Below are 57671 nucleotides of genomic sequence, written 5' to 3'. Positions count from 1 at the left end.
GAGGCGATGGTTTTTTTTTCCCTATTAAAGCTTGCTTAATATTTTTAATTACTTTATTCATTTATCTTTTCAACAAGTTTAAAGGCTGCTTCTATACATTTATCCATATTATAATACTCCCATTCGGCAAACCTACCTAGTAAAAACATGTTATTTTCCTCTAACTTCTCTTTTATTGTATTTACTACAGCTCTAGTGTCAAACGAGTTTATCACATAAGAATAAGGCTCATAATTAAAAGCGATAGGCTCTAAATTACCAGGCATTTTTTTTAATTCTTCCTCTATAACAGCTTCAGTGTGTTCACCACTAAACTCAACCACACACGTTTTTCTAATACCTTCATTATTAGATTCACTAAAATTTCCTGTATATATAATTCTATGAGGTATTATTGACGCCTCCGGAAAATACAACCAAGAGATATCATTACTTTCTGTATAGCAAAGCACATTTGAAGTTCCATTATACTTAAATTGTTTTGTTGCTTCTAAAACGTCATAAACACTTTCTTCTACATTTTGTAAAACTGGTTTTAAGTACCTTATGTTTCCGGTGTATATAACACAATCAAAATATGTATTATTTACTAACCATCCTGATTTGTGCTTTTTTATATCATCTATGTTTATACCTGTCTCTATGTCCAACTTTTCAGACAATCGATCTACAATAAATTGAGACCCATTATTTTTAGGATAATAAAAAGAGGCATGAACCATATTAGTCTCCTTTTGCTTCAAAATATTATTTGATAGAATCTCTATCAAATTAGGCATAGGCAACTTTCCCTCTAACCAATCTAGAGGAATGCTTTTTAAATCTGTGTTCCATACCTTTTTATTATAAGGGCCAAAGTATAATTCATATAAGGTGTCTCCAAAATTTCCTTTCAAAAAATCCTCAAAGTTCTTATACTCTGTTACACGCTTATCTACTTCTAACAGCTCTTTTATAATTTGGTCTACTTGCTCTTTATCTAGTTTGTATAAATTATTCTCAATAGGATAATCCAGATACTTGTTTCCTAAATAAATCTTTGCATTTCGTACAGCACCAACAAACTCATCTTTATCAAAAAAACTCCAAAACCAATCTAAAACCTCATCATTTTTGCTGTTAAAAACATGACCGCCTACTCTATGAAATAAATTACCTGATTCTCTGGTACATTTTATTAGTCCTCCTATTTGATTGCTTTTTTCAAAAACCTTTACATCATGCTTTGCACACAACATATTTGCCACAGACAATCCTGATATACCACTACCTATAACGCAAATTTTCACCTTATTAGTTTTTTTAATTTAGATTTTAGTTTTTTGGTTGATTTATCGTTTTCTAACACCGCCATAACATCTGGTATGTTTTCTAAATACTGTTTAACCTGACCTTCGCTTGCCTTATAACTTAAATCTAACTCACGTTGTTTTAACACCCAGCTTTGAAACAAACCACTATAGGGTTTTACCCAACTATAATGTTTTGCTACCTCTTTAAGTTTTTCTGTATACTTGTCTGAACTTCCTGTTGAAGGATGCCACGGATGAAATATTTTTTTGTTATGCCACTGTATAGCATACCCAGCATTACGCAACCTTAAGTAAGTCTCCCTGCCATTAGCGCCTGGACCAGCAAAAACATCACTCTCTTCATAACCATTTATTGTTTCAAAAGCCGTTCTGTGTAAAGCAAAACAACCGGCGTAATTAGTTGCATTTAGTAATTTTGTGTGTTCTTCTAGATAAGATTCTGAATAACTTTTTTCGCCGTGTGATGCCTGCAACTCATCCCAACGCCTAAAATAAACCACTAAATCTTCGCGGTTTTCTAACACATCTCTAATAGTACTTAAATGATCTTTTTGTACAACAATATCGCCATCAGGAAAAACCAACAATGCTCCTTTAGCTTGCTTAACACCGGCATTAATACATTTACCTAAATGCCACTTTGTTTTTTTATCATTATTTAAATTTAATAATGATGCATTCTCATATAATGCTATTTTCTTTAATAACTCTGGGTTGCTATTGCTATAAAAATCTACCCATATAAATTCAAAGTCTATATTTGGGTAATCTTGTTTACAAAAACTATCTATAGTATGAAACTTCTCTCTGAAGCTACAATCCCATGCTATGACTGATACTTTCATTGTATTAGTTTAAGTTTTATTTCATCCAAAAAACTTTTTTTATTTTCAAAAGTATAATTAAACTTCTCAATATCTTTCGAATAATGTTTTTGAACTATTTCATATGATTTCTTGGTATAATACTTTGAATAATGCATGTGCTTTGATTTATTCTTCTTGGGTATTACTGTATTTTTACTAATACCTAAATCCTCCATTACACCTTTCAAACCTAAATCATAATTTTCAAATAGTATTATGTTGTCAATTATTAGGCTAGATTGATAATCAATAAGCCAATCATATTGAGGCTTAAAGTGAAAAACAGGCCAGTCTTTTTTAGATTCTTCTTCTTGAATCTGTGCTTGATCAAAAACAATCTCACAATACTTACTAAAAGAGTAATTACAAGCTGTTTCACATGCATTAACTGGGTTTAACAATGACTTACCATACTTTTTTATGATATTTTCTTTTTCATATAAAGGCTTTCTTAAATGGGAATACATTGATATGGCCAAATCAAAAGGGTTCCTTACAATTGAAAACTTATAATATTCATTCCATTTGTCTTCTCCTAAATAATCTCTTATTTGGGCTGCATTTGCATGTTTAGGTATACTTTTATCACTATCATCAATTAATGAGATAACTGTTTCCCCACCTGTTTTAGGTATGTGAATAAAAATGCATTTATATTTATGAGAAACCATTGTTGAGATATTTTTAAAAATTATTGTTCAATTACACTTTTTAACTGTATGGGACAAAACTTATTCACGTTACCTCCTACAACATTAAAATCGCATAAATTCCTATAATACGAAATGACTTTACCCTCTTTATTATTCGCTTCATTATTCCTTATCGAAATATTAACAATATAATTCCCTGTAGTAAGAGGCACATTATCAATATGTAAAACTTTCTTGCTATCACCTTTTTTTATCTCAACATCTGTAATATATGATATTGCTACAACTTTCATCTCCCTATCAACAAAACCAATATCCAAAGCAAACATGTCGTTTTCAGAAATATTCTTAAAATCAAGATGTAGTTTAAAGTCTTCCATATAAGAAACCACACCATCATGAGCATCCAATTTAGCGTGTTGTATCATCACTTGCCCTTCATTTTTGGCTACAACTTCTTTTTCTTTAAACTTTTTAAAATATGCTTGTACACCTACTCCAATATCTTCTCCGTGAGAATATATACGACCTTTATCTAATAGCATATAGTAGTCACTAATTTTTGCTATCTGTACCATACTATGGCTTACAAAAATAACCGCCGTTTTAGAGATAAGCTCGCTAATTTTATTAAAACACTTAATTCTAAATCCAACATCTCCCACAGCCAACACCTCATCTATAATAAGCACATCGGGTTCCATTTGGGCTGCTACTGCAAACCCCAAACGTACTTTCATCCCACTACTGTAATGCTGTACGGGCATATCTATAAACTCATCAAGCTCTGCAAAAGCAATAATAGCCTCCAACTTGCTGTCAATCTCTTTTCGGCTAAACCCTAAAACAGCACCATTGTTATAAATGTTTTCACGCCCTGTAAGTATGGGGTTAAACCCAGCACCCAACTCAATCAATGCACCCACACGTCCTCTTATGGTAACACTACCAGCATCAGGGTTAATAAGCCCATTCAATATCTTTAGCAACGTACTTTTACCAGCACCATTATGCCCAATTAAGCCCAAACACTCTCCGCGTCGCAACTCAAAATTAATATCCTTAACCGCCCAAAACTCCTTAGGTCGCAATTGGCGCTCCTCTTGAGACCCTCGTATCCCACTCAACAAGTCCTTAACACCATACCACAAACTCGTCTTTAGGTCCTTGCAAAACTTTTTGCTCAAACCCTCAACCTTAACTAATACTTCTTTATCCTCTTGTTCCTTATACATTGTCAATCGCGTTACACGCTATCACCTACCTTATATCTATACTTAACACCTAATAATTAATACTTTACACCCCTCACTACCACTTCAACACCAATCACAATTCCTGCAACGCAGGAAAACCGCTGTCGTAAGCATAACACACAAAAGCTTCGACTCCAGGAGCTTTGCGACGCGAAGTTTTGGGTGTGGTTTGCTGTAAAGCAAAATGCCTACCGACAGTAAAAGCACTTTTTGATTCTTTTTTGTGCTTAAAAAAGAATGAAACAAACCTTAAAACCTCTCAGTACTCACGTCTCACACCTCACTACTCACCTCTGTTTACCACCTAACCCCTAAAACATCTAAGCACTCAACCGCTCCACAATAATTGGAATCGCAATACGATACATCACCAACCCCAAAAACAATAAAGGCACACAAGCAGCAATAACCACTATAAAGTAGCTTAAAAACTCTGGCGAAAACCCAACTACCAAATCGCGAGTGGTTAAAATAATAGGCGTTATAGGATTATACATCATAACCGTTCTCATAAGTCCAGTATCAGGAATAGCATACACTACAGGAGTAGCATACATTAAAAACTGCATACCAAACGTAATAATCTTACCAATATCTTTATACAGCAGCCCCAAAGGCGTTAAAAACAACCCTACGGTAGTCCCAAAAAGAACAGCTGCCAAAATAGCAAAAGGCACTAGCAGTAAGCTCCAATGAAACCCAACCCCAAAGGCAAACACAAAAAACACTAAAAGCAAAAGCTTAATAAAGCTATCAAACAACAGTTTATAAACCCCTGAAAGCAACAAGGCTTCTTTAGGGAAGTTAATCTTGGTAAGTATTCCTTTTGCAGCATTTGTATTTTGCATTGGCGAATTAATTGCTGCCACCATAATAGACCATATCAATGTACCTGAAAAGGCATACACAGGATAAGGCACACCTGTATCCGACAAGCGAACAGTACCACTATTGTTTAAAAAAATCCATACCAAAGCAGTACCTATAGGCATTACAAAAGCCCAAATAATTCCAAGGTAAGATTGTCGGTACTGGGCTTTAATGTCACGTTCTGCCAATTGTCTCGCTAAAAAACGCGAGCGCAACATATCTCCCAAACTCGCTTTAAGTAAAGCACCAAATTTTATAGTACGTTCTTTTTGATAAACTCTTGTTTCTAAAGCCATTAATGCAAAGCGTAGTTATACTGTTCTTGTTTGAAGCTAATATACTAAAACACCTATTAAACTTAAGGGAATTACGTAATTTATTACAAACTCCTGTAATAATTAATCATCACTTGTAAGCCTTCGTCTATAGATACCAACTCTCTGTTTAATACTGCTTTCATCTTGGTAATATCAGGACACCGACGTTTCATATCGCCTTCCTTTAAAGCAGGCAAGTGCACAATCTCTGAGGACGACCCAGACAACTGAACAATGCGCTTAGCAAGATCTATAATACTAATCTCTAAATCGTTACCAATATTTAAAACGTCATTCACATATAGATTCTTTTCAAAAGCTTTAATACAAGTGTCTACATTGTCATCTATAAAACAAAACGAACGTGTTTGGTCACCAGGACCATTAATACATATCGGTTTATTCTTAAGGGCTAATTTCACAAAACGCGGAATCACAAAATCCTGACTCTGTAGAGGGCCATAAGTATTAAAAAAACGAAAAATAGTATAGTCTAAATGATATTCTCTAGCATAGGCTTTCATAAAGGCTTCACCCACATTCTTTACTATAGCATAAGGCAGTCTGGAGTTTAAAGGTGTCGTTTGTTCATTCTGCGGAATCTCAAATGGCTCTCCATACACCTCAGAAGAACTGGAATAAAACACGCGTTTCACACCTGAGTTTTTGGACAAGGACAGTATATTTTTTATTCCTTCTATATCATCCAAAACATCTATAGGATGCTCCAAAGTACGTTCAACCCCTACTACTGCTGCATAATGAAATACATAGTCAAAATCAAAACGTCCAAAAATGGGCACAATATCTTCATAGGTATTAATATCTGCTTTTATAAACTTAACGTTATCGGTTTTGGGTACTTTTTCTAATTTTCCTGTTGAAAGATTATCTACACATAAAATAAAATGTTCAGGGTGTTGTGCCAATTTAGAAGCCAAAGCGCTTCCTAACTGACCTGCCCCTCCAGTAATTAATAGTTTTGCCATGTATGCGTTTCAGTAAGTATGATTAATAGCTTTCCAGTTCGTAACAGTCTATTAACAGATTGTCAACGAATACTTTAGACGAATATAACAAAAATATTGAAAGAAAAAACCTATACTACTGATTGATAACGCAATACTAACCCATAAACCAGTCTAAAGTAACCTTTAGACCTTCTCTAACGGTAAACTGTGGGGCATAACCCAATAGGTTTTGGGCTTTACTAATGTCTGCCAAGGAATCTCTCACATCACCTAATCGTGGCGGCCCATAAATAGCCTCCACATCAGATTGGGCTGAAGTTTTTAAAGCATCCCACAAGTAGTTTAAATCAATACGTTCACCGCAAGCTACATTAAACACTTGGTTCTTGGCAGCTTCTGAAGCAAAAAAACCTCGCACATTGGCTTGCACTGCATTGTCCACAAAAGTAAAATCGCGTGTTTGCTTACCATCACCATTGATGGTTGGTGACTTTTGATCTTTAATGGCTTGCATAAACAAAGGAATTACTGCGGCATAAGCACCATTGGGACTTTGCTTAGGCCCAAAGACATTAAAATAACGTAACCCGATAACATCAGTACCATAGGTAGCACCAAACACATTAGCATACAACTCATTAACATACTTAGTCACTGCATAAGGTGACAAGGGATTACCGATAATACCTTCTACTTTAGGTAGGTTCTTACTATCTCCATAAGTCGAACTAGAGGCTGCATATACCATGCGCTTAACGGTAGTGCTTTCTTTAAGCGCTATCATCATATTCAAAAACCCAGTAATATTTACCGCATTGGTTGTAGCAGGATCATTAATTGATCGTGGCACTGAGCCTAAAGCTGCCTGATGGCTCACATAATCTATACCATTCATAGCCCGTTTACAGGTATCCAAATCTCTAATATCTCCTTCAATAAGTTCAAAAGCAGAGTGAGACCCAAACTCACTTAAATTCTCTTTATACCCATTGGAAAAATTATCTAGTACCCTAACGGTTTTAGCATTGTATTTTAGTAAATATTCCACCAAATTAGAGCCTATAAAACCTCCGCCTCCGGTAACTAAAAAAGACAGTTTAGATAAATCTTGGGTATGATATGCGTTTTCGTACATGTTGTTTTATTGTTTATAGCATTGTATGTTTCTAAACTATTATCTAATATATCGACTGCGCTTAACACAGGCGGAGCTCAGTGTAACTACAACATAAAATTGTGCCTTTATGCTTCGACAAGCTCAGCATGACAAGATTAATAATTTAGTCATATATCTACGTTTCGAGCTCATATACTTCCTTCATCAATCTATCCTAATATCGGCAATCAAAGACTTTCCACTGTCAGTCTGAGCTAAGCCTGTACTGAGCGTAGTCGAAGTGTCGAAGCCCCTCCAAACTTTCCACTCCTCACTATTCACTCCTCACTCCTCACGTCTCACTTCTCACGTCTCACTCCTCACTTACAACCTCGCATCAACTAATACCTTAGGCAACAAGGACTTTACATCAAACACAACTCCAATATCTGATTTCAATTGACTTATATCCAAACTTAAAAATGAATTATGAGACACTGCTAATATAATCGCCTCATAAGCATCAGATAGTTCAGCTTCAGAACACAACAAATCTAATCCATATTCATGCTTCACCTCACTTTTGGACGCCCAAGGATCATACACATCTACATCAACTTGATACGATTGAAACTCTCGTATAATATCAATAACACGTGAGTTTCTAATATCAGGACAATTCTCTTTAAAGGTAATACCTAACACCAAAGCTCTTGACCCCTTAATGGTTGCTCCTTTTTTAATCATCATCTTCACTGTTTCTGAAGCCACATAACTACCCATGCTGTCATTCATTTTTCGTCCTGCCAATATAATCTCAGGAGTGTAACCACTCTCAATAGCTTTTTGCGCCAAATAATAAGGATCAACACCTATACAATGACCTCCAACCAAACCTGGAGTGAATTTTAAAAAGTTCCATTTGGTTCCTGCAGCCTCCAACACTGCTTGCGTGTCAATATCTAAGAGTCTGAATATTTTTGAGAGTTCATTCACAAAAGCGATATTAATATCTCTTTGGGAGTTTTCAATCACTTTTGCTGCTTCTGCCACCTTAATAGAAGGCGCCAAATGTGTTCCTGCAGTAATAATAGACTTATACAAATCATCTACTCGCTTAGCGATTTCAGGAGTAGACCCTGAAGTCACTTTTAATATTTTAGTTACTGTATGAGTTTTATCCCCTGGGTTAATTCGCTCCGGAGAATATCCAGCAAAAAAATTTGTATTAAACACTAGCCCTGATTCACGCTCTAGTATAGGCACGCAAATATCTTCAGTCACACCTGGATATACAGTAGATTCATAAATTACAATATCGTCTTGCTTTAGTACAGCGCCAACAGTTTCGCTGGCTTTAACCAAAGGTGTGAATATAGGCTTGTTTAAAGCATCAGTAGGTGTTGGCACAGTAACAATATAAATGTTAGACCCTGCAATCATATCCTTATCAGATGTTACAAACAATCCTTTTTCAGCATGCTCATCATAAGTAAGTACCGCTTTTAATTCATCTGTTTCTACTTCTAAGGTTTGATCGTTCCCTTCTTTTAGTTCAGCAATTCTAGCAGCATTAATATCAAAACCTACAACATGATATTGCTTAGCAAATTCAACTGCTAATGGTAAACCTACATAACCAAGTCCTATAATGGTTATTCTATCTGTTTTGGGCATCATTTAAGTTTTATTGATTGTAAAATATATCTCAAATCTAAAGAAAAACTCCAATTCTGCACGTATTTTTTATTGATTTCAACCTTATCTACCCAAATAATCGTTCTATTGTAAGTTTCTGGGTCAGACTGCATTGCCAAAAGCACATCTTCATCTTTATACTTTATTGTAGCGGGTCCTGTAATACCTGGTTTAACTTTTAAAATAACTCTATCCTCTCCTGTTAACTCATCAGCAAATCCTTGAACATCTGGTCGCGGCCCCACAAAACTCATATGACCAAAGAGCACATTAAACAGCTGCGGCAACTCATCTAACTTACTGTTTCGTAAAAAGCCACCAAACGTTGTAGCACTTTGATGCAAACGCCCTAAGTAATGAGGCTCTTTCTTTAAAGTCCTAATTTTATATATTTTAAAAAGCTTACCGTTTTGACCAACACGTTTTTGAGAAAACACGCCCCATTGCTGAGTATCTATACTAGATATTAAAATCAAGACCAAAATAGGCACAATCAAAAAAGGGAAAATCAGGATGCTTAAAAGAAAGTCAAAACATCGTTTTATTCTAAGCTGAGGTTTAGTAATCAAACTAAATGCGTTTTAAAAACATTTTAAACTTAGTCCAGACAGAAGCATTATCACTTTCATGATAAGCATTACCATAAACTCCATATCCATAACCGTAGCCATAACCGTAGCCATAACCATAGTTGTGATTGGTTTTATGCTTATAGAAGTTAAGCACAAAACTTATGTTTTTAAGTTCGCCTGCTCTATGCTTTGCATTTACAAGTTGCAACATTCCTTTTTTAGTATAATCCAATCGAATCATAAATATTGTTGCATCAGCAAATGAACTTAATTGCAGCGCATCTGTAACTAAACCTAAAGGAGGTGTATCAAGAACAATAAGATCATAGTCTTCGCGTAAAGAGGTTATTAAATTACTAAGCTTAGAACTCATTAATAACTCTGAAGGGTTTGGTGGTATAGGTCCCGAAGGGATAATCTCCAAATTAGGAATTTCAGTCTTAAACTTTACATCCTCTAATGTAGCTTCATCAATAATATAATTAACAATACCCTTATCATTCGCAATATTAAAATCACCAAATATCTTTGGTTTACGCAAGTCTAAACCTAACAAAACGGTCTTTTTACCACTTAAGGCATAGGCTGTTGACATATTAATGGAGCAAAACGTTTTTCCCTCTCCACTAACTGAAGACGTAACCATTAAGGTACGTCCATTACCCCCTTTTTGTTTGCTATAAATAAATTGCAAGCTAGACCGTATGGCTCTAAAAGACTCCGCTACTGCAGACTTAGGTTTTTCAAAAACAACTAAATTGTTCTTATAATTATACTTTCCAATCAGTCCTAAAATTGGAATTTTAGAAAGCTGTACAACCTCATCCGACCCATGAATGGTGTTATCTAATAAAAAGAGTACAAAAATTAAAAACATCGGAATGAAGAACCCAAGCATTAAAGCCATCATATAATTAAGACTCTTATTTGGACCTATTAGCCCTCCTCCAATATCTTTAGCTTCATCAATAACTGAAATATCCGAAACACTAGCTGCTTTAACAATAGCAGCTTCTCCTCGCTTAGCTAAATATACATCATAGGCCTGTTGACTTAAATTAAGCTTACGCTCAATCTTTAAGTACTCTTGTTGGTCTTCAGGGAGTTTGCTAAGCTCAGCTTCTAGGGCATATATCTCTCTATTTATTGTATTGATGTTAGAGCTAATGGTGTATTTAGTAGCATCAATAGCTTCTAACAACACATTCTTTTCAGAGTCTATTTTTCGATCAATATCATTAAATAACACATTACCTTCTTTAGCTACATACTCAAGATTTTGACGCTCAACAGATAACGCAATAATTTTACTCACTCCTGACACGATATTACCTTCCAAAATACCTACAGAGCTTGGTGCTGCTATTTTACTGTAGTCACCAGTTTTAGTTCTTAAATAAGTTTCAAGCGCATCTAAATAGTTCAATTTAGTTTCTTCTGCTTCCTTTGCGGTATCATACCCTCTTAGCTTGCTAAGGGTTTCTGTCATTTCACGATTAACATCAAACACCTTATTTTTCTTCCTAAAGTCGTTCATCTCATCTGTAACGTCTTTAAGATCAATATTTACCGCATTTAAACTACTATCAATAAACTTAATGGTATTAGTGGCATATTGGTTTTTTCGCTCTAATTCAGTACGCTTTAATATTGCTGTTGTGGTATTTAAATAGTCTACTATTTTACTTTTATTAAAACCACTCATAGCTAACTTCAATACTGATGAGGATTCTTTAGAATAAGGCGATATATCTACTGCATTTTTATAACTATTTACAACACTATCAAAATTCAAAAACTGAATATAAAACTCTGTTCCTGGCAGTGTGCGTTTATTGGGACGTAGTGTTAATGTTGCATTTAGAAATGGCAACTTAACTGGTTCTCCTAATTTAAATTGTTGTTTAAACTCTCCTACTGGAACATCAACCGAATACTTTGCTTTATCAAGGTAACGCTGCACTTGTCGTCTACCAGACTCAAAATTCATCACTACCTCATATTCTGTTTCAGTAAGAAATCGAATTAGAATAGGTTGTCCAAGGATTTGCCCTCTACTTTGATCTATATTAACAACAAAAGGAGCATCTTTATAGATATCTACTTTTCGGTACTTCCCTTCAACAAGGTAATTTAAATAAAACTGCAAGGAATCAACAACTAACTCATTGTGTCGCCTCGTATTAATGGTTGTCATTATTTTACCTACTTTTCCTGAGACACCTCCCCAATTAAAGGAGATACTTGTATTGGCTGTAAAAAAAGGATTCTGTTCGTTTTCAACCGAAATTAACGACTCTAATTTATATACATTTTGTTTTCTAACATTAATCCAGTAGGCCACAATGAGACCAATACCAATAGATAAAACAATTAGCTTCCAAAGATTTAAGGCTTTAAACAAAAACCCTTTAAAATCAAAACTTAAGCCTTTTTCTACGGTGTCGTCTATATCGTAATATTCCTCACTCGACATTTCTAGAGTCTGTTAATTAATAAAATAGTGGTTGTAACAAGAGACATTACCGCTACAATAGAAGCTAAAGTTTCACGACCTGTAGTTCCTGTTCCCCAAGATTTTTGCTTAAGGGGTTTTACATAAATCATATCATTAGGCATAATGTAGTAGTATGGTGAATCCATTACCTTAATATCAGTAAGATCTACATGATGGATTTCTTGACCATGAGGATATTGACGTATAATCAAAACATCCTTTTTATCACCTGTAACTGGTATTTCCCCTGAACTAGCAATAGCCTCAAAAATATTTACTTTATCTTTAAAGATAACCTGCACACCTGTATTACCAATTTCTCCCATAGTTGTATATCGCAACCCTGCTAACTTTACACTCACAAAAATATTTGCGGTTTCTTTAAACTGTTCTTTTAAAAGCAATTCTTCAATCATACCTTGTATCTCTTCAAGCGTATACCCCAAAACATTTAATTTTCCTAGTTGTGGAAAACGTATATTCCCATGATCATCTACTGTAAAGCCATCAAAATACGCACGCTCTTCACTTGTAGCTTGTAACACACCTGCTTCACTTATAGGATTAAAAATAGAGGCATTATTTTGATCAAGCACCTTTATTCGAATGTTTAACACATCGTTAATTTGCACCCTGTAAGGTTTAGGTTGTTCCTTAGCCAATTGAAGTGTATCAGAAGACGACTCATCTTTAGTTTGTAAATACAGTGTATCTTTATGTGGAATACAAGAGGTAAAACCAATTGCCATGAGTAACACTAGCAGTAAACATCTATTCATAGTTGCGTAACTTGTTGCCTCACAAATATAATCCATCAACAGGAATATCAAAACTATTCCTTCTTTTTTTAAGGATTATCCCGTTATTTGCAAAAAAATGACTTTTGAATTACTTAACCGTTGAACATATCTCAAAATCTTATGGAGTACTGGAACTCTTCAGTGACATTTCTTTTAGTATCCATAAAGATCAAAAAATAGCTTTCGTTGCTAAAAATGGCAGCGGAAAAACCTCTATCCTTAATATCATCTCAGGGGCAGACAGCCCTGATTCGGGTCAGGTGATTATGCGTAATGGGTTACGGGTTTCCTTCTTGTCGCAAACCCCAAACTTTGGGGACAGCAAAACTATTGAAGAGGCCATTTTTAATGCAGACCTACCCATACTCAACATCATATCCAATTATGAAAAGGCCTTACAAAACCCTGAGGACACTGAAGCCTACCAAAAAGCCTTTGAACAAATGGACATCCATAATGCCTGGGAGTTTGATGTGCAGTACAAACAAATTCTGTTTCAGTTAAAGCTAGAAGATATCCATCAAAGCATCAGCAAACTATCTGGTGGTCAAAAAAAGCGTTTAGCTCTTGCAAAAGTGCTTATCAATACACCTGATTTACTTATTCTAGATGAGCCAACCAACCACTTAGACCTTGAAATGATTGAGTGGCTAGAGCAGTATTTTGCAAAAGCGCAAATGACACTGTTTATGGTCACACACGACCGCTACTTTTTGGAGCGCGTTTGTAATGAAATTATTGAACTAGATCATGGCAAACTCTACACCTACAAAGGCAACTACTCCTACTATTTAGAACAAAAGGAAGCTCGAATTGCTTCTGAAGAAGTTGAAACAGGAAAAGCCAAACAACAGTACAAAAAGGAGTTAGAATGGATGCGCAGACAACCTAAAGCGCGTACCACGAAATCAAAATCTAGAATTGACGACTTCTTCGATATAAAATCCAAAGCACACCAACGCCGAAAAGACCACCAAGTACAATTGGAACTCAACATGGAACGTCTTGGAAGTAAGATTGTGGAACTACACAAAGTCTCAAAAGCCTATGAAAACAAAACTATTCTTAACGGCTTTGACTATGTCTTTAAAAAAGGCGAGCGTGTAGGTATTATTGGAAAAAATGGTACTGGAAAATCCACATTCCTTAACATGCTAACCAAAACCATAGCTCCCGACTCAGGTAAAGTTGTTATTGGTGACACCGTAAAGTTTGGGTATTACACGCAATCTGGAATCAAAATAAAACCTGAACAAAAAGTCATTGATGTTATTAGGGAATTTGGTGAGTACATCCCATTAAAAAAAGGACGTCAAATTAGCGCACAGCAACTCTTGGAGCGTTTTCTATTTGATAGAAAGAAGCAATACGACTTTGTTGAAAAACTTAGTGGTGGTGAACAAAAGCGTCTGTACTTATGTACTGTACTTATTCAAAATCCTAATTTTTTAATTCTGGATGAGCCAACTAACGACTTGGATATTGTGACTTTAAATGTGCTGGAAGATTTTTTGCTTGACTTTCCAGGATGTTTAATTGTGGTTTCTCACGACCGTTACTTTATGGATAAAATTGTAGACCACCTTTTTGTGTTTAATGGTGATGGCACCATTACTGATTTTCCAGGGAATTATACCGATTATAGGGTTTACGAAAGCTCTACTCCTCCTGAAACTTCACCTAAGGAAACCACTAAAGTTACAGAAAGCCAAAAGCAAAACGAAGCACAAAAACTCTCATACAACGAGCAAAAAGAACTCAAAAACCTTGAAAGTAAGATTCGTTCTTTAGAACTTGACAAAAAAGCACTTGAAGCTAAGTTTAACGACACAAGCTTATCTCAAGATAAAATCAACGCGTTATCACAATCACTTCAAGACATTATTGATGAGATTGCAACCAAAGAAAGTAGATGGTTTGAACTCTCAGAAAAACTAGAATCCTAAGACGCAAGACTCGTATGCATCAAGTGATTCAATATATAAAATTCTTATTTAAATCCACCAACCAACATGGTGTACACTCGCCTTTTGTATTTGGTTTGGTTACTAAATGTTTTTACGACACTACTGACTACCCTGACTACGAAAAGCTTAAATCCTACAGACAAAGTCTACTGAGAAATGACAGTTTAGTTTCAGTAACCGATTTAGGTTCTGGATCTAAACGCACAACATCTAATACTCGACAAATATGTGCCATTGCAAAAACATCAGGCACTACTTACAAACGTGCTAAACTGCTTTATAGGTTATCTCATTATTTTAAATTTAAGTCTATACTCGAACTTGGAACATCGGTTGGCATAGCAACCCATGCATTACATCTTGGAAATCCTAATGCAACACTTACAAGCATTGAAGGTTGCCCTAACCTAGCACTACTTTCAAAAACAAGATTTACCAACCAACCGAATATTACTATCATTTCTGGAGCATTCGACGAGCAGATTCCGCTTTTAAAAGCTTCAAACTACGATTGTATTTTCTTTGACGGCAACCATACTAAAGATGCAACATTGCACTATTTTGAAGCCTTACTACCTAAAGCCACAAACGATACTGTCTTTGTTTTTGATGATATCTATTGGTCTAGAGGTATGACTGAAGCTTGGGAAACTATAAAGCAACATCCTAAAGTGACAGTAACTGTTGATACCTTTTTTTGGGGCTTTGTGTTTTTTAGAAAAGAGCAAGCCAAAGAACATTTTACCATAAGACTGTAACAAGATTGTTGTTTTAGCGTCATATTAATCGCAAATATGTATCTTGCATAGCAACTATAGTTCAACTAAAAAAGTGATAATGGGTAACGTTATAGAAATACGTGATATTGTTAGAGATTTTCAATTAGGACAAGAAACCGTACATGTTCTTAAAGGCATCGACCTAGACATTGAACGCGGAGATTATGTCGCTATAATGGGACCTTCTGGATCAGGAAAATCCACGCTTATGAACTTATTAGGCTGTTTAGACACACCAACATCAGGTTCTTACAACCTTAACGGAAAAGATGTAAGTAAAATGAGTGATGACGAACTTGCTGATATTAGAAACAAAGAAATTGGTTTTGTCTTTCAAACTTTTAACCTCTTACCACGTACCACAGCATTAGACAATGTAGCATTACCTATGGTGTATGCTGGTGCTTCTAAAAAAGAACGTGTTGCAAGAGCCGAAGAAGTACTAAACGATGTAGGTCTAGCTGACCGAATGGACCACAGACCTAATCAGCTTTCTGGTGGTCAACGTCAACGTGTTGCTGTAGGTAGAGCTTTGGTTAACAAGCCTTCTATTATACTTGCCGATGAGCCAACAGGTAATCTAGATTCTAAAACCGGTTACGAAATCATGAATCTTTTTGATGAGATACACAAAGCAGGAAATACCGTTATAATGGTTACTCACGAAGAAGATATTGCTGCTCATGCAAAACGCGTTATTCGTTTACGTGATGGTATTATTGAAAGTGATACTAGAAACTAATTGTCATGCTTTGGATACTTTTAATTTTAGTTGGTGCTTTCATTCTTGTTAAAACTATTTTCACAAACAATCAACGCTTAAGAGAACGTCGTAATAAAGACACTATGTTTAATAAACGTCGGTTTAGACGTTAAAACATCCTTTACAATTTTCCAATAGAACTTTTAAACCTTACCTTGCATTTGCAAATTCCAAGATTCGGTTTAGCCACCTACCTCTTGTAATTCAGTAAACCCTGAAAGTTTAAAACATGAAAGTATACACAAAAACTGGAGACAAAGGCACAACAGCTCTGTTTGGAGGTACACGAGTACCAAAACACCATATAAGAATTGAAAGCTATGGCACTGTTGATGAGTTAAACTCCTACATTGGCCTGCTTAGAGACCAAGACATCAATACACACTACAAAAACGTATTAATAGAAATACAAGATCGCTTATTTACTGTTGGCGCTATTTTGGCTACCGACCCTGAGAAGGCTATTTTAAAAAACGGAAAGTCTCGATTAAATATTCCTAAAATTTCTGAAGAAGATATTACTTCTCTAGAGCAAGAAATGGACACCATGGATGCTGCATTACCACAAATGACACACTTTGTATTACCAGGAGGTCATCAAACCGTGTCATTCTGTCACATAGCACGCTGTGTGTGCCGTAGAGCCGAACGTTTAGCGTCTGCACTTAATGACTTAGAACCTTTTCAATCGGAAACTTTAATGTATTTAAACCGCTTATCTGACTACCTTTTTGTGTTGGCACGAAAGTTGACTTATGACTTGCAAGCCGAAGAAGTAAAATGGATTCCGAAAAAAGAATCGTAACATTTTTTGGGTATTTAAAAAACTTTGCTTTATTGATACTATCAAGTTCAAGAATTAGCAAATAGTTATACGCTCTTTGATTAATGACAATGTGCTATTTAAACTGTAAAAAAAGCACTACAAAACACTTTGTAACGTACTCAGTTTAAACAAAACATTAAATAATTCATTTTTTTCTTGACTTTTTGAACTAAAAATTTATTTTTGCAAAAAATTAAAACGCATAAGAAATGTATTGGACACTAGAACTAGCATCTTATTTAAGTGATGCACCTTGGCCAGCAACTAAAGACGAATTAATAGATTACGCCATCCGTACAGGAGCGCCTCTGGAAGTAGTTGAAAACTTGCAGGCTATTGAGGATGAAGGTGATTCTTATGATTCTATTGAAGAAATCTGGTCAGACTATCCTACGGATGAGGACTACCTCTGGAACGAGGACGAATATTAAACAAAATCAAAAAGAATAGTTAAAAAGTCTCATAATGAGACTTTTTTTGTGGACTATCCTTTTAAAAAACATAACACAAACCCTATCTTTGTAAGCCTTACTAAAGCAAACCAAAGATTACAATAACAACTTAAGACCGTATTACTTCGGTCTCATAAAAAATAGACTACATATGAGTTTTTTAGATTCAGTTTTAAAAGTATTTGTAGGTGATAAATCTAAACAAGATGTAAAATCCATTACACCAATTGTTGATAAGATTAAAACCTTTGCAAGTGCTCTTGAACAATTATCACACGATGAATTAAGAGCCAAAACCGATGCTTTTAAAGCTAAAATAGCAGAAGCGAGACAACCACTTCTAGAAAAAAAGGAACAACTCCTTAAACAAGCCGAAACCACTGAAGATATTGACGAGAGAGAAGACATCTACGTTGAAGCCGATAAAATAGAAGACGACATCTACCAAGTTACCGAAGATGTACTTAACGACATACTACCTGAAGCCTTTGCTGTAGTTAAGGAAACTGCTAAGCGTTTTGTAAGCAACACTGAAATTACAGTAACTGCAAGTACGTTTGACAGAGAACTTTCAGGAAGTAAAGAATACATTACTTTAGAAGACGATAAAGCAGTTTGGTCAAACTCTTGGGATGCTGCTGGTAAAGCCATCACTTGGGATATGGTACATTACGATGTACAGCTTATTGGTGGTGTAGCAATGCACCAAGGTAAAATTGCAGAAATGCAAACTGGTGAAGGTAAAACTCTTGTTGCAACCCTACCTGTTTACCTTAACGCATTAGCAGGAAAAGGTGTTCATTTAGTTACTGTAAACGACTATCTAGCAAAACGTGATAGCGCGTGGATGGCTCCAATTTTTGAGTTCCATGGTTTAAGTGTTGACTGTATAGACTATCACCAACCTAACTCAGCTGCTCGTAAAAAAGCTTACATGGCAGACATTACTTATGGTACAAACAACGAGTTTGGTTTTGACTACCTAAGAGATAATATGGCACACTCACCAGACGACTTGGTACAGCGTCCGCATCACTACGCTATTGTGGATGAGGTGGATTCGGTATTGGTTGATGATGCACGTACACCTTTAATTATTTCGGGTCCAATTCCGCAAGGAGACAGACATGAGTTTACTGAGTTAAAACCAAAAGTTGATAATATTGCTGGTGTACAACGTAAAATGTTAACTGGTGTGCTTGCCGAAGCAAAAAAATTAATTGCCGAAGGCGACACTAAAGAAGGTGGCTTTTTATTGTTGAGAGTGTACAGAGGTATGCCAAAAAACAAAGCATTAATTAAGTTTTTAAGTGAAGAAGGGATTAAACAACTCCTTCAAAAAACTGAAAACTACTACATGCAAGATAACAATAGAGAAATGCCTAAAATTGATGCTGAGCTTTACTATGTTATCGATGAAAAAAACAATCAGGTTGAATTAACTGATAAAGGTGTTGAATTCCTTTCAGGTGAAGATGATCCAAACTTTTTCGTGATGCCTGAAATAGGTGTTGAAATTGCTAAAATTGAAGCTCAAGGTCTTTCAAAAGAAGAAGAAGCTGAAGCTAAAGAAGATCTCTTTAGAGATTTTGGTGTAAAATCTGAACGTATCCACACGCTTAACCAATTGCTTAAAGCGTATGCTTTGTTTGAAAAAGACATTCAATATGTTGTTATGGACAACAAAGTAATGATTGTTGATGAGCAAACAGGTCGTATTATGGATGGTCGTCGTTATAGCGACGGACTTCACCAAGCTATTGAAGCCAAAGAAAATGTAAAAATTGAAGATGCTACTCAAACTTTTGCAACGGTTACGCTTCAAAATTACTTTAGAATGTACCGCAAACTTTCTGGTATGACAGGTACAGCTGTTACCGAAGCTGGTGAGTTTTGGGAAATCTACAAATTGGACGTTGTTGAAATCCCAACCAACAAACCTATTGCAAGAGATGATAGAGAAGATTTGGTTTACAAAACCAAACGTGAAAAATACAATGCTGTAATTGATGAAGTTACTGCCTTATCGCAAGCTGGTCGTCCAGTACTAATTGGTACCACATCAGTAGAAATTAGTGAGCTTTTAGGAAAAATGTTATCCATTAGAAAAGTACCTCACAATGTCCTGAATGCAAAATTGCATAAAAAGGAAGCTGATATTGTTGCTGAAGCTGGTAAAGCAGGACAAGTAACTATTGCCACCAATATGGCTGGTCGTGGTACTGACATTAAGTTAAGCGAAGACGTAAAAGCTGCTGGAGGATTAGCTATTGTTGGTACTGAGCGTCATGACTCGCGTCGTGTTGACAGACAGTTACGTGGTCGTGCAGGTCGACAAGGAGATCCAGGAAGTTCGCAATTTTACGTATCTCTTGAAGACAACTTAATGCGCTTATTTGGTAGTGAGCGTATTGCGAAAATGATGGATAGAATGGGATTACAAGAAGGTGAAGTAATTCAGCATTCTATGATTTCAAAATCTATTGAGCGTGCTCAGAAAAAAGTAGAAGAAAACAACTTTGGTGTTCGTAAACGTTTATTAGAATATGATGACGTAATGAATGCACAACGTGAAGTGGTTTACAAACGTCGTCACCACGCATTATTTGGTGAGCGCTTAAGAGTGGATTTGGCAAACATGATTTACGATACTTCTGAAGGTATTGCACAAACCAACAAAGACGCTAACGACTTTAAAAACTTCGAGTTTGAGCTTATTAGATACTTCTCTATGAGTTCGCCAATTACTGAAGCAGAGTTTTCTAAACTTTCAACTCAAGACATTGCAGGAAAAATCTATAAAGCGGCATTTGAACATTATCGTGAAAAAATGGAGCGTAATGCAGAAATTGCATTCCCTGTAATTAAAAATGTATACGAAAACCAACGTGATAAATTTAAGCGTATCGTTGTTCCTTTTACTGATGGTGTAAAGAACTTACAAGTAGTTACCGATTTAGAAAAAGCTTACGAAACCAACGGTAAGCAACTTATCAACGATTTTGAAAAGAATATTACTTTGGCTATTGTTGACGATTCTTGGAAAACGCACTTACGTAAAATGGATGAGCTTAAACAGTCTGTACAATTAGCTGTTCATGAGCAAAAAGATCCTTTATTAATCTATAAGTTTGAAGCTTTTGAATTGTTTAAGCAAATGCTAGACCAAGTTAATAAGGATGTGATTTCATTCTTGTTTAAAGGTGAATTACCTACAGAAACGCAAAACACCATTCAGGAAGCTAGAGCTAGAAGAAAAGAAAATCTTGAAACTTCTAAAGAAGAAATTCCAAATATGGATGAGCGTTCTGCGCAAAACAGAGCTGCAGGTAACACACAACGTCAACCAGAAGTTATAGAAACTATTGTTCGTGATAAACCAAAAATTGGTCGTAACGATAAAGTCACCATAAAACACGTTATGAGTGGTGAAAATAAAACTGTAAAATACAAGCAAGCAGAACCCTTAATTGCTAAAGGTGAATGGGTTTTGATTGAAGAGTAAAACCTTATAAATAGTTTATCATAGTCCTGATACATTTATGTGTCAGGACTTTTCATTTGTATAAATATAGTACAAGGGATTGCGCATTTACTAGTAATCAAAACCACGGTTTTTGAGTATTTTTATCACCAAAACAAACTTGAAAATGCAGATTAAAACCATAACAACTTCCCTACTCTTTTGTATCGCCTTATCAATAATCAGTTGTAAAGAAGCTACAACAACAGCTTTAAACACTAGTAACACATTAAAACACAAAGCTGTTTTAGAATACCAAATACAATCAAAATTAGGAGAAGGCTCGTTTTGGAACTACAACACCCAAGAACTCTATTGGGTAGATATTCAAGGAAAAACATTACATATTTACAACCCTAAAACCAAAACCAATAAAAGTTTAGCTATGCCTTCTATGATTGGTACTGTAGTTCCTTCAACTCAAAGTAACAAAGCCATTATTGCATTGCAAGATGGAATATACAGTATTGACACCAACACTGGAAATTTACAATTACTTTCAGATGTAGAACAAGCCATAACTACCAATCGTTTTAATGATGGAAAATGCGACCCAAGTGGTCGTTTTTGGGTAGGTTCTATTGCCTTTGATGAAACTCCACACGCTGCAAAACTGTATATGTTGGACAACAACCAAAATGTCATTTTAAAAAAAGATAGTGTTACTATATCCAACGGAATTGTTTGGACCAAAGACAAAACCACTATGTATTATATCGATACGCCAACAAGCGAAATAAAGGCTTACGATTATAATGATGCTACAGGAGCTATATCAAATGAACGTGTTGCAGTAAAAGTGAGTGATACACTTGGTTATCCTGACGGAATGACCATTGATGAAAACGATAACCTTTGGGTTGGTTTATGGAATGGAAGCGCTGTTGGATGCTTCAACCCTAAAACTGGTAATTTGATTACAAAAATTGAAGTTCCTGCGCTTAATGTAACATCTTGTGCCTTTGGTGGAAAAAACCTAGACACGCTTTACATTACCACAGCAACCAAAGATATGGGTACTGAACAACTAAAACAGTTTCCATTAGCTGGTTCAGTATTTAAAGCTGTTCCTGGAGTAAAAGGTGTAAAAGGACATTTTTACAAAGAGTAACTCTTTGATAATTTGTTTTTTAAAAAAAATAAACGATATTCGTTCCGCTAAATAATCATTTTTTTTAAAGACAATAACTCTAACCAAATCAAAACCATGAAAAAAACTGCCTCTATTTTAATGATGCTATTAAGCATCACGATGTCATTTGCTCAAACAGAACTTACTGATGATGACGCTGAAGCAAAGCTTCTTGTTAATAACGACAGATTAATTGTACTAGACTTTTATGCTACTTGGTGTGGACCATGTAAGCGCATGGAACCTATCATTAAAGAGTTAGAAGCAAAATATAAAGATAAAGTTGACTTTTATAAAGTTGATGTTGATAAAAACAAAGTAGATGATGCGTTAAATGTTACAGCAATGCCTACGTATTTTTTCCTTAAAAACAGCTCTAATTTAGAAGTTGTTGAAGGCGCAATGAGTAAAGCTGAAATGGAAGACTTGATTCTAAAACATATGGGTGGCGCTGTTGCTTCTAGTTCATCAAACACTATTGATGTTGACGATTTTAGTCAATCCAATATTGACAAATATTGGGATTCCTCTAACAGCTTAAACAGCTTAGCTTGGAATGCCTACAAAAATTATAGTGACATCAAAATTCTATTAAAAGCTATTAAAGCTGTAGAGCGTTCAATTGAACTAGACCGAAATTCCCATAATACTGATACATACGCTGCGTTGTTATACAAAACTGGAAATTACACCAAAGCTTTAAAAATGGCAAAGGAATCTATTGACATTGCTAAAACAAGTGGAGAAGACTATCAAATAACTACTGAACTTATTGAAAAAATTATTGATGAGATGTAAAGCTTAAAGGCTATTCATTAAACATATAACCTATCAAAAGCTTGACTTTTTTATAAAAACAGTTGAGCTTTTTTGTTATTGATATTCGTTATTGAAAGAATTTATATCTTTATAAAGTTACCAAACATTTGAAAAAAGTAGAGCTCGAAAATAAAATCCAAGAAGCAACATCAAGTTTGATTGATATAGCAACCGATATTTGTTGGAATAAAATATCAAGAAATTGCTTATATATTATGTCGGAAATTGATGAAAGTATCGGAAAAAACTTTTTTGAACATGCGAAAATTAGAAAAAGGATTAATGACAAAAAAGCACCAAAAACGTTGAACAGAATTGTAGCGGAACTATCTACGATTTATGAAAATCTTTATGACATAAACCTACACATTTATAAATCGTTGCGGAATAAAACCATAATTGAAATTCGGTATTTTCTTAAAACTTCACATATAGAAGAGTTTTATCCAACAATAAAGGATAACGAACCAATGTTACATTGCAAAGTTTCAAGACCTTTCTATGTGACAGAATCACCAAATTCAAACAAACCAGAACGAAAATTTGACGTTAATTGGGAGTTAGGTGGAATTAGACACGAATGGAATAAATTTATAGGCAAATTAAAATACCATACTTGGAAAATAAAATATGACCGAAAAAGAAAATACAGGATAAAAAATGAATCCTGAATTAAAATCACTTCTTTCTAAAGGCTTTAAATATTTCTATGGCGTTACTTTGCTTGCTTCTTTTGTAGCAACTCTTATGCTGATTTCATATATATCGGAATGAAAAAAGATATTGATTGGAATGGTGCACTAATTTTATATGGAATTTTAATTCCATCATTATTGATTTTTAGATTTATTAGTAAAAAACTTGAAGAAAAAAACGTTGGGTAACACCGTATATAATCTATTGCTTGTTCTCGCCTACTTACGAAGTTAAGTGTTAACCCTCGCAACTACTCATAGCCGAGACCCTTAAACAAACCCTTCAAAAAATTACTCCAACTTTAACAACACATTTGGGTTTGGACAATTACTTAAATAATAGTCTAAATCTTGTTTTGAGCTTACTCCTGGATAATCACCTACATACTCACCAATATCTTTTATAATTTGAAAATGCAAGTGTGGAGGGTAATCGCCATTTACAGTAGCATCGCCAAGTGTTGCTAATTGTTCTCCTTGTTTAAACTGTTGTCCTACACTTAACTGCTCTATAGACGCTGTACTTAAATGTCCATATAAGGTGTAAAAAATCACTCCATCGATGACGTGCTTTAAAATTATAGTTGGTCCATAGTCTCCAAAATTGGTATTGTTTTTAAAACTATGCACTACTCCATCTAAAGGCGAAAGAATTTCTGTACCAGCAGCAACCCAAAGGTCAATTCCTAAATGAATGTTACGTTCGGTTAGTGGATTTTGTTCGTTAAAATGTGTACTACGTTGGTAAATGTTTCGTATTTCGTTATAACCTCCAAAGGCAACCAACCCATTATGCTTACTTATATGCGCATTGACAAATGCTTCAAGCCTTGACGATGAAGATACATCAACCGATTGCAGCAAGGTATTGTGTTTAGAAAGATCTAAAGGAATGTACTGTGAATTTGAAATTGAAGCATCTAGTACTCGAAGTGGTTTTGTACTAATGCGTTCTAAAAAATCGTGGAATGTGTTTGAGGGCATTTCAAAAAAATATTTCTATAAAAATACACTTTTTTGAAACGTATAGCCTTTATTCAACTGTAAGATTTCTGTTCATACAGAAAGCTTGATTATTGCATTATAACATGGCTAAATTTAGCATTAACCACAATTGTTTTATTACTATTTGGGCTGTTAGTAGAAAACGACGACGTGTTTTTAGCATCTTGCTTTTCTGGATGAGCAAAACGTGTACGATCGCCTTTATACTGCAAGTTGAATGCTGTTTTTGGTAAACTTATAAGCGCATCGCTATTTTCTAACACCAAATTGATATTATTAAACGAGTCGTTGATTTTTGAAATGGTTAAATCTCCAAAACTACCATCAATAATTGCATTGCCATTTAAATTATCGAGACTAATGTTTGATGAGTTTGAATTTAATACAATTCTGTTTACTTGCTTTACATGTGCTTTATCCACATAATTTAGTTTTAACTCACCTTGACTCCAAGTGTCAATTAACACAGGTGAATAAGATACATTGATGGAAGTCTCGCTTCCATCAATGTGATTTGCTACTAATGTAGAGTGTGAAATATCTGCTCTTAAGTTTTTAATAACCGAAGTAAACTTCAACTCACCATGTCTTACGTTTAGGTTTAGTTTAGCATCTTTAGGCATTTTTATTTTAATGGTCTTTTTTACCTTACCACTTCTTGCCTCAAGTGTTCTAGACAGTTCAGCACGACGCTTTTCGTTGCGTTCCATACGCTCTTCAAGACGTTCAGCTAAATGAGCTTGTCTTTCAGCGTGAGCTTTTTGGCGCTCTTCAAAACGTTTTGCAATTTCTGCACTACGCTCTTCCATTTGCTTACCGTGTTTTGCTTCCCATTCTTCCATACGCTTAGCATACTCTTTTCCCCATTGTTTGTCAAACTTCTTGCTCCACTCTTTTAGTTTCACTTCATAATCTTCACCAAACTGCTTACCATACTCTTCTCCCCATTTTTGCATTTCCTTTTCGTAGTTATCAAAATCAACTTTAGAAAATTCTTTTGCCCAAGCTTTCATTTTATCCTTGTACTCTTTTCCGTACTTTTCTTCATACTCTTTACTCCATTTTTCAAGGTATTTTTCACCATCTTTTTTGTAGGCTTCGGTATCAAAATGTACTGAATGAATCCCTTTTGGTAATTCAGGTAGTTTTGGAAGCTTAGGAAGTTTTGGCAATTCCATTTCTGGCATTTCAGGTAGCTCAGGCATTTCGGGTAACTCTGGCATTTCAGGTAATTCAGCCAATTCAAATTCAAGCTCTCGTAAGGCGTCAAATTCGAAATTGTTGTCAAACTCAAATTCAAACCCTTCCATGTTAAAGTTTCCCCATACATTTCGGCTTCCTTTAGAGCTTATACTTACATTTTTTCCTGAACCTTCAACGCTTATATTCCAGTTTTCAAGTGCTTTTTTAAGCTCTTCCTTTGAAAGTTTATCGCTTTCTATATATGCTTCAACCTCAACAAGATCTTTATTCCATGTATCGATTTCAATTTGCACATAGCTTGTGTTTAAATCTATGGTAACGTCTTTATCTACTTTTATAGATTGAGATATTTTATTTAACTGTTGCTGTGCAGTAACACTAAGGGTAGCACACAACATAAACAACATTAATTGTATTGTTTTCATTTGTTCATTTTTATTGCTTTAAGCATTATCCTGACTCATTTCTGAGTCGTTTAAATCTTTTAATTGTTCTTTTAAGCGATACAATAAATTAAGTCTTAATTTTAAGTTATCTATTAAGGCACTTACAGTAAGCTCGTTTGGTCCATTTTCGGTTAATTCAACCGAAAGTCTATCGTACTCTTTATTGAGTTCTTCAAGACGTAGCACATAGCTATCGAACAATTCTTTATTTTCTGAAGTGAGCTTTACGTTGGATAATTCTAAGTTAATATTAGCCAGATAGTAGTCTTCAACCTTTTTTAAATCGGGTGAAATATCACCAAGCGACTTTAAATTAGATACCACTTCTTCCTTACTGTTTGAAGGCTCAATTGGAGGCACATTGTAAAATTTATATGCTCCAAAACCCATCCCAATAAGAATAACAACACTTGCCGCTATTTGCATTATACTGAAACGTTTTTTGATTGTTTTTTGCGGTTGTGCGTTATCTAGCTTCTTTAAAAAACGGGCTTCATGTCCTTTAGGCATTTTTTGATTGGAAACCTTTTGTTCTTCTTTAAAGAGTTCTCTAATATCTTGTTGTGCCATTACTTGTAAGTGTTAACAGTTCTTTTAATTTTACTTTTCCTCTAGACAGTTGCGTTCGAGAAGCGACTTCGCTAATGCTTAAAATTTCAGATATTTCCTGGTGGTCATACCCTTCAACCAAATACAGCATAACTACGTATTTATACTTTTCTGGCAGCTTTTTTATAGCTTCTTTAACTTCGTCTAGTGTTATTGTATCTTCAACAAACCAGTTGTCATCATTATCATCAACTACTTTTAGGTGCACCTCTTCCAACTGCAACAAATGTTGCTTTTTGGATTTAAGTAAATCGATACTTTTATTGATAACAATACGTTTTAACCAAGCTCCAAAAGTAACCTCTGCTTTGTATTGGTGTAGTTTAGCAAAAGCTTTTATAAAGGCTTCCTGAACGATATCTTCAGCTTCCATAGAATCCTTTACAAATCGCATTGCCACAGCATACATACCATCACAATACTGATTGTAAATTTGTAGTTGTGCAGCACGATTATTTTGCTTGCATTTTTCAATAATTTCAACTTGAAACATGCGTTAGTTGATCTTTTGGTTATTGGTTTAGTTCTCTATAAAGACGATACAAAACATACAGTGTTGCAAAATTTACCTCTTTTTTTTAAAATGACACCAAATTATTATAAATGAACGTTAAATAGATAGTCTTTAGTTGTTTTTGATATATCTTTAGCACTTAATTTTAAAATTCGAATTTTTAGGTATGAACACGTTTTTAAAACGAATCCTTATTATTTTAACTTTAGTCGCTGTAGGACTATTTTTATACTCTTATTTTGTTGAAAATATTTTTTCTAAACGCTTGAGCCCAAAAGATAATGTAGAATACAAACTCAACGATTTACAAGTTGAAGTGTTTTACAACAGACCTTCAAAAAAAGGAAGGGAAATTTTTGGCGGACTTGTACCTTATAACCAAGTATGGCGAACAGGAGCCAATGAAGCGACAACTTTTGAAACCAACAAATCGCTTTATGTAAAAGGTATTGCTATACCTAAAGGCATCTATACGCTTTGGACAGTACCAAAAGACAGCTCTTGGCAAGTCATTTTTAATAAAAAACTATATCCTTGGGGAGTTGATGAGCAAATGAAACCAATGAGAGAACCTCAACACGATATACTTGAAATTGAAGTTCCTACTGAAGAGCTCAATACTACTGTTGAACAATTTACCATTGGTTTTGATAATACTACAGGTGACCTTCACCTTACAATGGCTTGGGATAAAACAAAAATTGCCGTACCTTTAACTGTAATCAAAGATTCAATTGAATAAAGGTAAGACATTATAACTTGGCTAAAAACACTAAATCATCGTCTGCTTTACACGAAAAGAAAGGAGTTTCAGAGTCTGAAATTACAAACAAGGATTCTATTGAAACCATAAAAAAGCGAAGACGTCATCAACCTTCTGCCGAAGCATTGGCTCAAGGTATTATAAAAGGTGACATTACATATTTAAGCAGAGCCATAACTTTGGTAGAGAGTTCTAACCCTTTACATTTAGAAAAAGCCAATACCATTATAAAACACTGCTTGCCTTATGCCAACAAATCGGTAAGAATAGGTATAACAGGAGTTCCTGGAGTTGGCAAAAGCACATTTATTGAAGCTTTTGGTTCGCAACTCACAACAAATGGTAAAAAAGTAGCTGTTTTGGCAGTTGACCCTAGTAGCAGCTTAACCAAAGGCAGCATTTTGGGAGACAAAACTCGAATGGAAGATTTGGTAAAAGACCCAAATGCTTTTATACGACCTTCTCCTTCTGGCTCCTCGTTAGGTGGTGTTGCCAGAAAAACCAGAGAAACTATTATTTTATGTGAAGCAGCAGGTTTTGACACCATTATTATTGAAACGGTTGGTGTTGGTCAAAGTGAAACTGCTGTTCATAGTATGGTAGACTTTTTTCTACTTTTAAAACTTGCAGGAGCTGGTGATGAACTTCAAGGTATTAAACGTGGTATTATTGAAATGGCAGATACCATTGTTATTAATAAAGCAGATGGAGACAACCTAAAAGCTGCTAAACTTGCCAAAGTAGAATTCAATAGAGCATTGCATTTATATCCTGCTAAAGATTCTGGTTGGCAACCTAAAGTTACACTATGTAGTGCTTTACAACAAGAAGGTATTGACGCTATTTGGGATATTATAAATGACTATGTTGAAGCAACCCAAAAGAACAATTATTTTGAACATCATAGAAACGAACAAAATAAATTTTGGCTACTACAAACAATTGAAGACCGTTTAAAATCTGATTTCTTTGGAGATTCAAAAATAAAAGAAGCACTCAAATCTCAGCTTGAACTTATAGAAAATGGTAAAACCACTCCATTTGCTGCTGCAGAATATATATTGAGTTTATGAAAAATTGGCTTTAAACCATTCTACTTGAGCTTTTACAGCTTCTAACAATGTAGTTTGCGGATTGTAGTTCAACAGCTTTCTTGCTTTATCGATATTTGCTTTAGTACGCAATTGGTCTCCAGGACGCTTTGGAATAACATTAATTTTTATAGACTTTCCTAAAACAGCTTCAACAGCTTCAATACCTTCTTGAGTAGTATGTTCTACTTCAGTTCCTAGATTAATGATTTCACCATTGACCTTATCTTCATTACCAATTACACTCACTACACCATCTACAATATCGCCTACGTAAGTAAAACTTCTAAGGTGCTTATCGCTGCCTTCATACAACGGAAACGCTTCGTCCTTCAACCCTAAATCTATGAGTTTTGTGTACATTTTTTCAGGACGCTCTCTTGGGCCAATAACAGAATACAACCTTAACGAGCATGATTTTAATTGCTTTTCTCTACTTTTTTGAAGTACTAACTGCTCAGCAGCTAATTTAGTAACACCATAGTGAGATGCTGGTTTTGGTGCAATACTTTCAGGGAAAGTCGCTTCTAAACCATAAATTGAAGAGGTTCCAATATTTACAAATAATTTAAGATTGCTACACTGTAAAGCGTAATCCATTAAATTTTTAGTTGCTAAAATATTATTGCTAAAATAGTCTTCAAACGTAGAAGTTGATGAAATACCTGGTTGAGCAGCATAGTGAAAAATATAGTCGATGTCTTTAGGTAACACTTCAGCAAGGTCAGAATCTCTTAAATCTTTTTTCAAGATTGAAATGCCTTTTTGGGTTAAAGCATCAGCATTTAATTGTTTTAATTCCAGACTGTAATAATCATTAAAATTATCAATTCCTAAAACATCATGTCCTAAAGCTTTAAGTCTTTCAGCTGTGTGAGAGCCAATAAAACCGACTGCTCCTGTAACAAGTATTTTCATTTTATTAGTTTAGAGATTGCAAATTAACAATTATTCCATTAAAAAGAATAATTTCAGTTTAGTTAAAAAACAATACTTTTGTAGCAACTAACTTTTAACAGATGAATTACAAATTCACTATCATAGTTCCTGTTTATAATGAAGAAGATAATTTAGAGAGAGTTGAAAAGGAACTACTAGCTTACACGAAAATCGCTTCCTTACCTACAAAAATTTTATTTGTAAATGATGGCTCAAAAGATAGCAGTCAGCAACTTATTGAAGATATTTGCAATAGAAACGCTGCTTTCAACTACATTTTGTTTGAAGCTAATAGAGGTTTAAGTGCTGCTATAAAAGCTGGGTTTGATTATGCTGACACTGAACTTGTAGGTTATATAGATTCTGATTTACAAACTGCTCCTGAAGATTTTAATTTACTTTTAAAACATATTGACACTTACGATTTAGTAACTGGTGTAAGAGCAGACCGAAAAGATAGTTTTGTAAAAAACATGTCGTCTAAAATTGCTAATGGTATTAGAAGAGCTTTTACCAAAGACGGAATGGATGATACTGGTTGTCCTTTAAAAGTTATTAAAACCGAATATGCTAAGCGTATTCCTATGTTTAAGGGTTTACATCGTTTTTTACCAGCAATGATATTATTGCAAAACGGTAAGGTTACCCAAATTCCTGTACGTCATTTTCCAAGAATTGCTGGTACTGCAAAATTTGGTTTATGGAACCGATTACTTGGACCACTTATGGATTGTTTTGCTTACTTATGGATGAAAAAAAAGTACATCAACTATACAGTTTCTAAACAAGGTTAATGAACGATTGGTTGATATATTGCATAGGTTTTATCGCTCAGATTTTATTCTCTTCGCGCTTAATAATACAATGGATAACTTCTGAGAAACACCAAAAAGTAATAACTCCAACCTTATTTTGGACCTTAAGCTTAATTGCCTCTTTTTTACTCTTTATATATGGCTACCTTAGAGATGATTTTGCCATTATGCTAGGACAAGGGTTAACCTATTTTATTTATATACGCAATTTGCAATTACAAGGCGAATGGGAGAAATTCCCAAGAGTAATGCAATACATTTTACTTGGTGCTCCTACTCTAATTGCCATATATTACTTTAACAACAATGTTATTGATAGAGATGTTTTATTCAAAAATGAAGCTATTCCAACCTGGTTGTTAACCTTAGGTATTGTATCTCAAATTATTTTCACGTTTAGGTTTATTTACCAATGGATTTATTCTGAACGCAAAAAGCAATCGTCTCTTCCTTTTGGATTTTGGATGTTGAGCTTAATAGGTTCTTTGCTAATTCTTATTTATGCCGTTTACAGAAGAGATCCTGTGTTATTTATAGGTCATGGTCTTGGTTTAATGATCTATGCCAGAAATTTATTCTTAATAAAAAAATCAAATGCTAAAGAAACTACAGCATAACCCTATACTTACCATAACAGTACTAGTGCTTTTAATGCTCACTTTTGGCGTACAATACCTTTCAGTAAGTATTATGGAAGCACGTAATTTTATTACTGCCAGAGAAATGCTAACAGATGGTAATTGGCTCCTTACAACCATGAATGGTGAAGCCAGATATGAAAAGCCTCCTTTACCAACTTGGTTAGCTGCGTTTTTTGGGATGATTTTTGGAATAAAAAACCTACTAGCTATTCGCTTTCCTGCTATTATATTTATAGCAATCACAGGTGTTTTTACCTACTTACTTTCTAATAAACTTTTAAATAATAAAAACCACAGTTTAATTAATGCTTTAATTGTAGTGACTTCCTTTTATGTTATTGGAATTAGTATTGAAGCTCCATGGGACATTTTTACTCATGGATTTATGTTAATGGCTATTTATTTTTTATTTCAATACTTACAAGGCAACTCAAACAATTTCAAAGCAATTCTTTTAGCTGGTTTGTTTTTAGGATGCTCAATACTTTGCAAAGGTCCAGTTTCTTTTTATGCCTTACTACTGCCTTTTTTAATTGCTTATGGAATGGTTTTTAAATTCACTGCTATAAAAAAACAGATATTACCATTATTAGCTTTTTTAATTATTGGACTTATAGTTGGTGGTTGGTGGTATTTGTACGTTCGTCTTAATGATCCTGCAACTTTTACTGCCATTGCTGAACGAGAAACAGGAAATTGGTCTAGTTACAACATAAGACCTTTTTACTATTACTGGAGCTTTTTTACGCAAAGCGGAATTTGGACTATTCCTGCTTTTATTAGCTTATTATATCCCTATTTAAAGCGAAGAGTGAGTAATACTAAAGCCTATAGGTTTAGTTTTATTTGGACCATTGCTGCTGTTGTTTTGCTTTCATTAATTCCTGAGAAAAAATCGAGATACTTGATGCCTGTTTTAATTCCTTTAGCTATTAACACTGGTTTTTATATTGAATATCTCATAAGATGCTTTAAAGATTTAAAGGACAAGCGCGAAACTATACCTGTGTATTTTAATTTTGGACTTATTGCCTTAATTGGTTTAGCGTTTCCAATTGTAGGTTATTTATTTTTAGGCGAAAAGCTTTCAGGTTATATGTTTCCTTTTGCTATAGCATCCATAACCCTAGTTTTATTAAGTATACTAATTTTTGTTCAGTTGAAACTAAAAAACATGGAAAAGGTATTTTACCTCACAATTTTCTTTTTTGCTGCATTGTTGATATCTGGTTTACCGCTTTCAAAAGCTTTAATAGACAATAATTACAAGCCTATTTCAAACTTAAAAGAAGACACTAAAAAAGAAGCTATAAACGTGTATGGTTTTAATTATATCTCACCTGAAATGATTTGGCAGTTTGGTGATAAAATCCCAAATATAACTCAAGAAGATGGTACAATAAATTTCCCTAACGAACCAGTGTTTGGAATGCTTGCTAATGGTATAAGCCCTGAACATCAAGAACTCTTACTCGCTAAATACCACATTGAAAAAGTTGCTACTTATGACCTCAACACTTCAGCTAAAGACAGTAAAAGTTATAGAGAACGATTGGTAAACACCTATTATATTCTTACTAAGAAGTAAAGCGTTTAGCTAAGTACTTATTGAGTTTATAAAACCCAAAACCTGATAGCGCGCCAAAAATCATTCCGCAGAAAATATCCAACGGAAAATGCACTCCTATATACACTCTACTGTAAGCCATTGCTGCTGCCCAAAATAGCATTAAAAAGATAAGATACTTGTATTTATGTTTTAACATTAAACCTGTAAATACAGCTACAGCCATTGAGTTAGAGGCATGACCTGAGAAAAAGCCATATCTACCTCCACAAGAAGGCTTTACCAATCGCATTAATGAATTTACGGTCTCGTCATGGCAAGGTCTAAAACGTTCAAAGCCATATTTAAATAAGTTGGTAACTTGGTCAGTAAAAGACACCATAAGTGCTACAACCAAAACAGTTATTAAAAACGTTTTTCGGTCGTGGTTTTTAAACATTAAGTATAGTAAAATGGCATAAAGTGGAATCCAGTAAAATTTTGTGGTATAAAACATCCAAAATCCATCCCAAGACTCAACGCCTAAATTGTTTAAAAACAGGAATAATTCTTTATCGTATTCTATTAATTGGTCTATCATCTAATCGTTGTATTGTTCTATTTCGCTATCGTAAAAATCGGTAGCTGCCTGAATTAAGTTTTCAATTTCAGACTCTAATTCTCTTTGATCGTGTTCATCAAATTCTTCTAACCATTCTACCTCATCATTTTCTAAATTAATAATAAACCTAGGAAAATCGGTATGAATAATATATATAGCATTAGGAAATTGGGTATTGTCTCCAAGTATAAATTTAGGCAGTTCCATAATTATGCTGTTTTAATGAGTTTGTTAGTTAAATAATTAAATCGAATATACAATAAAATTGCTGCAGTTGTTAAACCTGCTAAAAGCCCTAGCCAAATACCAAAACTCCCATAGACTTCTTCTTTCCCTAAAAAATAACTTATAGGAAATCCAATAACCCAATACGAAATAAAGGTAATTATAGTTGGTATTTTTACATCTTGCAAACCTCTTAAAGCACCTAAAACAACAACTTGAACACTATCACTTATTTGAAAAATTGCTGCTGCAATTAAAAGCGTTGACGCGATACTAACCACTTCGGTATTATCAACAAGGTTTACAGCATCGTCATAATCTACATACAGTTTTGGTAGATGATTGTGAAACAAAAAGAAGCAAATACCAAAGCAAATAGCAAGTATTGTTGCCAATAAAAATATAGAAATGGCGATTCTGCGTAGTTCTAAAAAGTTATTCAAGCCTTTTTGGTTTCCTACTCTCACCATTGCAGCAACACTAAGTCCCATTGCTACCATAAATGTCATTGACGATAAGTTAAGTGCAATTTGGTTTGCCGCTTGTGGGTTTTTACCTAGTAAACCACTCAACCATATAGCTGCTGTAAAAATGGCTACTTCAAAAAACATTTGCATTGCGCTAGGTGTTCCTAAATTAATCAGTTTGTTAAGCATTAGTTTATCTAATACAAAAAACTTGATATTAGTTACAAAAGCTTTAGATTTTTCTTTTTTACTCAATAATATCCAAATAAACGCCACCATTACAAATCGCGAAATCAATGTTCCATAAGCAGCTCCTACAATACCCAACTCAGGAAAACCAAATTTCCCAAAAATGAGCAAATAGTTAAAAACAACATTTACAATATTAGCTATCAATGTAGCATACATAGGATATTTTGTCATTGACAAACCATCACTAAACTGCTTAAATGCTTGAAAAACTACTAACGGAATTAAAGAAAAGGCAACCAAATCTAGATATGGAATTGCCAACTCAACTACCTCAATAGGTTGCTTCATTAAATACAAAAGCGGTTTAGCGAAAAACACCATTAAAAACAATGAAATACCTAGTATTGTACATAAAAACAATCCATGTTTAAAAGCCGATTTTCCATTTTTAAAATCATTGGCTGCATCAGCTTCAGCTACAAGAGGTGTAATGGCTGTTGAAAACCCAATACCTAAAGACATAGCAATAAACATAAAGCTATTACCAAGTGAAACTGCAGCCAACTCAGCAGTTCCTAATTGGCCAACCATAATGTTATCAATAAAACTTACAAAAGTATGTCCAAGCATGCCCAACATTACAGGAGCAGCAAGTTTCCAGTTGTATTTGAATTCTTTAGTATAATTAGATAAAACCACCTATGCTTTTTTGAGGTTTCAAAGGTATGCCATAGAAAACTATATAAGAATTTTCCACTGAATATTTTTCAAAAAACCTTTATGAATATTGAATATCAAGCAATTATATAATCAGATTGTTAATAAGTTACTTTAGTATAATTTCTATAAATCAGTTAAAAGCAATATTTTTATCAAAGTTATTTTCAATGTAAATTATCAATGTTTACTTAGTATATATTGAAAATAAAGAAACTTTTTTAGCTATTATTTTAGAGGGATTTAAAAAATTAATGACGTTAAAAAACGTTTCAATAAAAAGAGGGTATTTCTACCCTCTTTTTTTATGGCTTTAGCCTTGTTATAAATTAACATATTTTTAAAATCTGCCAATGCTAAGGTTTTGTAAATTGCTTAAAAGCACAAACAATGAAACACATTACCCTTAGTATCATTTTTCTTTACAGCTTATTTTCGTTTTCTCAATCATCAACTGAAGATGTTATAGAGCCTTTTTTAGAAGACATCGTATCTCAGTTTCCTAATGTTAGAGATTTAGCCATTTCTCCCAACGGAAAAGAAGCAGTATTTTCTGCACAAAGTTTTATGGGAGACATTTCAGCATTGATGATTGTTAGTAAAACTGATACCAAATGGAGTAACCCTGAAATCATCTCATTTTCTGGACAGTATAATGACATCGAACCTTTTTTCTCAAATGATGGTCTTAAGTTATTTTTTGCATCGAACAGACCTATGGACAACACATCTACAACTGTAAAAGATTTTGATATTTGGTATGTTGAACGTGCTTCTACTGAAGCTTCTTGGTCTGCACCTATTAATTTAGGCGCTCCTGTAAATACTGAAATGGACGAGTTTTATCCTGTGGTTACAAATTCAAACAACCTATATTTTACATTAGATAATCCTTCTCTTAAAAGAAAAGACGACATATACATTAGCGAATTTAAAAATGGAGCATATACACAACCTAAACCTTTAAGTGACTCCATTAATTCTGAAGGTTATGAGTTTAATGCTTTTATAGCTCCTGATGAATCTTTTATAATCTATACTTGCTATAATCGTGATGATGGTTATGGTAGTGGTGATTTATATGTAAGCTACAAGCAGGAAAATGGCGAATGGAGTATTTCTAAAAACATGGGACAAAAAGTCAACTCCAACAAAATGGAATATTGCCCATTTGTTGATACTCAAAATGGCATTTTATACTTTACAAGTAAACGATTAAAAATGACTAGCTTTGAAGAAAAACAAAGCATTGAAGATTTAAAAACTATTTTTTACAGCTATGAAAATGGTTTAAGTAGATTGTATAAAATCTCTATTACAAACCTTATCAAGAAATAATTTAATCTATTGATTTTTCTTTTAGGTTTATACTTGCTCACAAATGTCAGTTCGAGTGATTTTTTTGATAAAAAATCGTATCGAGAACCTTTTTAAGCATTAAATTCTTATTCTCGATATAAATTTTACTCATTTTCAATCGTAAAATTCACTCGAATCGACAGAATTTTTAATGAATAACCTAAAACATCTCGTTTTTGATATTTTCTTTGGCTTCTCTGTATTCTTCAACAATATCAGTTACAATTTCAGCTACAGGTTTTATATCATGAATTAAGCCGGAAATTTGCCCAATTTCGAGTTCACCTTCAATAAGGTCGCCTTCAAACATACCTTTTTTTGCTCTTGCTCTACCTAATAAGGTTTTCAACTCTTCAACCGTTGGTCCTTTTTTGTATAGTTCCTGAACGTCGTTATAAAACTTATTTTTCACTAATCGTACAGGAGCCAACTCTTTTAAAGTTAATTGCGTATCACCTTCTTTAGCATCAACAACAACATTTTTAAAGGCAGCATGTGCTGATGATTCTTCACTCGCCACAAATCGTGTTCCTATTTGAACACCATCTGCACCTAAAACCATAGCTGCAAGCATCGCTTTTCCTGTGGCAATACCACCTGCTGCTATTAAAGGAATTTGCAATTGCTCTTTTACCATAGGTATTAAAGTAAGTGTAGTTGTTTCATCTCTTCCATTATGACCTCCAGCTTCAAATCCTTCTGCAACAATTGCATCTACTCCAGCATCTTGAGCCTTTAAAGCAAATTTTACACTACTCACCACATGCACAACAGTTATCCCTCTTTCTTGTAACCAAGAGGTCCAAGTTTTTGGATTTCCTGCTGAAGTGAATACAATCTTCACACCTTCTTCAACAATAATATCCATAATCTCTTCAATATTTGGATATAACATTGGCACATTAACACCAAATGGTTTATCAGTTGCTTTTTTACATTTTTGAATATGCTCACGTAATACTTCAGGATACATTGAACCTGCTCCTAAAAGTCCTAAAACACCTGAGTTACTAGCAGCTGAAGCTAACCTCCAACCACTATTCCAAATCATTCCTGCCTGAACAATAGGATATTGAATATTGAACAGTTTGGTAATTCTGTTTGTCATTTATGATTTAATAAGTTTAAACGTTTTTGATGAGTCTCCAGATTGAAGTACTAACACATACACACCTGAAGCAATTTCAGAACAATCCATTTGTTCTATTGAGTTTGATAGTGTCTGTTCCAAAATTACATTCCCAACCATATCATACATTAAAAAATTAGTAGATTCAAATTGACTAGGAATATGGATATTTAAAAGATTATTTACTGGATTTGGAAAAAGTTTGAATTCAACAATTTCCTGTTCTTGCATTGACAATGCTATGTTATAAGCTAAGGCTAAATCTGGAATTCCGTAGCCTAAAAAATTGTCTGGTGTGGTATATTGTGAAGCAGACATCCTTATGTACTGCATAATTTCGGTATTTGAAGCATTAGGTAATGCTTGCCACAAACATACAGCTCCTCCAGCTAGAATTGGCGAGCTTAATGATGTACCATTATTAGTGATAATTTCATCATTTTCATTAACCACATAAGCTCCTAAACCTTGAGCTACAACATCAGGTTTTTGTGTGGGTTGGATAGCACTTCCTTGAGAGCTAAAAAACGCATAATCTTCGTTGCTATCAACTGCTCCAATAGATAATACGTTTGGCGAATCGGCAGGAGCACCAACAATTACCCAAGCATTTCCACCAGAATTTCCAGCCGATGTAATTACCAACATTCCTTTTTCTGAAGCAATAGTTGCGCCTCTTGTAATAAATGCGGTTTGACCATCCATATCTTCGTTAGTGTAGCTGTAATTAGGATTATCATAAGTTGTATATCCTAAAGAAGTGTTTATGACATCAACACCCAAACTGTCAGCACGTTCAGCAGCTTCAACCCAATAACTTTCTTCAACAGGGTTTTCGCTTCCAGCATCTTCAGTTCTAAATAAATAATACGATGCATCTGGAGCAGTACCAACATACTCGTCTTGCACATAAGCTGCCATTGTACTCAACACTCTTGTACCATGAGTATTTGCTGTATAGGCATATACATTTTCTGTTCTATCCACAAAATCATAACCATCCAATAAATCGCCATTATCTCTCAAGCGTTGAAAAGCTGACATGGTATTAACATTTGTAAAGCCTGCATCTAAAACCGCAACCAGCATACCTTCTCCAGTAAAATCATCTAAATGCAAATCATCTGCACTTATCATTTGTACTTGGTTTTGGGTATTTCCGTAGGTGAAATCGGTTAGTGTTTCTTCTATTTCAAATTTATCTTCATTTTCTGAAAATCTTCCACTTTCAGCATTCAAGCTTTTATCAGCAAAATCGATACTAACTACAAACTCTAAACCTAAAAGCATATTGATGTTTTCAACCGTTCCTCTAACATGAACAGCATTAAGCCATTTAGACTTTGCCATAACCGTAATTCCTGGTTGTGCTTTTAATGTGGTAACATGATTTTCGTTTACAGGAACATCTCTGGCATCTATAATAACACTATGAGCGATCTTTCGGTCTATTGCTCTTTGTGTAAGAATCGTTAACGGATTGCTTATTGCAGTTTCAACATTGTCCTTTTCTTCCAAATACACCCAAGCGTCTTCATCTTGCGCATATAACTGAAAGGCAAAAACTGTAAAAAGAAGTAAAAGTATTTTGTGTTTCATGCGTTGGCATTTGGGAGTATTGCAACTGCAATTTAAGAAATTACTCCTGAACCAACTAATTCATCATTTAAATACCATGCTACAAATTGACCTTCGGTAATTGCAGATTGTGCAGCTTCGAACTCAACGTAAAGTCCACCATCAACTTTATGTAAAATTGCTTCCTGTAAAGGTTGACGGTATCTAATACGCGCTTTCACCTTCATTGTTTCATCAACATTTAAAGCTAAATCTTCACGAATCCAATGCAATTCATCGTTATTGACAAAAAGTGCTTTTTTTAATAAACCAGGATGCGATTTTCCCTGACCTGTGTATATGATATTGTCATCAACATCTGTCTCAATTACAAATAATGGTTCAGCAGTACCACCAACAGCTAATCCTTTTCGTTGACCTTTAGTAAAATAATGTGCTCCTTGATGCTTCCCTACAACTTTTCCATCTGTAATAGAATACTCAATTTTTCGTGATAAATATTGTAGTTTTTCTTCTTCAGAATTAAACTTAGGAGTTTCTTGCTTATACACATCAATAGCTTGTGGTATCTCAACAATAACACCTTCTTTAGGTTTTAATTTTTGCTGAAGAAACTCAGGCAGTCTTACTTTACCAATAAAACATAATCCTTGAGAATCTTTTTTCTCAGCTGTTACCAAATCGAGTTTTGTTGCTATTTCTCTAACTTGTGGTTTTGTTAATTCACCTATAGGAAATAATGCTTTTGACAGCTGTTCTTGCGACAACTGACATAAGAAATAAGATTGGTCTTTATTACCATCAACACCAGCCAATAACTGATAAACTTCTTTACCATCTTTTTGAAGCGTTCCTTTTCTGCAATAATGACCAGTTGCCACATAATCTGCTCCTAAATCGAGAGCAATTTTCATGAAGACATCAAATTTTATCTCTCGGTTGCAGAGTACGTCAGGATTTGGCGTGCGTCCTTTTTGGTATTCATCAAACATATAGTCTACAATGCGCTCTTTATATTGCTCACTTAAATCTACTGTTTGAAAAGGTATACCTAATTTATCTGCTACCAACATAGCGTCATTGCTATCATCTAGCCAAGGACATTCATCAGAAATAGTTACTGAATCATCATGCCAGTTTTTCATAAACAAGCCAATAACCTCATAACCTTGCTCCTTTAATAAATAAGCCGCAACGCTAGAATCAACACCACCTGAAAGTCCTACTATAACTCGTTTCACGATTTTCCTTTAAAATTTGATTTTGCAAAATTACAAAATAAAAAATGGCAACTCTACAAAGTTACCATTATAAAAAATTATGCTATTTATAGTTTATAACTATTGTTGTTTAGGGTTGTTACTCGTTTTTGTAAAATTCTTTTCCTCAGTCAGTTTCCCATTGGTATAATACTTCCAAATACCATGCTTTTTACCACGTTTGTATTCGCCTTGTGCTAATAACTGTCCATCTGCATCATAATATTTTGACAAACCGTGTAACTCATCATTTTCATAACTAAATTCTTTTACTACAACCCCTTTTTCAGAATACCAAGTTGAAATACCTTCTATTTTCCCGTTGACGTAGTTTGTTTTTTCTGCTATTTGTCCATTATCATATAGTACTTGCTTTTCGCCATGTAACTCGCCTTTATCATTATAATATTCAATAGACATGACAGCATCACTTTTATTATGGTAAAACACCCACTTACCTATAAAGAGCTTTCCGTTCATTTTGCCTTCACTAATAAGTTTACCTGTTGAAGCAAAAAATTTAACCTCAGCAATATTGTTGTTAGGGTTAAATGTTTTGGTAGCACTCAATACACTCTTTTTTTGTTTAAGCGTATAGTATTTAAAAACACCTACTTCCTTTCCATGCTCAAACTGTCCTTCATAACGAGGCTCGTTGGTTTTGTCAAAGTTCTTTTTCCAAACACCATGACGTTTCCCGTTATTATCGTATTGATTTATAGAATTTTGCGCAGATAAATTTGCATAAAAAAATGTTAAAATTATAACTGTTATAATATTTTGTTTAAACATTTTGTAAATTTGTTAAACAAACTGACGTTTGTATATGTTGAACATTAAAACTCAAAAAAATGAAAATTATTTCAAACATTTCAAAAATTGCCCTAATACTTTCAGTAGTATTTGCATTTCAATCTTGCAGCAGTGATGACGATAACAATGATGGAGGAACTCCTGAAGAATTAAACATTGTTGAAACTGCGTTAACAGCACCAAACTTAAGTAGTCTTGTTGCTGCATTACAAGCTGCTGATGGTAATCTAGATGTAGTACTTTCTGGTAATGGACCATATACAGTACTTGCTCCAACAAACGATGCTTTTGCAAGCTTCTTATCAGATAATGGTTTTGCAAGCTTAGACGAAGTACCTACCGATGTTTTATCACAAATTTTATTGAATCATGTTATTTCAGCTGACGTAACTTCTACAGACCTGACTACTATGGGTTCTGGTTACACTTCAACAAATGCAGATGGTGTTGGAGGCAACAAGCTTAGTTTATATTTCAACACTTCTAGTGGTGTAACATTTAATGGTATATCTACAGTTACAACTCCAGATATTGACGCTTCAAACGGAACAATACATATTGTTGATGCTGTTATAGGGCTACCAGATGTAGTTACTTTTGCAACAGCAGATCCAAATTTTTCAACTTTAGTTACTGCTTTAACAAGAGATGATTTAACATTTGACTACGTTACAACATTATCAACAGCTAACGGAACAGCTCCTGCTCCTTTTACTGTGTTTGCACCAACAAACGACGCCTTTGGTGACTTATTAGCCGAATTATCATTAAATAGTTTATCAGATATAGATGAACCAACTTTAAAAGCAACATTAGATCACCATGCAGTAGCTGGAGCTAATGTAAGATCAACAGCTTTAATGGACGATATGACAGTTAGCACTTTAGGTGGAGATATTACGGCAAATGTTACTGGTGGAGCGACATTAACTGATATGAATGATAGAGTTAGCAACATTATTACTGTAGATGTTCAAGCAACAAATGGAGTAATTCATGCCATAGATAAAGTAATATTACCTCCTCTATAATTAATAGTGATTGTATTAATTGATTAGTTTTAGTTAGCCAAAAAGCCTTTAAACAAAAATGTTTAAAGGCTTTTTTAGTTATTAATTAGATAATCTTAATTTACTTTCTTCCCTGTTGTTGGCGTTTTTGTTGTTCAGCTTGCTCCATCATTTCTTTCATTTTTCGCTGAAAACGACTTTCCTTTTTAGGTTGTTTCTTTTTCTCTTGAATTTTAGCCAACACTTTATCTTCATCAATGATAAAGTTTTTAATCACTAACATAATACCTATACTAATTAAGTTTGAAATAAAGTAATACAAACTCAATCCTGAAGCGTATTGGTTAAAGAATATCAGCATTAATAATGGTGAAAAATAAATCATGTATTTCATCATCTTTTGCATATCAGGCATACCTTCTTGAGTAGGTTGAGCTGCTACTTGCTGACCTGTAGTCATACGCATGTAGAAGAAAATTGCAATAGCTGCCAATATTGGGAACAAACTCACGTGATCACCATATAATGGAATATTAAAAGGAAGTTCAGCAATGATATCATAAGACGATAAATCATCAACCCAAAGGAATTTTTTCTGACGTAAATCAAAAGCTGTTGGGAAAAACATAAACAACGCATAAAACACAGGAATTTGCATTAAACCAGGTAAACAGCCACTCAATGGGCTTGCTCCTGCTCTTGTTTGCAAGCTCATAGTTTCTTGTTGTGCTTTTAATTTATTGTCTTTGTACTTTTCTCTTATTGCGTCTAATTCTGGCTTAAGAATTTTCATTTTTGCTTGTGACAAAAACTGCTTGTATTGCACAAACGACAATAAAATTTTAACCAAAATAGTCATCACAATAATAGCAATACCATAAGGTAAAAAGCTACTTAAAAATCCAAATAGAGGAATAAATACCGACTTGTTGATCCATCCAAAAATTCCCCATCCAAAAGGAATACTTTCTTCAAGATTTTGGTCGTAAGTCTTTAATACTTTACTATCAGTTGGTCCATAATAAAAACTCATGTTTTCATTAAGCTCTCCACCTTTTACTTGTAATGGTAACTTTGAAGCAAATGTTTTTGTAAACAACGTATCTACATCTTCATCTTCAACTAAATTCTTAGACGTTAATTTTACAGTTTTAAAAGGTGCATCAGATACTAAAATAGAGCTGAAAAAGTGCTGTCTGTAAGATAACCAGCTGACATCTTCAACATCTTCTTCGTCATCACCAGTTTGCGCCAACTTGTCTATTTTTTTACCATCATGCTGATAAGTTAATCGTGTATAACGGTTTTCATATTGAATACTTCTATCATGTCTGTATCCATCAAGTTGCCAGTTTAAATCTATATTTTGAGAACCATTGATAACATCATTTAAACCTTGAGATTTAACGGTAAACCCAATCATATAATCATCAGGTTTTAGCTCATAACGATATTCTAAAAACTTAGTTTCAGACACTTTTAATTTCATAGAAACTATAGTGTTTTCACCATTTTTAGTAACCGATGGTTGAAAATAAAGCTCTTTAGTATTTAGGGTTCTATTATCTGTTGTTCCAAAATTGATATTAAAATCAACATTATTCTTTTTTATTAAATGAATAGGAACAGAATCGTAATCGACAAAGTTTTTCAGCTTAACTTCTGACAAGTATCCACCTTTATTACTAAACTTTAAAGAAAACACATCAGTCTCAACAGCAGTTTCACCATCAGTTGCTGAAGGCAATGTTGCTGCATAAGCAAAAGCGCCTAATTTTAATTTTAATGCCTCTAATTGTGTAGAGTCTTTTACTGAACTATTTGAGTAGTCTTGAGCAGTAGTAGTTAATGTTGCCTCTTGTGCTTGTTGCTTTTTCTCAGCTTCAATTTGCTCTTGTTTTGCTTTTTCTTGTTCGGCTAACTCTTCTTCAGTTGGTTGGTTTTGCCAAAGCATGAATAATAATATTCCGAAAATAAGTATAAACCCAATAACGGAATTAACGTCTAATTTTTTTTCTTCCATAAGTATTTAGTTTCCCCAATTAAAGTTAGGAGTGGATGTCTTTTGGTGTATCAAAAAACTGTCCAATATTATTTTTGTGTCATACTGACACTTTTCTCGTCTTTTTTAAAGTTTAAAGCAGCTTTTACAAATGCTACAAATAAAGGATGCGGATTTGCAACAGTACTCTTATATTCAGGATGGTACTGCACACCAACAAACCAGCTATGTGAAGGAATTTCAACAATTTCAACCAAACCAGTTTCAGGATTAAACCCTGTAGCTTTCATACCTGCGTCTTCAATTTGCGTTTTAAATGCGTTATTAAATTCATAACGATGTCTATGACGCTCTTTTACAGCATTTGAACCATACACTTGTTGTACAATACTCCCATTTATTAGTTCGCAATCCCAAGCACCTAAACGCATAGTCCCACCTTTATCAGTAATATCTTTTTGAGATTCCATAAGGTCAATAACAGGATATTGCGTATGCTCATCCATTTCGGTTGAATTGGCATCTTTTAATCCAAGTACGTTTCTAGAATACTCAATAACTGCCATTTGCATACCTAAGCAAATCCCTAGAAACGGAATATTATGCTCTCTCACATACCTAACCGCTTCAATTTTTCCTTCTATACCACGCTCTCCAAAACCAGGAGCAACTAATACTCCATCTAAATGTTGAAGTTTACTAGCAGCATTCTTTGGTGTTAAAAATTCTGAATGAACAGATTCTACATTTACTTTTACTTCATTTTCTGCTCCTGCATGAATAAAAGCTTCAAGTATTGATTTGTATGAATCTTGGAGTTCAACATATTTTCCGATAAGCCCAATCGTAACTTCTCCTTTTGGGTTTTTATGTCGGTTTAAAAACTGATTCCATTGTGTTAAATCTGGAGTATCACTTTCTAAATTTAATTTTTTAAGCACTACTTTATCCAAACCTTGTTCTAACATTAAGTTAGGCACATCGTAAATTGTTGATGCATCTATAGATTGAATAACAGCCTCTTCACGAACATTACAGAATAAAGCTAGTTTTCGTCTTAAATCTTCAGGTAATTCATGTTCTGTTCTGCAAACTAAAATATCTGCTTGAACACCACTTTCCATTAAGGTTTTTACACTATGCTGAGTAGGTTTTGTCTTTAACTCGCCTGCTGCCGATAAAAATGGAATTAATGTTAAGTGAATAACGATAGCGTTGTCTTGACCTAAATCCCAACGCAATTGACGCACAGCTTCAATATAAGGTAAGGATTCAATATCACCAACGGTTCCTCCAATTTCGGTAATAACAATATCGTAATCTCCTGATTTTCCTAAGATTTGAATACGTTCTTTAATTTCGTCAGTAATATGAGGAATAACCTGAACCGTTTTACCTAAAAACTCACCTCTACGTTCCTTTTCAATAACACTTTGATAAATTCTTCCAGTAGTAACGTTGTTTGACTGACTTGTAGGCACGTTTAAAAAACGCTCGTAGTGACCCAAATCTAAATCGGTTTCGGCACCATCATCGGTAACATAACATTCACCATGCTCATAAGGATTAAGAGTTCCTGGGTCAACGTTAATATAAGGGTCTAATTTTTGGATTGTGGTTCTGTAACCTTGAGCCTGAAGTAATTTTGCCAATGAAGCAGCTATAATTCCTTTTCCTAAGGAAGAACTTACGCCTCCAGTTACAAAGATGTATTTTGTGTTTGTTGTCATGTTGCGCTTTTAAACGCAGGCAAATTTACAAAATTTTAATAGTTATTAGGTAGTGTTTTGGGTTTTAATTGCTATTAAAAATACAATATTATTACATACGTTCAGGAACATTAATTCCTAATAGCCCAAACGCATTTTTAATGGTGTTACCAACTACCTTAGATAACTGTACTCTAAACTGTTTTTCGTTGTCATTATCAGCACCAAGTATAGATACATTTTGATAAAATGAATTGAACTCTTTCACTAAATCATAAGTGTAATTAGCAATTAATGCAGGACTGTGTTGTTCTGCTGCATTTTGAACCACTTCAGGAAACAGTTGAATTTGCTTTAGCAATTCTTTTTCCTTTTCGTGTAAATCAACTGTGACTTTTGTAGACGTATCCACATCAGACTTTCTTAAAATAGACTGAATTCTTGCATACGTATATTGAATAAATGGCCCTGTATTTCCTTGAAAATCGATAGATTCTTTAGGATCGAAGAGAATTCGCTTTTTTGGATCTACTTTAAGGATGTAATATTTTAAAGCACCAAGACCAATGGTTTTGTAAAGTTCTTGTTTTTCTTCTTGGGTATAACCGTCTAACTTACCAAGTTCTTCAGAAATCTCTTCGGCAGTTTTAGCCATATCTTCTACTAAATCGTCAGCGTCTACAACAGTACCTTCTCTACTTTTCATTTTTCCTGAAGGTAAATCGACCATACCATAGCTTAAATGGTATAAGTTTTTAGCCCAATCAAAACCTAATTTTTTGAGGATTAAAAACAGTACTTTAAAATGATAATCTTGCTCGTTACCTACAGTGTAAACCATTCCGCCAACATCAGGAAAATCTTTAATACGTTGAATAGCTGTACCAATATCTTGTGTCATATATACTGCTGTACCATCACTACGAAGCACGATTTTTTCATCAAGTCCTTCATCAGTAAGGTCGCACCACACTGAGCCATCTTCTTTTTTAAAGAAAACTCCTGTTCTTAAACCTTCGGCAACAAATTCTTTACCTAATAAATAGGTTTGACTTTCATAATACAGTTTGTCAAAATCAACACCTAAGTTTTTATACGTAACATCAAAACCCTCATAAACCCAACCGTTCATTTTTTCCCAAAGTGCAACTGTTTCAGGATCTCCAGATTCCCATTTTTGAAGCATTTGCTGAGCTTCCACCAAAATAGGAGCTTGTTTTTTTGCATCTTCTTCAGTCTTTCCTTCTTCTACTAATTGCTGAATTTCGTTTTTATACTCTTGGTCAAACTTCACATAATAATTACCTACCAGCTTATCGCCTTTTAAGCCTGTGCTTTCAGGAGTTTCATTATTACCGTAACGTTTCCAAGCCAACATACTTTTACAAATATGAATACCTCTATCGTTTATAATTTGAGTCTTATACACCTTTTTTCCAGATGCTTTTAAAATTTCAGCAACGCTATATCCTAATAAGTTATTTCTAATATGACCTAGATGTAAAGGTTTATTGGTATTAGGTGAAGAATACTCTACCATTATTGCTTTATCTTCTTCTTTAGGTGCTACCAACCCATAAGTGGTTTGATTGGAAATTTCGTTAAAGAAGTTAAGGTAGTAGGCATCATTGATTTCAACATTCAAAAAACCTTTAACTACATTAAATGCTTTTACCTCATCAACCTTTTCAACAAGATATTGACCTACAGCTTCTCCTATTTGCACAGGATTACCTTTTACAACACGCAACATAGGAAAAACAACAATTGTTATATCTCCAGCAAATTCCTTACGAGTAGCTTGGAATTCAACCGATTCTAAATTAGCGTTATACAATGAAGTTATAGCTTCTTGTACGTGTTTTGTCAATATATCTTGAAGACTCATTTGTAGTTAATTTTTAAGTGTGCAAAGATAGCATTTTTATTAAAATTTTAAGACCCAATGCCGCTTAAATACTTAATTTTAAAGCACAATACCGAAATCTAAATTTATATGGAATGTAAAAAGAGCGATTGACAATTTGCCATTGAAGTCTGCTTTTTAAAATATACTCTTGTTTGAAAAAAATAACAGTCTTAAATTAAGAATGGTAAATTAATTAAGTTTTGTGAAGTCATAGCGTAGCGTTATCAAATTACTTCAAAATTCATTTTTAATACTAAAATTCTGACAATCAATATTTTAAATGAAAATTTGTTAATAACTTTAATTAACGTGCATTTCGTCGATAAAAGTGTAGTTTTTCTATGATTTTTTACCGTTCATCGAGTAGGAAAATTTTTAAATTTAAATAATATTCCTTTTATCTAATTTTTTGGTAGTAAAACCTAGAAATTAGCTTTTTATAACCCTTTTAAAGATTTTTGGAAAGCTATTAATCAAAGTCCCAATCGTTGATGATACCTATTTTTCAACCTTTAACAGGATTGTTATTGTGTTTTGTGTTTTTACTTTTCCTATCCCTCAAGGCAAGTTGGCGTCAAAGCAGCATTGCAATTTATAACACTAATTGTAGAAGATGAAACAGTTAATAACTTTAGCTGCTTTTTTTTCTGTGCTCTCTACTTTTGCTCAAAAAATAGAGAAGGATAGTCTTTTTATTCAATCAGAGATTGAACACCTAACTATTCAATTAGCTTACCAACCTCAGGATTCTGCAAAGGTTGAAACTTCCCTTTTATTAATTGAAAAGCTATACACTGTAAAAGACTACAAAAAAGCGTTATTGTTTATTGACCAAACTGAAAGGTTATCTGAAACTTTAAAATATAAAAGAGCAATTGCCGAAGCCAAATATTTTAAAGCCCTTATTTATTCAACAAAAAATGATTACTACAACGCAATTGATAGTTACAATAAGTCCAAGAGACTATTTAAAGAACTTGACGACACACTAGGTTATGCCAGAGTTAGTAATGGTATTGGTCTTATTGAAATTAAACGTGGAAACTATGCTGAAGGTCTTGAAAATGCTTTATTAGCTATTCAGGTTTTTGAACGCATGAACTTGAGAGAAGAACTTAGTTTAGCCTACAATAGTTTAGCCGAAGCTTACTACAATACAAACCAAATAGATAAAGCGCTTGAGTTTAATTATAAAGCTTTAAACGTTAGAACCCAACTACAAGACAATACTGGAATTAAAAACTCAACCAAAAACATTGCTTTACTTTATTCTGAAAGAAAAGAACACAGAAAAGCTATTGAATATTTTGAAAAAGTTTTAAATCTTTTAGATACTGAAAATGATAATGACTTAAGAGGAGAAATTTTACCTCGAATTGGTGAAGAATATTTGCAGTTTAGAGAATATGAAAAAGCTGCAGAGTATTTACTTGAAGGATTAAAATACAACAGAAACACACAAAATGAAGATGGATTACTTAGGTCATTAAACTCCATAGGTCATCTCAATTTAAAACAAAACAAGTTAAAACTTGCCCAAGCGCAATTAGACGAAGCCTACAGTATTGCAAAAAATGGAGTTAACAAACATGAGCTTTTAAAAAACTACAAACTTCACAAAGAACTAGACTCCATACAAAAGCAATATCAAAATGCATTTTTCTGGCAAGGAAAATATTATGACTTAAAAACTGAACTTGATAAAGAGAGTCAACCCAAAATACCTGTAATTACTACTCCTGTTACTGAAACCAATATTGACGAAGCGTTTACAAACGAGGTGAGTATTGAAAATGAAGCAATAAATAAAGAGAATGAAAAATCTATTAAACGATTAAAACTGCTAAGTTACGTCTTAGCTTTTGCTATTTTAGTATCCTTACTTGTTTTAGTTATTTCTCACCTAAAACATAGAAAACGCTTAGAATACGCTAGAGAACTTGAAGAAAAAAACAAACAGATAGAGTTACAAAACGAAGCTATATTAGAGCAAACACACCATTTAGAAGAGGTTAACAAAGTAAAAGATCGTTTGTTTTCTATAGTATCTCACGATTTAAAAGATTCGATTTCGTCCATTAAAGGATTTATTGATTTGCTTCGCGAAGACAGTCTTACCAAAGAAGAATTTTATGAGCTTATCCCTGAATTAAGTGAGAATGCTGACAATGCTTCTTTATTACTTTTTAACCTATTAAACTGGTCTAAATCCCAAATGCAAAACTTAGAGTCTAACCCTGAGTTATTCAACATCCAAGATGTATTCCACAATAAAATGGGATTAATAGAACAAAAGGTTGAACAAAAACGAATTGTTTTAATTGACGAGTCGCAAAGAGATTTTGTTTATGCCGATAAAAGCATGATAGAAATTGTAATTCAAAATCTACTTACAAATGCTGTTAAGTTTAGTAGAATTGGTGATGCTATAACTGTTTCAAACAGAGACCAAAATGGTAAATCCTTAATATGCGTAGAAGATACTGGAGTTGGTATTTCTCCAGAGAATCTAAACAAGCTATTTAAAAACAATACATTTACTACAATAGGTACCAAAAACGAAAAAGGTACAGGATTAGGATTAACTATTTGCAAAGAACTAGTTGAACTTAATGATGGTAGAATTTGGGTTGAAAGTGTTCAAAATGTGGGAACTAAATTTTTTGTTGAACTCCCAAAAACAAAGTCTTCTTCTTAAATAACATTTTTGTTTATCTTAGCGCAAAAGCCATAACACTAAGATGAAACAATTTATACTTTCACTTGCTATACTAGCATCATTTTATAGCTGTAAAGATTCTCAAAAAACAACTGAAAGCACAAAAACTCCTAATCACCTTGAAGAGTTATTTACAATAATGCAAGGTTCATACAATTCTGAAGCTCAAGCAAAAGTTGACTCAACTTATTTTAATATTTCGCTTCACATGTACCCTATTTGGAAAGACAAAGGTAATTACCTTTATGTAGAACAAGCTTTAAATGCACGACAAAACAATCCTTACAGACAACGTATATACGAAGTAACTAAATTAAATGATAGTGTTTATAGTTCTGCTATTTACACAATTGAAAACGACTCGTTATGGATAGGAAAATGGAAAACACCTCAAGCTTTTGACTCGCTATCAATACATCAAGTTTCTAAAAAAGAAGGATGCGAAGTACTCCTTAAACGTTTAGACTCTAATCATTTTAAAGGTGAAACAGGAAAAAAAACTTGCGAAAGTACTCTATATGGAGCTTCATACGCAACTAGCGAAGTTGAAATTTTCCAAGACAAAATCATCTCATGGGATAGAGGATTTGACGATAAAGGAGAACATATTTGGGGAGCCGAAAAAGGCGGTTACATCTTTAACAAGCTAGATTAGTTTTTTGGTAAAAACACCTCAGCCATCATACAACGAGCACTTCCGCCTCCACAAGTTTCTATAGTTTCTAAAGAGCTAGAAATTATCTCACAATGCTTTTCAATTTTTGAGATTTGTGATGCTGTCAAACTATCATGAGCAGCTTTACTCATTACTAAATAAGGTGTATTGTTTGCTCCTTTTAATTGAAGCATGTTACCAGCAAACTGATGCATTTGAGACTCAGTAATTTCTATAATTTCTTTACCATCCGATTTTAGATGCTGAATAACATTTTTGCGTTCTTTTTTATCATCAATAGTATCCAAGCAAATCACAGCAAAGTTTTCAGCTAAACACATCATTACATTAGTATGGTAAATTGGTAATCGCTTACCATCTACAGTTTGGTTAGCGGTAAATACTACAGGAAAATAGTCGAAATCTTCACAAAACTCAATAAACAACTCTTCGTCTGCTCTAGGTGATAACGCACAATAGGCTTTACCATTAGCTCTATCTAACAATAAACTTCCTGTTCCTTCAAGAAAAACACCTTCATCTTCTGCACTTGTATAGTCAATAATATTTTCAATTTTGAAGCCTTCGTTTTCAAGCCTAACAAATATCTCTTCGCGTCTTTCTTTTCTTCTGTTTTCGGCAAACATTGGATAAATTGCAACATCACCATTTTCATGAAAACTCACCCAGTTATTAGGAAAAATAGAGTCTGGAGTATCTGCTAACACATCATCTTGCTCAACAATTACATTAATCCCTACTTGCTTTAACTTTGCAACAAAAGCGTCAAACTCTTCTTGAGCTTTGGCATTAATCTCAGCATTTTTAACATCTATAGTTTCTTGAAAATAATTGTTGACAGCTGTCTGTTCGTTCATCCTAAAGTTTATAGGACGAATCATTAAAATAGTATTCGTAATCTGTTGCATTATTGGTAAAAATTCTGCTGCAAAATTACTATTTTAAAATGTATTTTTCTCTAAAGACATCAATGAAGTATGTGTTAAAATTTACATAGAAATTCTTTTATTTTTCTCTTCATTAAGCCATATCAAAGCTTCTTCTCTTAGATAAAACATTTTCATTGTCCAGTTTTCATCATTATTCAAACTCAATATTGTTTTAGTAGCCATTTTACTACCAATTGAGTTCACAACAACTGCTACAGCAAAAACTTCTTTCAATTTTGAAATCTTACGTTGAACATCAAAAGTATAAGAGTAAGAATGAAGTTTGTTTACTAAAAGTGAAAATGGAGGTGTTAAATTTTCGAGTAAAAAATTATGATATTCTTCCATTAGTTTTTTGTCCATTTCAACACCTTCGTCAATAATTACCTCAGCTAAATGCTCATTGAGAATAATAATAGTGCCAAATGACAATTTGTGAGAAAGCTCTCTTTCTTGCATATTATTTTAGTTAATAAGGGATAGTTAAAAATAAAAAAAATCCTTGATTTTGCTAAGGTTTTGACAAAATAAATCCACGATATTCTAACATAAAACGATAACAATCTTAAAATCAATTACTATTTTAAGTAAGTTTGAAATATCAAAAATCATACACATGAAAAAATTTGCGCTACTTTTTATAATACTGTGTTCTTGCTCCCAAAACAACCCCAAAAAAACTTATGATTTCACTACTGTTTTTGAAAAAAGCGAAGGCAAGGAAACTGCCACTTATGAGGAAACCATACTCTATTATAAAAACTTAGCCCAAGCTTACCCTGAAATTTCGATAGACTCAATTGGTGAGACAGATTCTGGCAAGCCACTTCATCTTGTAACATTAAACCCTGACAAAGTTTTTGATTTTTCGCAAATAAGAGCCAACAATAAGCGCATACTCCTTATCAACAATGGTATTCATCCTGGTGAAAGCGATGGTATAGATGCCACAATGCTGCTTTACAGAGATATTGCTCAAGGTACTATTGAAATACCTAAACACACTGTTTTAGCAACTATACCAATATATAACATTGGAGGTAGCTTAAATAGAAATTCTACAACAAGAACAAACCAGAATGGACCTGTATCGTATGGTTTTAGAGGAAATGCTCAAAACTATGACCTCAACAGAGATTTTATAAAATGCGACACCAAAAACGCTCGTGCTTTTACTGAGATTTACCATTTAATAAACCCTGATGTATTTATTGATAATCATGTAAGCAATGGTGCAGACTACCAATATACGCTCACTCATTTATTCACACAACACAATAAATTAGGAGGCGATTTAGGCAATTATATCCATACCGAAATGATGCCTAAACTAGAAGAAAAACTAGCCGCAAAAGATTGGGATATTACACCTTACGTCAATGTATTTAACAGAACTCCAGAGACTGGTTTTAATCAGTTTATGGACTACCCAAGATACTCTACTGGTTACACAACACTATTTAACACTTTAGGTATGATGGTTGAAACTCACATGCTTAAACCCTACAAACAACGTGTTGAAGGCACTTATGAACTTATGAAAAGTATGATTGATATTATTGAAGAAGATTATCAAAAAATACAATGGAAACAAATAAGCACAGAAGAACATATTCGTGATTATGCTGAGACCTATACGCTAGATTGGAAAATCGATACTAGCAAAACCTCTACATTAAGTTTTAAAGGATATGAAGGCAATAGAATACCTAGTGAAGTTACTGGAGCGCAGCGCTTAAAATACGATCGCACAAAACCATTTACAAAAGATGTGGTTTACAACAACTATTTTGAACCAAGCATTGAAGTAACTATACCTAGTGCTTACATTATTCCACAAGGTTGGTGGAAAGTAATTGAACTTTTAAAACTTAATCATGTTGAAATGCGCCAGTTTGAAAATGACACTACAATAACAGTAGAATCCTATGAGATTGAAAGTTATGAGAGCAGAAAAATGCCTTATGAAGGCCATTATCAGCATTACAACACTAAAGTTACTAAAACAGAACAACAAGTAAAATTCTTAAAAGGTGATTATATTATTAACACACATCAAAATGCGTTCAGGTATTTAATGGAAACATTAGAACCTGAAGCACCAGACTCATTCTTTAACTGGAACTTTTTTGATACAATTCTGCAACAAAAAGAAGGTTTTTCACCTTATGTATGGGAAGATATTGCTAAAGAATTATTAGATAAAAACCCTGATTTAAAAACAGAATTTGAACAGAAAAAACAAACAGATACTAATTTTAAAAATAACTGGTATGCGCAATTAGATTGGCTACACAAACAAAGTGACTATTACGAAAAAGCTCACCTACAATATCCTGTGTACAGATTGCGCTAAACCAAAATTTTAATATTAGCATAAGAGTTTGTCATAGCTTCTTGACGTTGCGTTTCGTTGAGCCATTCTACCTTGGTAATACCTTCTTTCTCTTCTGGTTCAAGTTTGCCTGAGTAAGTTGTTTTCATCTCAAACCAATAAGTTACTTTTATCTTGTGTTTACCATTTCGCTTAAAAATGTGATAAGTAGTATCAAGCGGTTTTACAATTTCAAGACCTTTAACACCTGTCTCCTCTTCCACTTCTCTAATTGAGGTTTCTTCTATCGATTCTTTAGCTTCAGCTTTTCCTTTTGGTAAGTCCCATTTTTTATTTCGGTAGATAAAAAGTGTTTCTCCTTTTTCATTAATAACCTTACCACCTCCTGCAACTACATTTGGCAATTTCTTTAAAAATTTTTTAAGGAGTTTATCTGGGTTTTTGTGTATTAATCTAACCTCTTCCAAACTGGTAGAATTAAGTTCTTTTATAACTTTACCAATATTAACTGTATCTAATAAATAGTTTTTAAAGTTAGTTTCTTCACTAACAATAGTCGTTAATATAATTGGTTTGTCACCTACAAAAACTTTATACATAATATTTGGGCAAATAGGTTTTCAATGGTAAAAATATAACTTTTAAGCACATATTACCATTTTCAAAAATTAATTTTATTTTAAGTTTTGAAATTTAAATTTAACAAAATTGTGTAGTTTTGCGCTATGATTTTTAACAAACATACCGCTAAAAAAACTGCTGAAGTTTTATTGCAAGTAAATGCTATAAAACTTAGCCCTGAAGAGCCTTTTACTTGGGCTTCTGGCTGGAAATCGCCAATATATTGTGATAACAGAATTGTGTTATCTTATCCGCAAATTCGCAACTACATTAGAGAAACCATGGCTAAGCAAATTGAAAAACAATATGGCAAGCCTGATGTTATTGCTGGTGTTGCTACAGGAGCTATTGGTATTGGGATTTTAGTTGCTGAGTATTTAGGGCTTCCGTTTGTTTATGTAAGACCTGAAGCAAAATCGCATGGTCGCAAAAACCAAATTGAAGGTCATCTAGAGCATGGACAAAATGTGGTAGTTGTTGAAGACTTAATAAGCACAGGAAAAAGTAGTTTAAATGCTGTAGCTGCTCTTAAAGAAGCTGGTGCCAATGTAAAAGGAATGATTGCCATTTTCACTTACGGTTTCAATGTTTCTAAAGACAGTTTTGAAGCTGAAGACCTTACTTTACATACTTTAAGTAACTATGAAAGCTTGTTGGATCAAGCACTAGAAACTAACTATATCACTAAAAAACAACAGGACCTTTTGGCACAATGGAACGCTAACCCAAGCGAATGGAACGCTAATTGATACACCTTTAGAAAAAAACTTATATACATGAATTTAGAATCGCCAAAGGTAACCCTTAACAAATCAGCTCAAGAGACTTTTGATTTTTTATCTGATGTGAAAAATTTTGAAGCTTTAATGCCTGAAAACATCAGCAAATTTGAAGTTTTAGAAAACGACAAATTTTTGTTCGCTTTAAAAGGAATGCCTGAAATAGTGCTTAAGAAAAAAGAAGCTACACCTCCTAATAAAATTGTACTTGGTGCTGCTGGTGGAAAACTAGACTTTTCACTTACAGGAAACATCACTGAAGTAGATGCTAATACTAGTGAAGTTCAATTAACTTTTGAAGGAGAGTTTAATGCTATGATGGCTATGATGATTAAAGGCCCAATCAGCAAGTTTATTGAAACTCTAGCAACAAATATGACTACTGCTGTTTAGTACAACAGAGTTATTTCTTTTAAATCAAATTCTTTAATGATTTCATCTTCAAGCAACACTTGAAGATTACCAGAATTTGACACACCTTTTATAAAACCTGAAAACATATTACCTTCCATATCTTTAAATGTGGAAGGTTTATTTTTTCTAAAAAGATGCTCTTCATACTGAGCTTTAAGTGTAGAAAAGTTCTTCTTTTGTAGTAATTTGAAAAAATATTCAAGCTTCTGCAATACAGTAATCATTACCTCATCCAATTCAAAAAAGCGTCCAGACATTAATTGTAAAGACGAAGCTTTAGGTAAATTTTCAAATTCTGTTTGGTTAACGTTAATACCAATGCCTATTATAGAAGCCTGTAATCTATTTTGCTTTATGACATTTTCAATTAAAATTCCAGCTATTTTTTTATTTTCTGACAAAATGTCGTTAGGCCATTTAATGCTTAGCTTTTCAACGTTAAGGCTTTTTAAAGCTTCAAAAACCACTAAAGACACAGCTATACTAATATAAAAATTACGTTCTACATCAATACCTGTAATGTCTTTAAACACGCTCATAGTAAGATTTTTAGCATCTTGAACGTTCCATTGGGTCCCCATTTGTCCTCTGCCTTTTGTTTGATGTTTAGCAACAACAACCGTAAAATCCTCAATAGCCTTACTAGCACTTAATTGTCTTAAATAAGTATTAGTTGAGTCAATGGCATTAAGTTTGATTATATGCATAAAAGCAGCAAATGTTAATTTATAATTTTCTTAAGAAGAATTAAAGTTCAAAAGAACTAAAAA

At 33.8% G+C, this 57671-nt stretch carries 53 protein-coding genes (1 of these 53 only partly in view); 22 read left to right on the top strand and 31 right to left on the bottom strand.

The genetic code is table 11. The features are described from left to right. The 12 genes from DMZ43_RS11075 to DMZ43_RS11020 all read right to left on the bottom strand — a co-directional run. Positions 1-61 carry the start of a sulfotransferase family 2 domain-containing protein gene (locus DMZ43_RS11075; protein ID WP_131508245.1) on the bottom strand. The gene continues 710 nt to the left of window position 1, outside the view, so only the first 61 of its 771 coding nucleotides appear in the window; it begins with the start codon at positions 59-61; the stop codon falls past the left edge of the window. Beyond that, positions 54-1289, bottom strand: a complete 1236-nt coding sequence (locus DMZ43_RS11070) for an NAD(P)/FAD-dependent oxidoreductase (RefSeq protein ID WP_202865200.1) — start codon at positions 1287-1289, stop codon at positions 54-56. Before DMZ43_RS11070 ends, DMZ43_RS11075 begins: the two co-directional genes overlap by 8 nt. Continuing rightward, positions 1286-2158, bottom strand: coding sequence for a glycosyltransferase family 2 protein (locus tag DMZ43_RS11065; RefSeq protein WP_131508243.1), 873 nt, complete (start codon positions 2156-2158; stop codon positions 1286-1288). The genes DMZ43_RS11070 and DMZ43_RS11065 overlap by 4 nt, the downstream gene beginning before the upstream one ends. Beyond that, positions 2155-2850: a sulfotransferase family 2 domain-containing protein gene (locus tag DMZ43_RS11060; RefSeq protein ID WP_131508241.1), complete on the bottom strand. Its 696-nt coding sequence runs from the start codon at positions 2848-2850 to the stop codon at positions 2155-2157. Before DMZ43_RS11060 ends, DMZ43_RS11065 begins: the two co-directional genes overlap by 4 nt. A gap of 20 nt (positions 2851-2870) precedes the next feature. Then, positions 2871-4067 (bottom strand): ABC transporter ATP-binding protein, encoded by a 1197-nt coding sequence (locus DMZ43_RS11055; protein ID WP_131508239.1) that lies wholly within the window; start codon positions 4065-4067, stop codon positions 2871-2873. 341 nt (positions 4068-4408) lie between these two features. Continuing rightward, on the bottom strand, positions 4409-5254 hold the full coding sequence (locus tag DMZ43_RS11050; RefSeq protein ID WP_131508237.1) for an ABC transporter permease: 846 nt from the start codon (positions 5252-5254) through the stop codon (positions 4409-4411). An 83-nt stretch (positions 5255-5337) separates the two neighbouring features. Then, a complete protein-coding gene (locus DMZ43_RS11045) occupies positions 5338-6264 on the bottom strand; it encodes an NAD-dependent epimerase/dehydratase family protein (protein WP_131508235.1) in 927 nt (308 codons plus the stop codon). Between the two features lie 136 nt (positions 6265-6400). Next, positions 6401-7381 (bottom strand): SDR family oxidoreductase, encoded by a 981-nt coding sequence (locus tag DMZ43_RS11040; RefSeq protein WP_131508233.1) that lies wholly within the window; start codon positions 7379-7381, stop codon positions 6401-6403. Positions 7382-7726: 345 nt separating this feature from the next. Continuing rightward, complete coding sequence (locus DMZ43_RS11035) at positions 7727-9019, bottom strand: nucleotide sugar dehydrogenase (RefSeq protein ID WP_131508231.1); 1293 nt, start codon at positions 9017-9019, stop codon at positions 7727-7729. After that, positions 9019-9609 (bottom strand): sugar transferase, encoded by a 591-nt coding sequence (locus tag DMZ43_RS11030; RefSeq protein ID WP_238155813.1) that lies wholly within the window; start codon positions 9607-9609, stop codon positions 9019-9021. Before DMZ43_RS11030 ends, DMZ43_RS11035 begins: the two co-directional genes overlap by 1 nt. A gap of 1 nt (position 9610) precedes the next feature. Continuing rightward, complete coding sequence (locus DMZ43_RS11025) at positions 9611-12088, bottom strand: polysaccharide biosynthesis tyrosine autokinase (RefSeq protein WP_131508229.1); 2478 nt, start codon at positions 12086-12088, stop codon at positions 9611-9613. 2 nt (positions 12089-12090) lie between these two features. Next, positions 12091-12888: a polysaccharide biosynthesis/export family protein gene (locus DMZ43_RS11020; protein ID WP_131508228.1), complete on the bottom strand. Its 798-nt coding sequence runs from the start codon at positions 12886-12888 to the stop codon at positions 12091-12093. Positions 12889-12992: 104 nt separating this feature from the next. Between DMZ43_RS11020 and DMZ43_RS11015 the strand changes: the two genes are divergently transcribed. From DMZ43_RS11015 to DMZ43_RS10975, 10 genes are all read left to right on the top strand, one after another. Beyond that, positions 12993-14855, top strand: coding sequence for an ABC-F family ATP-binding cassette domain-containing protein (locus DMZ43_RS11015; RefSeq protein ID WP_131508226.1), 1863 nt, complete (start codon positions 12993-12995; stop codon positions 14853-14855). A 14-nt stretch (positions 14856-14869) separates the two neighbouring features. Continuing rightward, the gene (locus tag DMZ43_RS11010) at positions 14870-15634 is read left to right on the top strand and encodes an O-methyltransferase (protein ID WP_131508224.1); all 765 of its coding nucleotides are present in this window, start codon (positions 14870-14872) and stop codon (positions 15632-15634) included. Positions 15635-15713: 79 nt separating this feature from the next. After that, a complete protein-coding gene (locus tag DMZ43_RS11005) occupies positions 15714-16397 on the top strand; it encodes an ABC transporter ATP-binding protein (protein ID WP_129761373.1) in 684 nt (227 codons plus the stop codon). A gap of 5 nt (positions 16398-16402) precedes the next feature. Further along, positions 16403-16531: a hypothetical protein gene (locus DMZ43_RS15095; RefSeq protein ID WP_255421388.1), complete on the top strand. Its 129-nt coding sequence runs from the start codon at positions 16403-16405 to the stop codon at positions 16529-16531. 116 nt (positions 16532-16647) lie between these two features. Next, positions 16648-17223: a cob(I)yrinic acid a,c-diamide adenosyltransferase gene (locus DMZ43_RS11000; RefSeq protein ID WP_131508222.1), complete on the top strand. Its 576-nt coding sequence runs from the start codon at positions 16648-16650 to the stop codon at positions 17221-17223. Between the two features lie 230 nt (positions 17224-17453). Next, positions 17454-17675 carry a DUF2795 domain-containing protein gene (locus tag DMZ43_RS10995; protein ID WP_010177336.1) on the top strand — a complete coding sequence of 74 codons (222 nt, stop codon included), beginning with the start codon at positions 17454-17456 and terminating at the stop codon, positions 17673-17675. A gap of 172 nt (positions 17676-17847) precedes the next feature. Next, positions 17848-21201, top strand: coding sequence for a preprotein translocase subunit SecA (secA, locus tag DMZ43_RS10990; protein WP_131508220.1), 3354 nt, complete (start codon positions 17848-17850; stop codon positions 21199-21201). Positions 21202-21346: 145 nt separating this feature from the next. Next, complete coding sequence (locus DMZ43_RS10985) at positions 21347-22330, top strand: SMP-30/gluconolactonase/LRE family protein (RefSeq protein WP_131508218.1); 984 nt, start codon at positions 21347-21349, stop codon at positions 22328-22330. Between the two features lie 96 nt (positions 22331-22426). Then, positions 22427-23149, top strand: coding sequence for a co-chaperone YbbN (locus DMZ43_RS10980; RefSeq protein ID WP_238155812.1), 723 nt, complete (start codon positions 22427-22429; stop codon positions 23147-23149). A gap of 128 nt (positions 23150-23277) precedes the next feature. Beyond that, positions 23278-23841: a hypothetical protein gene (locus tag DMZ43_RS10975; RefSeq protein ID WP_131508216.1), complete on the top strand. Its 564-nt coding sequence runs from the start codon at positions 23278-23280 to the stop codon at positions 23839-23841. Positions 23842-24156: 315 nt separating this feature from the next. On the opposite strand, the gene DMZ43_RS10970 is transcribed toward DMZ43_RS10975, so the two are convergent. From DMZ43_RS10970 to DMZ43_RS10955, 4 genes are all read right to left on the bottom strand, one after another. Next, positions 24157-24849, bottom strand: a complete 693-nt coding sequence (locus tag DMZ43_RS10970) for a peptidoglycan DD-metalloendopeptidase family protein (RefSeq protein WP_131508214.1) — start codon at positions 24847-24849, stop codon at positions 24157-24159. Positions 24850-24938: 89 nt separating this feature from the next. Next, positions 24939-26498, bottom strand: a complete 1560-nt coding sequence (locus DMZ43_RS10965) for a hypothetical protein (RefSeq protein ID WP_131508212.1) — start codon at positions 26496-26498, stop codon at positions 24939-24941. A gap of 18 nt (positions 26499-26516) precedes the next feature. Then, positions 26517-27089 (bottom strand): hypothetical protein, encoded by a 573-nt coding sequence (locus DMZ43_RS10960; protein ID WP_131508210.1) that lies wholly within the window; start codon positions 27087-27089, stop codon positions 26517-26519. Beyond that, positions 27070-27621 (bottom strand): RNA polymerase sigma factor, encoded by a 552-nt coding sequence (locus tag DMZ43_RS10955; RefSeq protein ID WP_129761381.1) that lies wholly within the window; start codon positions 27619-27621, stop codon positions 27070-27072. The genes DMZ43_RS10960 and DMZ43_RS10955 overlap by 20 nt, the downstream gene beginning before the upstream one ends. Before the next feature lie 187 nt (positions 27622-27808). On the opposite strand from DMZ43_RS10955, the gene DMZ43_RS10950 reads away from it, so the two are divergent. Then, the gene (locus tag DMZ43_RS10950; protein WP_131508208.1) at positions 27809-28384 is read left to right on the top strand and encodes a DUF2911 domain-containing protein; all 576 of its coding nucleotides are present in this window, start codon (positions 27809-27811) and stop codon (positions 28382-28384) included. A 17-nt stretch (positions 28385-28401) separates the two neighbouring features. After that, positions 28402-29478, top strand: coding sequence for a methylmalonyl Co-A mutase-associated GTPase MeaB (gene meaB / locus DMZ43_RS10945; protein ID WP_131508206.1), 1077 nt, complete (start codon positions 28402-28404; stop codon positions 29476-29478). Here the strand turns inward: meaB and DMZ43_RS10940 are convergent. Beyond that, positions 29473-30414 (bottom strand): NAD(P)-dependent oxidoreductase, encoded by a 942-nt coding sequence (locus DMZ43_RS10940; RefSeq protein WP_131508204.1) that lies wholly within the window; start codon positions 30412-30414, stop codon positions 29473-29475. The genes meaB and DMZ43_RS10940 overlap by 6 nt on opposite strands. Before the next feature lie 101 nt (positions 30415-30515). Between DMZ43_RS10940 and DMZ43_RS10935 the strand changes: the two genes are divergently transcribed. From DMZ43_RS10935 to DMZ43_RS10925, 3 genes are read left to right on the top strand one after another with little or no spacing between them, the layout of a single operon-like run. Further along, on the top strand, positions 30516-31229 hold the full coding sequence (locus DMZ43_RS10935) for a glycosyltransferase family 2 protein (RefSeq protein WP_129761385.1): 714 nt from the start codon (positions 30516-30518) through the stop codon (positions 31227-31229). After that, positions 31229-31867, top strand: a complete 639-nt coding sequence (locus tag DMZ43_RS10930) for a lipid-A-disaccharide synthase N-terminal domain-containing protein (protein WP_131508202.1) — start codon at positions 31229-31231, stop codon at positions 31865-31867. The genes DMZ43_RS10935 and DMZ43_RS10930 overlap by 1 nt, the downstream gene beginning before the upstream one ends. Next, on the top strand, positions 31845-33479 hold the full coding sequence (locus DMZ43_RS10925; protein WP_131508200.1) for a glycosyltransferase family 39 protein: 1635 nt from the start codon (positions 31845-31847) through the stop codon (positions 33477-33479). Before DMZ43_RS10930 ends, DMZ43_RS10925 begins: the two co-directional genes overlap by 23 nt. Here DMZ43_RS10925 and DMZ43_RS10920 read toward each other — a convergent pair. From DMZ43_RS10920 to DMZ43_RS10910, 3 genes are read right to left on the bottom strand one after another with little or no spacing between them, the layout of a single operon-like run. After that, complete coding sequence (locus DMZ43_RS10920; protein WP_131508198.1) at positions 33469-34038, bottom strand: phosphatase PAP2 family protein; 570 nt, start codon at positions 34036-34038, stop codon at positions 33469-33471. The genes DMZ43_RS10925 and DMZ43_RS10920 overlap by 11 nt on opposite strands. Further along, positions 34039-34266, bottom strand: a complete 228-nt coding sequence (locus tag DMZ43_RS10915) for a hypothetical protein (RefSeq protein ID WP_129761389.1) — start codon at positions 34264-34266, stop codon at positions 34039-34041. Between the two features lie 2 nt (positions 34267-34268). After that, complete coding sequence (locus DMZ43_RS10910) at positions 34269-35642, bottom strand: MATE family efflux transporter (RefSeq protein WP_131508196.1); 1374 nt, start codon at positions 35640-35642, stop codon at positions 34269-34271. A 408-nt stretch (positions 35643-36050) separates the two neighbouring features. Between DMZ43_RS10910 and DMZ43_RS10905 the strand changes: the two genes are divergently transcribed. After that, on the top strand, positions 36051-36998 hold the full coding sequence (locus DMZ43_RS10905) for a PD40 domain-containing protein (RefSeq protein ID WP_131508194.1): 948 nt from the start codon (positions 36051-36053) through the stop codon (positions 36996-36998). 181 nt (positions 36999-37179) lie between these two features. On the opposite strand, the gene DMZ43_RS10900 is transcribed toward DMZ43_RS10905, so the two are convergent. From DMZ43_RS10900 to DMZ43_RS10885, 4 genes are all read right to left on the bottom strand, one after another. Further along, on the bottom strand, positions 37180-38127 hold the full coding sequence (locus DMZ43_RS10900) for a nitronate monooxygenase family protein (protein ID WP_129761392.1): 948 nt from the start codon (positions 38125-38127) through the stop codon (positions 37180-37182). Beyond that, entirely contained in the window at positions 38128-39747 is a 1620-nt protein-coding gene (locus DMZ43_RS10895; RefSeq protein WP_131508192.1) for a S8 family serine peptidase, read from the bottom strand. Positions 39748-39779: 32 nt separating this feature from the next. Next, positions 39780-40967, bottom strand: a complete 1188-nt coding sequence (gene mnmA / locus DMZ43_RS10890; RefSeq protein WP_131508190.1) for a tRNA 2-thiouridine(34) synthase MnmA — start codon at positions 40965-40967, stop codon at positions 39780-39782. Between the two features lie 99 nt (positions 40968-41066). Continuing rightward, entirely contained in the window at positions 41067-41777 is a 711-nt protein-coding gene (locus DMZ43_RS10885; protein WP_131508188.1) for a toxin-antitoxin system YwqK family antitoxin, read from the bottom strand. A 59-nt stretch (positions 41778-41836) separates the two neighbouring features. Between DMZ43_RS10885 and DMZ43_RS10880 the strand changes: the two genes are divergently transcribed. After that, positions 41837-42829: a fasciclin domain-containing protein gene (locus DMZ43_RS10880; RefSeq protein WP_131508186.1), complete on the top strand. Its 993-nt coding sequence runs from the start codon at positions 41837-41839 to the stop codon at positions 42827-42829. Positions 42830-42929: 100 nt separating this feature from the next. Here DMZ43_RS10880 and yidC read toward each other — a convergent pair whose 3' ends face one another. From yidC to argS, 3 genes are all read right to left on the bottom strand, one after another. Further along, positions 42930-44831: a membrane protein insertase YidC gene (gene yidC / locus DMZ43_RS10875; protein WP_131508184.1), complete on the bottom strand. Its 1902-nt coding sequence runs from the start codon at positions 44829-44831 to the stop codon at positions 42930-42932. 68 nt (positions 44832-44899) lie between these two features. Continuing rightward, positions 44900-46540 carry a CTP synthase gene (locus DMZ43_RS10870; protein ID WP_131508182.1) on the bottom strand — a complete coding sequence of 547 codons (1641 nt, stop codon included), beginning with the start codon at positions 46538-46540 and terminating at the stop codon, positions 44900-44902. A gap of 91 nt (positions 46541-46631) precedes the next feature. Further along, a complete protein-coding gene (gene argS, locus DMZ43_RS10865) occupies positions 46632-48407 on the bottom strand; it encodes an arginine--tRNA ligase (protein WP_131508180.1) in 1776 nt (591 codons plus the stop codon). Between the two features lie 634 nt (positions 48408-49041). On the opposite strand from argS, the gene DMZ43_RS10860 reads away from it, so the two are divergent. Both DMZ43_RS10860 and DMZ43_RS10855 read left to right on the top strand, forming a co-directional pair. Then, positions 49042-51126: an ATP-binding protein gene (locus DMZ43_RS10860; protein ID WP_131508178.1), complete on the top strand. Its 2085-nt coding sequence runs from the start codon at positions 49042-49044 to the stop codon at positions 51124-51126. 43 nt (positions 51127-51169) lie between these two features. Beyond that, positions 51170-51802 carry a chromophore lyase CpcT/CpeT gene (locus DMZ43_RS10855; protein WP_131508176.1) on the top strand — a complete coding sequence of 211 codons (633 nt, stop codon included), beginning with the start codon at positions 51170-51172 and terminating at the stop codon, positions 51800-51802. On the opposite strand, the gene ctlX is transcribed toward DMZ43_RS10855, so the two are convergent. Together ctlX and DMZ43_RS10845 are read right to left on the bottom strand one after the other, a co-directional pair. Continuing rightward, complete coding sequence (gene ctlX / locus DMZ43_RS10850) at positions 51799-52731, bottom strand: citrulline utilization hydrolase CtlX (protein WP_131508174.1); 933 nt, start codon at positions 52729-52731, stop codon at positions 51799-51801. The two genes, DMZ43_RS10855 and ctlX, sit on opposite strands and share 4 nt — an antisense overlap. 81 nt (positions 52732-52812) lie before the next feature. Next, positions 52813-53211, bottom strand: coding sequence for a hypothetical protein (locus DMZ43_RS10845; protein WP_129761402.1), 399 nt, complete (start codon positions 53209-53211; stop codon positions 52813-52815). 157 nt (positions 53212-53368) lie between these two features. On the opposite strand from DMZ43_RS10845, the gene DMZ43_RS10840 reads away from it, so the two are divergent. Continuing rightward, complete coding sequence (locus DMZ43_RS10840) at positions 53369-55108, top strand: M14 family metallopeptidase (RefSeq protein WP_131508173.1); 1740 nt, start codon at positions 53369-53371, stop codon at positions 55106-55108. On the opposite strand, the gene DMZ43_RS10835 is transcribed toward DMZ43_RS10840, so the two are convergent. Beyond that, a complete protein-coding gene (locus tag DMZ43_RS10835; protein ID WP_129761404.1) occupies positions 55105-55686 on the bottom strand; it encodes an NUDIX hydrolase in 582 nt (193 codons plus the stop codon). The genes DMZ43_RS10840 and DMZ43_RS10835 overlap by 4 nt on opposite strands. A gap of 126 nt (positions 55687-55812) precedes the next feature. On the opposite strand from DMZ43_RS10835, the gene pyrE reads away from it, so the two are divergent. Then, entirely contained in the window at positions 55813-56457 is a 645-nt protein-coding gene (gene pyrE, locus DMZ43_RS10830; RefSeq protein WP_131508172.1) for an orotate phosphoribosyltransferase, read from the top strand. Between the two features lie 27 nt (positions 56458-56484). Beyond that, entirely contained in the window at positions 56485-56880 is a 396-nt protein-coding gene (locus DMZ43_RS10825; RefSeq protein WP_129761406.1) for an SRPBCC family protein, read from the top strand. On the opposite strand, the gene DMZ43_RS10820 is transcribed toward DMZ43_RS10825, so the two are convergent. After that, a complete protein-coding gene (locus tag DMZ43_RS10820) occupies positions 56877-57608 on the bottom strand; it encodes a biotin--[acetyl-CoA-carboxylase] ligase (RefSeq protein ID WP_131508170.1) in 732 nt (243 codons plus the stop codon). The two genes, DMZ43_RS10825 and DMZ43_RS10820, sit on opposite strands and share 4 nt — an antisense overlap. Positions 57609-57671 lie beyond the last annotated feature (63 nt).

The sequence above is a fragment of the Meridianimaribacter sp. CL38 genome (assembly GCF_004328055.1).
In the GTDB taxonomy this organism is placed as follows: Bacteria; Bacteroidota; Bacteroidia; order Flavobacteriales; family Flavobacteriaceae; genus Gaetbulibacter_B; species Gaetbulibacter_B jejuensis.
Note: the sequence above shows the minus strand (reverse complement) of the source record. Positions and strands in the feature narration are given on the sequence as shown.

Bases quoted from the DNA above. Each gene is read 5' to 3' on its own strand.
- DMZ43_RS11025 (WP_131508229.1), bottom strand. From the start codon at position 12,088: ATGTCGAGTGAGGAATATTACGATATAGACGACACCGTAGAAAAAGGC.
- DMZ43_RS10900 (WP_129761392.1), bottom strand. From the start codon at position 38,127: ATGACAAACAGAATTACCAAACTGTTCAATATTCAATATCCTATTGTT.
- DMZ43_RS10905 (WP_131508194.1), top strand. From the start codon at position 36,051: ATGAAACACATTACCCTTAGTATCATTTTTCTTTACAGCTTATTTTCG.
- DMZ43_RS11050 (WP_131508237.1), bottom strand. From the start codon at position 5,254: ATGGCTTTAGAAACAAGAGTTTATCAAAAAGAACGTACTATAAAATTT.
- DMZ43_RS10895 (WP_131508192.1), bottom strand. From the start codon at position 39,747: ATGAAACACAAAATACTTTTACTTCTTTTTACAGTTTTTGCCTTTCAG.
- DMZ43_RS15095 (WP_255421388.1), top strand. From the start codon at position 16,403: ATGCTTTGGATACTTTTAATTTTAGTTGGTGCTTTCATTCTTGTTAAA.
- DMZ43_RS11005 (WP_129761373.1), top strand. From the start codon at position 15,714: ATGGGTAACGTTATAGAAATACGTGATATTGTTAGAGATTTTCAATTA.
- DMZ43_RS11065 (WP_131508243.1), bottom strand. From the start codon at position 2,158: ATGAAAGTATCAGTCATAGCATGGGATTGTAGCTTCAGAGAGAAGTTT.
- DMZ43_RS11040 (WP_131508233.1), bottom strand. From the start codon at position 7,381: ATGTACGAAAACGCATATCATACCCAAGATTTATCTAAACTGTCTTTT.
- yidC (WP_131508184.1), bottom strand. From the start codon at position 44,831: ATGGAAGAAAAAAAATTAGACGTTAATTCCGTTATTGGGTTTATACTT.
- DMZ43_RS10940 (WP_131508204.1), bottom strand. From the start codon at position 30,414: ATGAAAATACTTGTTACAGGAGCAGTCGGTTTTATTGGCTCTCACACA.
- DMZ43_RS11000 (WP_131508222.1), top strand. From the start codon at position 16,648: ATGAAAGTATACACAAAAACTGGAGACAAAGGCACAACAGCTCTGTTT.
- DMZ43_RS11020 (WP_131508228.1), bottom strand. From the start codon at position 12,888: ATGAATAGATGTTTACTGCTAGTGTTACTCATGGCAATTGGTTTTACC.
- DMZ43_RS10885 (WP_131508188.1), bottom strand. From the start codon at position 41,777: ATGTTTAAACAAAATATTATAACAGTTATAATTTTAACATTTTTTTAT.
- DMZ43_RS10955 (WP_129761381.1), bottom strand. From the start codon at position 27,621: ATGTTTCAAGTTGAAATTATTGAAAAATGCAAGCAAAATAATCGTGCT.
- DMZ43_RS10930 (WP_131508202.1), top strand. From the start codon at position 31,229: ATGAACGATTGGTTGATATATTGCATAGGTTTTATCGCTCAGATTTTA.
- DMZ43_RS10965 (WP_131508212.1), bottom strand. From the start codon at position 26,498: ATGAAAACAATACAATTAATGTTGTTTATGTTGTGTGCTACCCTTAGT.
- DMZ43_RS11055 (WP_131508239.1), bottom strand. From the start codon at position 4,067: ATGTATAAGGAACAAGAGGATAAAGAAGTATTAGTTAAGGTTGAGGGT.
- DMZ43_RS10840 (WP_131508173.1), top strand. From the start codon at position 53,369: ATGAAAAAATTTGCGCTACTTTTTATAATACTGTGTTCTTGCTCCCAA.
- DMZ43_RS10950 (WP_131508208.1), top strand. From the start codon at position 27,809: ATGAACACGTTTTTAAAACGAATCCTTATTATTTTAACTTTAGTCGCT.
- DMZ43_RS10860 (WP_131508178.1), top strand. From the start codon at position 49,042: ATGAAACAGTTAATAACTTTAGCTGCTTTTTTTTCTGTGCTCTCTACT.
- DMZ43_RS10915 (WP_129761389.1), bottom strand. From the start codon at position 34,266: ATGGAACTGCCTAAATTTATACTTGGAGACAATACCCAATTTCCTAAT.
- DMZ43_RS10985 (WP_131508218.1), top strand. From the start codon at position 21,347: ATGCAGATTAAAACCATAACAACTTCCCTACTCTTTTGTATCGCCTTA.
- DMZ43_RS10820 (WP_131508170.1), bottom strand. From the start codon at position 57,608: ATGCATATAATCAAACTTAATGCCATTGACTCAACTAATACTTATTTA.
- DMZ43_RS10880 (WP_131508186.1), top strand. From the start codon at position 41,837: ATGAAAATTATTTCAAACATTTCAAAAATTGCCCTAATACTTTCAGTA.
- DMZ43_RS10925 (WP_131508200.1), top strand. From the start codon at position 31,845: ATGCTAAAGAAACTACAGCATAACCCTATACTTACCATAACAGTACTA.
- DMZ43_RS11060 (WP_131508241.1), bottom strand. From the start codon at position 2,850: ATGGTTTCTCATAAATATAAATGCATTTTTATTCACATACCTAAAACA.
- DMZ43_RS10835 (WP_129761404.1), bottom strand. From the start codon at position 55,686: ATGTATAAAGTTTTTGTAGGTGACAAACCAATTATATTAACGACTATT.
- DMZ43_RS11035 (WP_131508231.1), bottom strand. From the start codon at position 9,019: ATGCCCAAAACAGATAGAATAACCATTATAGGACTTGGTTATGTAGGT.
- DMZ43_RS10960 (WP_131508210.1), bottom strand. From the start codon at position 27,089: ATGGCACAACAAGATATTAGAGAACTCTTTAAAGAAGAACAAAAGGTT.
- DMZ43_RS10980 (WP_238155812.1), top strand. From the start codon at position 22,427: ATGAAAAAAACTGCCTCTATTTTAATGATGCTATTAAGCATCACGATG.
- DMZ43_RS10920 (WP_131508198.1), bottom strand. From the start codon at position 34,038: ATGATAGACCAATTAATAGAATACGATAAAGAATTATTCCTGTTTTTA.
- DMZ43_RS10870 (WP_131508182.1), bottom strand. From the start codon at position 46,540: ATGACAACAAACACAAAATACATCTTTGTAACTGGAGGCGTAAGTTCT.
- DMZ43_RS10825 (WP_129761406.1), top strand. From the start codon at position 56,485: ATGAATTTAGAATCGCCAAAGGTAACCCTTAACAAATCAGCTCAAGAG.
- argS (WP_131508180.1), bottom strand. From the start codon at position 48,407: ATGAGTCTTCAAGATATATTGACAAAACACGTACAAGAAGCTATAACT.
- DMZ43_RS11045 (WP_131508235.1), bottom strand. From the start codon at position 6,264: ATGGCAAAACTATTAATTACTGGAGGGGCAGGTCAGTTAGGAAGCGCT.
- DMZ43_RS10995 (WP_010177336.1), top strand. From the start codon at position 17,454: ATGTATTGGACACTAGAACTAGCATCTTATTTAAGTGATGCACCTTGG.
- DMZ43_RS10935 (WP_129761385.1), top strand. From the start codon at position 30,516: ATGAATTACAAATTCACTATCATAGTTCCTGTTTATAATGAAGAAGAT.
- DMZ43_RS10855 (WP_131508176.1), top strand. From the start codon at position 51,170: ATGAAACAATTTATACTTTCACTTGCTATACTAGCATCATTTTATAGC.
- DMZ43_RS11010 (WP_131508224.1), top strand. From the start codon at position 14,870: ATGCATCAAGTGATTCAATATATAAAATTCTTATTTAAATCCACCAAC.
- pyrE (WP_131508172.1), top strand. From the start codon at position 55,813: ATGATTTTTAACAAACATACCGCTAAAAAAACTGCTGAAGTTTTATTG.
- DMZ43_RS10970 (WP_131508214.1), bottom strand. From the start codon at position 24,849: ATGCCCTCAAACACATTCCACGATTTTTTAGAACGCATTAGTACAAAA.
- ctlX (WP_131508174.1), bottom strand. From the start codon at position 52,731: ATGCAACAGATTACGAATACTATTTTAATGATTCGTCCTATAAACTTT.
- DMZ43_RS10845 (WP_129761402.1), bottom strand. From the start codon at position 53,211: ATGCAAGAAAGAGAGCTTTCTCACAAATTGTCATTTGGCACTATTATT.
- secA (WP_131508220.1), top strand. From the start codon at position 17,848: ATGAGTTTTTTAGATTCAGTTTTAAAAGTATTTGTAGGTGATAAATCT.